The 46,316-nt window shown below is 37.5% G+C and carries 51 protein-coding genes; 42 read left to right on the top strand and 9 right to left on the bottom strand.

Annotated features, from left to right (window positions below):
- Positions 1-91: 91 nt before the first annotated feature.
- The 3 genes from AKA01nite_RS01450 to AKA01nite_RS01460 are packed head-to-tail and all read right to left on the bottom strand — an operon-like array spanning position 92 to position 2,876.
- On the bottom strand, positions 92-1,318 hold the full coding sequence (locus tag AKA01nite_RS01450; RefSeq protein WP_146923079.1) for a putative glycoside hydrolase: 1,227 nt from the start codon (positions 1,316-1,318) through the stop codon (positions 92-94).
- Positions 1,311-2,219 carry a polysaccharide deacetylase family protein gene (locus tag AKA01nite_RS01455; RefSeq protein WP_146923081.1) on the bottom strand — a complete coding sequence of 303 codons (909 nt, stop codon included), beginning with the start codon at positions 2,217-2,219 and terminating at the stop codon, positions 1,311-1,313. The genes AKA01nite_RS01450 and AKA01nite_RS01455 overlap by 8 nt, the downstream gene beginning before the upstream one ends.
- 12 nt (positions 2,220-2,231) lie before the next feature.
- A complete protein-coding gene (locus AKA01nite_RS01460; RefSeq protein WP_146923083.1) occupies positions 2,232-2,876 on the bottom strand; it encodes a YkyA family protein in 645 nt (214 codons plus the stop codon).
- Positions 2,877-3,116: 240 nt separating this feature from the next.
- Here AKA01nite_RS01460 and lspA point away from each other — a divergent pair, with 240 nt between their 5' ends.
- The 3 genes from lspA to pyrR are packed head-to-tail and all read left to right on the top strand — an operon-like array spanning position 3,117 to position 5,066.
- Entirely contained in the window at positions 3,117-3,593 is a 477-nt protein-coding gene (lspA, locus tag AKA01nite_RS01465; protein ID WP_146923085.1) for a signal peptidase II, read from the top strand.
- The gene (locus AKA01nite_RS01470) at positions 3,594-4,499 is read left to right on the top strand and encodes an RluA family pseudouridine synthase (protein WP_146923087.1); all 906 of its coding nucleotides are present in this window, start codon (positions 3,594-3,596) and stop codon (positions 4,497-4,499) included.
- Positions 4,500-4,520: 21 nt separating this feature from the next.
- A complete protein-coding gene (gene pyrR, locus AKA01nite_RS01475; protein WP_146923089.1) occupies positions 4,521-5,066 on the top strand; it encodes a bifunctional pyr operon transcriptional regulator/uracil phosphoribosyltransferase PyrR in 546 nt (181 codons plus the stop codon).
- Positions 5,067-5,175: 109 nt separating this feature from the next.
- Here pyrR and AKA01nite_RS01480 read toward each other — a convergent pair whose 3' ends face one another.
- Complete coding sequence (locus AKA01nite_RS01480; RefSeq protein ID WP_146923091.1) at positions 5,176-6,882, bottom strand: NFACT RNA binding domain-containing protein; 1,707 nt, start codon at positions 6,880-6,882, stop codon at positions 5,176-5,178.
- A 145-nt stretch (positions 6,883-7,027) separates the two neighbouring features.
- Here AKA01nite_RS01480 and AKA01nite_RS01485 point away from each other — a divergent pair, with 145 nt between their 5' ends.
- From AKA01nite_RS01485 to AKA01nite_RS01540, 12 genes are all read left to right on the top strand, one after another.
- Positions 7,028-7,462, top strand: coding sequence for a MarR family winged helix-turn-helix transcriptional regulator (locus AKA01nite_RS01485; RefSeq protein ID WP_146923093.1), 435 nt, complete (start codon positions 7,028-7,030; stop codon positions 7,460-7,462).
- A gap of 36 nt (positions 7,463-7,498) precedes the next feature.
- Positions 7,499-8,101: an ECF transporter S component gene (locus AKA01nite_RS01490; RefSeq protein WP_307722972.1), complete on the top strand. Its 603-nt coding sequence runs from the start codon at positions 7,499-7,501 to the stop codon at positions 8,099-8,101.
- A gap of 134 nt (positions 8,102-8,235) precedes the next feature.
- Complete coding sequence (locus AKA01nite_RS01495; protein WP_146923095.1) at positions 8,236-8,952, top strand: DUF1510 family protein; 717 nt, start codon at positions 8,236-8,238, stop codon at positions 8,950-8,952.
- A gap of 561 nt (positions 8,953-9,513) precedes the next feature.
- The gene (locus AKA01nite_RS01500) at positions 9,514-10,785 is read left to right on the top strand and encodes a YcjF family protein (RefSeq protein WP_146923096.1); all 1,272 of its coding nucleotides are present in this window, start codon (positions 9,514-9,516) and stop codon (positions 10,783-10,785) included.
- Positions 10,786-10,952: 167 nt separating this feature from the next.
- Positions 10,953-11,900 carry an RluA family pseudouridine synthase gene (locus AKA01nite_RS01505; RefSeq protein ID WP_146923098.1) on the top strand — a complete coding sequence of 316 codons (948 nt, stop codon included), beginning with the start codon at positions 10,953-10,955 and terminating at the stop codon, positions 11,898-11,900.
- A 112-nt stretch (positions 11,901-12,012) separates the two neighbouring features.
- Complete coding sequence (locus AKA01nite_RS01510; protein WP_186805050.1) at positions 12,013-12,543, top strand: Na+/H+ antiporter subunit E; 531 nt, start codon at positions 12,013-12,015, stop codon at positions 12,541-12,543.
- A 33-nt stretch (positions 12,544-12,576) separates the two neighbouring features.
- Complete coding sequence (locus AKA01nite_RS01515) at positions 12,577-12,837, top strand: MrpF/PhaF family protein (RefSeq protein ID WP_146923102.1); 261 nt, start codon at positions 12,577-12,579, stop codon at positions 12,835-12,837.
- On the top strand, positions 12,837-13,142 hold the full coding sequence (mnhG, locus tag AKA01nite_RS01520; RefSeq protein ID WP_186805051.1) for a monovalent cation/H(+) antiporter subunit G: 306 nt from the start codon (positions 12,837-12,839) through the stop codon (positions 13,140-13,142). The genes AKA01nite_RS01515 and mnhG overlap by 1 nt, the downstream gene beginning before the upstream one ends.
- A gap of 5 nt (positions 13,143-13,147) precedes the next feature.
- On the top strand, positions 13,148-13,711 hold the full coding sequence (locus AKA01nite_RS01525) for a Na(+)/H(+) antiporter subunit B (protein WP_146923103.1): 564 nt from the start codon (positions 13,148-13,150) through the stop codon (positions 13,709-13,711).
- On the top strand, positions 13,695-14,393 hold the full coding sequence (locus AKA01nite_RS01530) for an MnhB domain-containing protein (RefSeq protein ID WP_246116958.1): 699 nt from the start codon (positions 13,695-13,697) through the stop codon (positions 14,391-14,393). The genes AKA01nite_RS01525 and AKA01nite_RS01530 overlap by 17 nt, the downstream gene beginning before the upstream one ends.
- 72 nt (positions 14,394-14,465) lie before the next feature.
- A complete protein-coding gene (locus AKA01nite_RS01535; RefSeq protein ID WP_146923107.1) occupies positions 14,466-14,816 on the top strand; it encodes a cation:proton antiporter subunit C in 351 nt (116 codons plus the stop codon).
- Complete coding sequence (locus AKA01nite_RS01540) at positions 14,816-16,411, top strand: complex I subunit 5 family protein (protein ID WP_146923109.1); 1,596 nt, start codon at positions 14,816-14,818, stop codon at positions 16,409-16,411. The genes AKA01nite_RS01535 and AKA01nite_RS01540 overlap by 1 nt, the downstream gene beginning before the upstream one ends.
- Positions 16,412-16,711: 300 nt before the next feature.
- Here the strand turns inward: AKA01nite_RS01540 and ndk are convergent, their stop codons facing one another.
- Entirely contained in the window at positions 16,712-17,128 is a 417-nt protein-coding gene (gene ndk, locus AKA01nite_RS01545; protein ID WP_146923111.1) for a nucleoside-diphosphate kinase, read from the bottom strand.
- Between the two features lie 215 nt (positions 17,129-17,343).
- On the opposite strand from ndk, the gene AKA01nite_RS01550 reads away from it, so the two are divergent.
- The 7 genes from AKA01nite_RS01550 (at position 17,344) to AKA01nite_RS01580 (ending at position 22,569) form a co-directional block, all read left to right on the top strand.
- Positions 17,344-17,838, top strand: a complete 495-nt coding sequence (locus tag AKA01nite_RS01550; protein ID WP_146923113.1) for a PH domain-containing protein — start codon at positions 17,344-17,346, stop codon at positions 17,836-17,838.
- Positions 17,822-19,246 carry a PH domain-containing protein gene (locus AKA01nite_RS01555; RefSeq protein ID WP_146923115.1) on the top strand — a complete coding sequence of 475 codons (1,425 nt, stop codon included), beginning with the start codon at positions 17,822-17,824 and terminating at the stop codon, positions 19,244-19,246. The genes AKA01nite_RS01550 and AKA01nite_RS01555 overlap by 17 nt, the downstream gene beginning before the upstream one ends.
- Before the next feature lie 110 nt (positions 19,247-19,356).
- A complete protein-coding gene (locus AKA01nite_RS01560; RefSeq protein ID WP_146923117.1) occupies positions 19,357-19,725 on the top strand; it encodes a hypothetical protein in 369 nt (122 codons plus the stop codon).
- A 49-nt stretch (positions 19,726-19,774) separates the two neighbouring features.
- A complete protein-coding gene (locus tag AKA01nite_RS01565) occupies positions 19,775-20,158 on the top strand; it encodes a hypothetical protein (protein WP_146923119.1) in 384 nt (127 codons plus the stop codon).
- Positions 20,159-20,213: 55 nt separating this feature from the next.
- Positions 20,214-21,191: an SWIM zinc finger family protein gene (locus tag AKA01nite_RS01570; protein WP_186805052.1), complete on the top strand. Its 978-nt coding sequence runs from the start codon at positions 20,214-20,216 to the stop codon at positions 21,189-21,191.
- Between the two features lie 300 nt (positions 21,192-21,491).
- On the top strand, positions 21,492-21,725 hold the full coding sequence (locus AKA01nite_RS01575; protein ID WP_146923123.1) for a hypothetical protein: 234 nt from the start codon (positions 21,492-21,494) through the stop codon (positions 21,723-21,725).
- A 289-nt stretch (positions 21,726-22,014) separates the two neighbouring features.
- The gene (locus AKA01nite_RS01580; RefSeq protein WP_146923124.1) at positions 22,015-22,569 is read left to right on the top strand and encodes a DUF924 family protein; all 555 of its coding nucleotides are present in this window, start codon (positions 22,015-22,017) and stop codon (positions 22,567-22,569) included.
- A 181-nt stretch (positions 22,570-22,750) separates the two neighbouring features.
- On the opposite strand, the gene AKA01nite_RS01585 is transcribed toward AKA01nite_RS01580, so the two are convergent.
- Positions 22,751-23,137, bottom strand: a complete 387-nt coding sequence (locus AKA01nite_RS01585) for a CPBP family intramembrane glutamic endopeptidase (RefSeq protein WP_146923126.1) — start codon at positions 23,135-23,137, stop codon at positions 22,751-22,753.
- Positions 23,138-23,584: 447 nt separating this feature from the next.
- Between AKA01nite_RS01585 and AKA01nite_RS01590 the strand changes: the two genes are divergently transcribed.
- Positions 23,585-23,761, top strand: a complete 177-nt coding sequence (locus tag AKA01nite_RS01590) for a glycine zipper domain-containing protein (RefSeq protein ID WP_146923128.1) — start codon at positions 23,585-23,587, stop codon at positions 23,759-23,761.
- 1,049 nt (positions 23,762-24,810) lie between these two features.
- Here the strand turns inward: AKA01nite_RS01590 and AKA01nite_RS01595 are convergent.
- On the bottom strand, positions 24,811-25,374 hold the full coding sequence (locus AKA01nite_RS01595; RefSeq protein ID WP_146923129.1) for a hypothetical protein: 564 nt from the start codon (positions 25,372-25,374) through the stop codon (positions 24,811-24,813).
- Positions 25,375-25,936: 562 nt separating this feature from the next.
- Here AKA01nite_RS01595 and AKA01nite_RS01600 point away from each other — a divergent pair.
- The 10 genes from AKA01nite_RS01600 (at position 25,937) to AKA01nite_RS01645 (ending at position 34,450) form a co-directional block, all read left to right on the top strand.
- Positions 25,937-26,635 (top strand): ABC transporter ATP-binding protein, encoded by a 699-nt coding sequence (locus tag AKA01nite_RS01600; protein ID WP_146923131.1) that lies wholly within the window; start codon positions 25,937-25,939, stop codon positions 26,633-26,635.
- Positions 26,628-28,220, top strand: a complete 1,593-nt coding sequence (locus tag AKA01nite_RS01605) for a putative ABC exporter domain-containing protein (RefSeq protein ID WP_146923133.1) — start codon at positions 26,628-26,630, stop codon at positions 28,218-28,220. The genes AKA01nite_RS01600 and AKA01nite_RS01605 overlap by 8 nt, the downstream gene beginning before the upstream one ends.
- An 87-nt stretch (positions 28,221-28,307) precedes the next feature.
- Complete coding sequence (locus AKA01nite_RS01610; RefSeq protein WP_146923135.1) at positions 28,308-28,589, top strand: hypothetical protein; 282 nt, start codon at positions 28,308-28,310, stop codon at positions 28,587-28,589.
- A 358-nt stretch (positions 28,590-28,947) separates the two neighbouring features.
- Entirely contained in the window at positions 28,948-29,379 is a 432-nt protein-coding gene (locus AKA01nite_RS01615; protein ID WP_146923185.1) for a VOC family protein, read from the top strand.
- Positions 29,380-29,725: 346 nt separating this feature from the next.
- A complete protein-coding gene (locus AKA01nite_RS01620) occupies positions 29,726-30,181 on the top strand; it encodes a hypothetical protein (RefSeq protein WP_146923137.1) in 456 nt (151 codons plus the stop codon).
- 975 nt (positions 30,182-31,156) lie between these two features.
- Positions 31,157-31,426 carry a hypothetical protein gene (locus AKA01nite_RS01625; protein ID WP_146923138.1) on the top strand — a complete coding sequence of 90 codons (270 nt, stop codon included), beginning with the start codon at positions 31,157-31,159 and terminating at the stop codon, positions 31,424-31,426.
- A gap of 61 nt (positions 31,427-31,487) precedes the next feature.
- Positions 31,488-31,796: a bacteriocin immunity protein gene (locus AKA01nite_RS01630; RefSeq protein ID WP_146923140.1), complete on the top strand. Its 309-nt coding sequence runs from the start codon at positions 31,488-31,490 to the stop codon at positions 31,794-31,796.
- A gap of 43 nt (positions 31,797-31,839) precedes the next feature.
- The gene (locus tag AKA01nite_RS01635; RefSeq protein ID WP_146923142.1) at positions 31,840-32,136 is read left to right on the top strand and encodes a bacteriocin immunity protein; all 297 of its coding nucleotides are present in this window, start codon (positions 31,840-31,842) and stop codon (positions 32,134-32,136) included.
- A gap of 413 nt (positions 32,137-32,549) precedes the next feature.
- Positions 32,550-33,461, top strand: a complete 912-nt coding sequence (locus AKA01nite_RS01640; protein WP_146923144.1) for an ABC transporter ATP-binding protein — start codon at positions 32,550-32,552, stop codon at positions 33,459-33,461.
- Complete coding sequence (locus AKA01nite_RS01645) at positions 33,461-34,450, top strand: ABC transporter permease (protein WP_146923146.1); 990 nt, start codon at positions 33,461-33,463, stop codon at positions 34,448-34,450. Before AKA01nite_RS01640 ends, AKA01nite_RS01645 begins: the two co-directional genes overlap by 1 nt.
- Positions 34,451-34,672: 222 nt before the next feature.
- Here AKA01nite_RS01645 and AKA01nite_RS01650 read toward each other — a convergent pair whose 3' ends face one another.
- Together AKA01nite_RS01650 and AKA01nite_RS09450 are read right to left on the bottom strand one after the other, a co-directional pair.
- Positions 34,673-35,077 carry an arsenate reductase ArsC gene (locus AKA01nite_RS01650; RefSeq protein ID WP_222592458.1) on the bottom strand — a complete coding sequence of 135 codons (405 nt, stop codon included), beginning with the start codon at positions 35,075-35,077 and terminating at the stop codon, positions 34,673-34,675.
- 158 nt (positions 35,078-35,235) lie between these two features.
- Entirely contained in the window at positions 35,236-35,367 is a 132-nt protein-coding gene (locus tag AKA01nite_RS09450) for an ArsR family transcriptional regulator (RefSeq protein ID WP_146923150.1), read from the bottom strand.
- 905 nt (positions 35,368-36,272) lie between these two features.
- Between AKA01nite_RS09450 and AKA01nite_RS01660 the strand changes: the two genes are divergently transcribed.
- The 9 genes from AKA01nite_RS01660 (at position 36,273) to AKA01nite_RS01700 (ending at position 46,149) form a co-directional block, all read left to right on the top strand.
- The gene (locus AKA01nite_RS01660; protein ID WP_146923152.1) at positions 36,273-37,379 is read left to right on the top strand and encodes a putative manganese transporter; all 1,107 of its coding nucleotides are present in this window, start codon (positions 36,273-36,275) and stop codon (positions 37,377-37,379) included.
- Between the two features lie 415 nt (positions 37,380-37,794).
- Positions 37,795-38,109: an SDR family oxidoreductase gene (locus AKA01nite_RS01665; RefSeq protein ID WP_146923154.1), complete on the top strand. Its 315-nt coding sequence runs from the start codon at positions 37,795-37,797 to the stop codon at positions 38,107-38,109.
- 69 nt (positions 38,110-38,178) lie between these two features.
- Positions 38,179-38,907 carry a DUF262 domain-containing protein gene (locus tag AKA01nite_RS01670; protein ID WP_146923156.1) on the top strand — a complete coding sequence of 243 codons (729 nt, stop codon included), beginning with the start codon at positions 38,179-38,181 and terminating at the stop codon, positions 38,905-38,907.
- Positions 38,907-38,984, top strand: coding sequence for an SEC-C metal-binding domain-containing protein (locus tag AKA01nite_RS09500; RefSeq protein ID WP_146923187.1), 78 nt, complete (start codon positions 38,907-38,909; stop codon positions 38,982-38,984). The genes AKA01nite_RS01670 and AKA01nite_RS09500 overlap by 1 nt, the downstream gene beginning before the upstream one ends.
- Before the next feature lie 328 nt (positions 38,985-39,312).
- The gene (locus AKA01nite_RS01680; protein ID WP_146923158.1) at positions 39,313-40,857 is read left to right on the top strand and encodes a flavocytochrome c; all 1,545 of its coding nucleotides are present in this window, start codon (positions 39,313-39,315) and stop codon (positions 40,855-40,857) included.
- Positions 40,858-41,197: 340 nt separating this feature from the next.
- A complete protein-coding gene (locus AKA01nite_RS01685; protein WP_281282430.1) occupies positions 41,198-42,277 on the top strand; it encodes a putative manganese transporter in 1,080 nt (359 codons plus the stop codon).
- A gap of 272 nt (positions 42,278-42,549) precedes the next feature.
- Positions 42,550-42,771, top strand: a complete 222-nt coding sequence (gene relB, locus AKA01nite_RS01690; protein WP_146923162.1) for a type II toxin-antitoxin system RelB family antitoxin — start codon at positions 42,550-42,552, stop codon at positions 42,769-42,771.
- Positions 42,772-43,053: 282 nt separating this feature from the next.
- Positions 43,054-44,355, top strand: a complete 1,302-nt coding sequence (locus AKA01nite_RS01695) for a DUF262 domain-containing protein (protein ID WP_146923164.1) — start codon at positions 43,054-43,056, stop codon at positions 44,353-44,355.
- A gap of 3 nt (positions 44,356-44,358) precedes the next feature.
- On the top strand, positions 44,359-46,149 hold the full coding sequence (locus tag AKA01nite_RS01700; protein WP_146923166.1) for a DUF262 domain-containing protein: 1,791 nt from the start codon (positions 44,359-44,361) through the stop codon (positions 46,147-46,149).
- Positions 46,150-46,316: the final 167 nt, after the last annotated feature.

Consider the following 46,316-nt stretch of genomic DNA (forward strand, 5'->3'; position numbering starts at 1 on the left):
TTATATATAAAAATGCACCGATACTTAGGCAAAAAAAGCTGAGACTGAGAGTCCCAGCTTTTTCATTATAATGATTTACCAGCAACTGATATTAGTCAAAGCTGTATTGAGCACCTTCAGAGTAGGTGTTGGCAGCATCCCATAGAAGGAATTCATTGACTCCGTGATCATTAAGTGCACGGACTTGTTCGCTGACTTCCTTGGCACCATAGTTTTTATACCAGCCAGAACCCAGATAAGAAGCGGTAAAGTCCTGAATCCATGGACGAGAGATAGGCGCATCATCACCCAATTTATCTAGTACTTCGTTTTCATATTCCATATAGTTGGAAACGACGTTATACGGTTCCAAATCCGGTTTAGCTATGCCAAGTGAACCAGGACCCCAGTGACTAGGGTAGATCATAGAAGAAATAACATCGACGTTTTCAGAAATACGTGAGAAGTTCTGTCCGATGCCGGGTGTTTCTTCAATAGTAGCTGAATAACCAAAAATGTCTACAGATAAGTCGACATCAAAAGGCTGGAGTTCCTGATGTGCATATTCAACAAAGTCAGTAACTGCTTCGACACGTTTTTTGACACTATTTAAATCGCTGTTTTCATATTCTCCTAAAGAGTATTGTAATTCGTCGTCGCGTAATTCAAAACCTTCAGCAAAACGGACGTAGTCGAATTGGATATCCTTGAATCCCATCATTGCGGCTTGTTTTGCTACCTCTATATTATAGTCCCAGACTTCTTTCAAGAAGGGATTAACAAAGCCATGGCCAGCACGGTTCGTCCATACAGAACCGTCTGGATTTTTAAATGAAAGGTCAGGACGTTCTTTTGCCAGTAGTGTGTCTTTAAACACCACGATACGTGCTATCGGATAAATATCATTCTCTTCAAGATGAGCCATCAATTCTTTTGAATCGACCCAGTTTTTCATGTTCGCATTGATCATGTCATTATCAGATTCAAACGGCATGGTAATAAAACCAGTATCGTCTTTAACATCGATAACCATCGAGTTCAGCTCTGTATCATTTAGCAGCTGGATCAGAGGTTCCATGCGAGCGCCGCCAGCAGAATTGGCTGTTACGAAAACACCTTTGACACCATCTTCAGGGTAGTCGATATTTACGCCACTGTCATACTTGAACTGGCTGGGGAATTCATCAGGCACTTTAAGTAAGGGCTCATTATTGAGTGTGAGATAAGTTGTTTCGGACTCTTCTTCTGATTCCTCGGCGTGAACGGATGTGTTCATGAGGCCGCTTAATGTTAAAACCGCAGCGGAACCAAACAGTGTTTTTTTTAATAATTTACTCATTTACTTGCTCCTCACTTTCGCTGTCTACAGATTGAATCAATTCTGGATCAAGCAGTTCATAATCTTTTTCTCTTAAGCCATCAATGATTGCAGGAGTGGCTTCAGTTGTCCAGGTTCGGTCATGCATAAGCAAGTTAGAGCCGGGGACCAGCAATTCTGTATTCAGCATAATATCAGTCAACGCAGCCGCATCTTGATATTCAGGCTCCCAGTCATATCCGTATGTCCAATTCATTAAAGACATGCCTTCTTCTTTGACCAGCTGTTTGGAATAGTCAGTATTTTGTCCGAAAGGTGCACGGAAGAAACGAGGCGGTGTCCCAGTAATTTCTTCAACCAATTCGCTCGTTCGCATGATTTCCTCTTTTTGCTTTTCTTCAGAAATCGACTGCAGGCTTGCATGGGTTTGTGTATGGTTACCAATAGTAAAGCCCATATCATAAATTTCTTTAAGTGCTTCTTTACCTTCATCGCTTTCCAGATACATGCCGTTTACAAAGAAAATAGCCGGAGCATCTTTTTCAACAAGGATATTGGCAATTTCCAGGGCGTGCTTGTCAGGGGCATCATCATAAGTTAAAAGAGCTACATTTTTATTGGCTTCTTTACCATCGATCACACTTATATAAGCAAGATTATCCGTTACTTTGTATAAGCGCTCAGGTGCTTCTGAGACTTCATCTTCTGATTCCTCATCGGTCGTATCTTCAGCATCTCCCTCTGTTTCCTCAGTTGACTCTTCAGTATCTTCAGTATTTTCAGCTGAACCTTCAATGTCAGCAGAGTCTTGTTGAGTTGATTCTGTATCTTCGATTTCAATGGTTCCTTGACTTTCTTCAGCACTACAGGCTGCTAAAAGAAGGGAAGATGACAATAGGGTAGAAAAAAGTATTTTTTTCATTAGTTATTCTCCTTATTCATTTTCAGTTAGTTCTGTTTCGATAGATGACTGTAATGTCGATAGTCGTTCATCCATGGTGACAAGATCCTCATCAAGGGTCATGAGTGGGTCGCTTAAACTTTCGCGTTCCTCATTGAGTGACTTGATCCCATTGACAAAGTCTTCGTAAGTTGCATCGTCATTTGAGATTTCAGCAAAAAATTCTCTCTCAGAAGCCAAAGAATCCTTATAAGATTCGGTATAATTCACAAGATCTGATTCGAAGGTATCCACAGCGTCATTTAATTCTTTTATTTCGCTGGGGTCTAGAAGCTCTCCTTCATAAGAAGTCAGTATATCCTGCTGAGCTTGGAAATCTTCTTGTACACTTTGAAGATCGTTCAATAGGTCTTCACGTGCAGTAATGTTTTCAAAAACAGGTGAGGATTCATCTTTCAATGTTTTTAACTCTTCATCTGTCTCAAGTGTTTCACTGAACTGAGCCTGCAAATCAGTCTCTGTTTCCGATAATTTGTTCAACTCTGTCACTGTTTCATCGGAAATACGTTCAATTTCATTTGTTGCTTCCTGCATACCTTCTAAATTTTCTGAATCACAGCCAGCTAAAAAAAGAGGTATTGCTGTCAGTGAAAGAAGTGCCCACCTTTTATTTGTCATTATATAAACTCCCTTTAAGTTTGATCGTATAGTTACAATTTAAAGTATCTAGTAGAGTATAGCAAATATTTATCACTATTAAAACACACAACTTTGTATGAAAGCATTTAAAAGATAATAATTTTGTATAAAAGCGTCATTACAAGTTGCTTTTGTGCTCGGTCAATATAAATCAAGGTAGGTTTTAACCGAAAAATATTGTACAATAACAGAGAGGTCCATTCAGAAAAGGAGTTTATTATGCTAATCTATTACATTATATCGCTTGTTGTTGTTTTAATCGATCAATTGACCAAGTATCTAACACTTGAAAATATTCCTCTGCATGGGACTGTAGAAGCTATCCCTTCTATTTTATCCTTCACCTATTTCAGGAATACAGGAGCTGCGTGGAGCATCTTGGAAGGACAGATGGTTTTCTTTTATATTGTCACGGTAATCGTCATCGGAGTGATCATTTATTATATGCAGACCCAGGGGAAAAACGATAAGGCTTTCGCTTTCGCCCTTAGTCTCATACTAGGGGGAGCGATCGGCAATTTTATCGACCGTCTATTCCTTAATTATGTTGTTGATATGATCCGTCTGGAATTCATTGATTTTCCAATCTTTAATGTGGCAGACATGTCATTGTCAGTAGGCGTAATTTTCATGATTCTTTACTTGTTTTATGATGAGTGGAAAGAACACAAACAAAAGAAAGTTGGAATGAAGTAAATGGATAAAACAGAACAGTTTCAGATAACTGATGAAAAGGGACGACTGGATAAATACTTAAGTAGTGCTTTAAATGAACATTCGCGCAGTCAAGTGCAGAGCTGGATTAAAGAAGGCCTCGTCACTGTTAACAATGAAGTGGCTAAAGCTAATTATAAAATTCAACCAGGCGATACCATTCATGCAACAATCAAAGAGGCAGAAGAAATAGATGCCCAGCCGGAAGATATCGCTATCACAATTGTTTATGAAGATTCAGATGTTGTGGTTATTGACAAACCATCTGGAATGGTTGTTCACCCATCACTGGGTCACCCAAGCGGGACACTTGTCAATGCGCTGCTTTATCATGTCAAAGATTTGTCTGGGATCAACGGAAAAATCAGACCAGGTATCGTGCACCGTATCGATAAAGATACCTCAGGCTTATTGATGGTGGCAAAAAATGACTTAGCCCATGAAAAACTGGCGGAACAATTACAGAATAAAACTGCTGGACGTGAATATATCGCTCTTGTTCATGGCGTTATCGAAAATGACAAAGGAACGATCGATGCACCCATTGGAAGAGATCCCAAAAACCGTAAAAAGTTCACTGTGATCGAAGAAGGAAAACCTTCTGTGACGCATTTTGAAGTGATTGAACGATTCAGTGAATACACATTGCTGCGCTTGAATTTAGAGACAGGTCGTACGCACCAGATCAGAGTGCATTTGGAATATATTGGCTACCGTATGGCAGGGGATCCACTTTATGGACCACGAAAAACATTGAAAGGGAACGGGCAGTTTCTTCATGCCGCTTCTTTAAGCTTTGACCATCCTCGTACGGGTGAACACTTAACATTTCAAGCTGACTTACCTGAGGAGTTTCAGGAAACACTCGACTGGGTAAGAAGACGATAAATAACGAGAGGAGAATAGCTGATGTCAAACGTTGTTTCTATACTGGATGATAAAGCACTTGGCCGGGCATTGACGCGCATGTCCTATGAAATTATCGAACGCAATAAAGGAACAGAAGATTTATTACTTGCTGGGATCAAGACACGTGGTGTATTCATTGCCCGTCGTCTAGCGGAAAAAATTCAAGAAATAGAAGGGGCACACGTACCGGTGGGAGAACTTGATATCACATTGTATCGTGATGACCGGCACTTTAATGATGACAGAGAGGAACCTGAAGTAAAGGGACAGGATTTTCCAGTGGATGTGCAAGGGAAAGTCGTCATATTAGTGGATGACGTTATCTTCACCGGACGTACGATTCGTGCGGCCATGGACGCTGTGATCGATTTGGGGCGTCCAGAAAAGATCATGGTGGCCTCTTTGACTGACAGGGGACACAGAGAAATTCCGATCAAAGCAGATTTTGTCGGAAAAAACATTCCTACTTCAAAAAAAGAACGTGTAAAAGTGTCCATGACAGAATGTGACGGCAGGGATGCAGTGGAAATAATCAAGGCAAACTAAAAAAGGATGCAAGTGAGAAGTATAAACTCATTTGCATCCTTTCTGTTTTTATGCTTATTCTGTTACCTCATATGCATGGACGTATACTCCAACTCACAGCTTTTATAATTCATGTGGTCGGTTTGAGTTCACGTACTTTTTCATCACTAGGCGTCACGTAATACGTTGATTGTCCTTCATAAATAACAAAGCCGGGTTTTGCTCCATTCGGTTTTTTTATATGTTTGACTTGAACAACATCTACTGGAACGGAAGAAGACAGCCGGTATTTACTATAATATGCTGCTAGTAAACACGCTTCTTCAATCGTTGTTTCTGTCGGATCCATATCTTCAATGATGACATGTGATCCCGGGATGTCTTTAGCATGTGCCCACCAGTGTTTTTTATGAGCTCTTTTCAAGGTCAGCTCATCATTTTGTGTATTGTTTTTACCTACTAGAATGCGTGTACCGTCAGATGAAACGAATACTTCCGGTTTAGATTTTTTATTCTTTTTATTTCGATCTTTTTTACTTTTTTTCTTTTTCAAGTAATTCTCGGATCGCAGTTCTTCCCGAATGTCTTCAACATCCGACGTGCTGGCGATAGATAACTGCGTCAGGACTGAATCAAAGTAATTCAACTCATGACGTGTACTTTTCAGCTGCTTAGTTAAATGACTTTTTGCATTTTTAAGTTTCTGATAACGTGAGAAATAGTACTGGGCGTTTTCAGCTGGTGATTTTTTTGGATCCAGTTCGATCGTTAAAGGTGCTTCTTCCTCGTAGAAATTGGGAAGCGTGACCGACGTATCACCTTGTTCGACTTCGTGAAGGTAGGCCGTCAAGACTTCTCCTTTAACTTTATAGTCGTCTGCTTTTTCTGTTTGGGCCAGTTCTTTTTTTAATTTCTGAATTTTCTTTTTATTTTTCTGGTACAGATTCTTAACTAAATGGCTTAAATCATTAGACTGCTGGTGGACACGGTCTCTTTCAGCTTTATTTTGATAGTAACGATCCATCAATTGGCTTAAAGATTCAAACGTCAGTCTTTCACCGTCTAAAGACTGATAAGGAACAGGAGAAAAGAATTCCTTCTGATTCTGCTTTGTTAATGTAGGTTCCAAGTCTTTTGTCTTAAAAGGAGCCATAAAATGCTGAAAAATAACTTTTGGTGCATCGTCAGTGTTGTTATTCAACCGGTAAGCCAGTTCTTCCGCAGAGTCTTTACCAAACCCCTGGAAAGTCTGCTGGATCCATTTAACTTTTTCTTTGAAAACAAGATCCACTACAGGAAAAGATCCCTCATAATCGAATGGATTTTTTTTGTCTTGACTGGGTGCTTCCACATAATCGAAACCCGGAAGCAAGGTTCGATATGAATTCTGACTTGCAGGAACATGACGGATCGTATCGATCAGTTTATTATTTTCTGTGTTCACAAGCAAAACATTACTGTGTCGTCCCATGATTTCAATGATGAGAGAAAGGTATTCGGTATCTCCCAGCTCATTACGTTTATTAAAGGTGAATGTCAGGACACGATCGTTTTCTGTCTGCTCGATCGACTCGATGATTGCACCATCCAAATACTTACGGAGCACCATACAATAGTTGGGAGGCTGTGCGGGATTATCATAAGGGATCTCAGTCAGCTGAACCCGCGCGTATTGGGGGTGGGCAGATAATAACAGTGACTTGTTTTTACGGTTGGCTCTTATTTTTAAAATCACTTCATTGTCATATGGCTGGTGGATTTTTGAAATGCGTCCACCAATCAGTTCATCGGCTAATTCATCTCTTAAACCGTGAACAAAAAGGCCGTCAAAAGACATTTCGTATCACTCCTATCTATAAAAACTCTATATCAGTATAGCATTAAATGAATACCCGTTCCAACTCTCAACTTCTTATTGCCGAAGGATCGGCAGCATGCTATAGTTGACGTATACAAATAGACAGAGAAGAAAGAGGGGTATCATGGAAAATGTAAAGAATGCGATACAACTGCTGGACAAAGTAACTGAATTAAATCAACATTATAAATACCTGACCGATCATTTAATGCACGAATTGGGTTTATCTCACTCGACAATCAATCTTATAGAGTTCATTGGAGAAGAAGAGATGACTCTAAAGGAAATCACAAAGAAAAGTCGGTTGGATAAATCAACCGTCAGCCGCCAGATGAATGCACTGGTTCGCAAAGAATTAGTGACGAAAACAACGGGTACCGACAAACGGTTTGTCTACTTCAAGTTGAATGATCAAGCTAATAAGGTATACAGCAACTATCAGCTGAAATTGGAAGAAAAATTTAAAAGTATCGTTTCCGGCTGGACAGAAGAAGAGGCGCATATGCTGACAGTGCTACTTGGCCGATTGAACCGCAGCATGAATAATCGTATGAATTGATTTATTTATAATAGAGCTTCAAAAAGGAGTAACGTTATGTCATTGAACCGAAAAAAATCAAAATCACGCCGAATAGCCTTGCTGGGTATCTTAACGGCGATTATACTGATACAGAATTTTGTGCCATTTTTAGGCAACATCCCCATACCACCGCTTAATCCAACGATCATTCACATAACCGTGATCGTTGCGACTTTGACAATGAGCACGACCGACGGAATGATCATCGGAGGGATATGGGGCATAACGCGTATGATACGTGCCTATACAATGCCGGCAACCCCTCTGGATTTAATGCTTTGGACGAACCCGATGATAGCCCTGCTTCCTCGTATACTGATCGGTCTTTTCACCGGCTGGGGTTACGCTTTCTTCAAGCGTGTCTTTTCTAACCGAGACAAGTTGACACTAGTAGGCGCTTCAGTTGTCGGATCGTTCATGAATACAATTTTTGTTCTTTTATTCATTTATCTTTTTTACGGTGAACCATACGCCCAGGCAATAGATGTCGACATCAGCAATCTGGCGGGGGCACTTGCAGTTATAGTAGGAACCAACGGTGTGGCAGAGGCCATTGCAGCAGGCATCATTGCTCCTCTTGTTACTATACCGCTGAGAAAAATCACATCTCAAAAATAATCCACCAGAACAATCTGATAGTAACACTGGCGCAAAGAATGTCGCCACATTGTTATCTTAAATACTCACTAAATAAGTTATAGTATGATACACTTCTAAAAGAGTTGATATAGGCAGGAGGAAAGGAAGTTATCATGAAAAGATCACGCTTAGACAATAACAAACAAAACAATAATAAAAATAATGTTAAAACAGAAAAGATATATTACATCGTTATAGCTGTATTACTGGTCATTTTAGGGGGGCTAGTTGTATTTATCTTTGCAAGCCAGAGCAATAGTGATGTGACTGAGGATCAAAATGCGACACCTGAGCCCGAAGTTATAACTGAAGCAGAGCAAGGCAGCGGTGACGAACCGGATACTGAAAATGATCCCGACCAAGAGGCGACTAATGATTCTGAAGAGTCCGTTGCAAACGAAAAAGAATCCGTACAAAACTCTGAGGAAACGTCCGAAGAAGAGAATAATGAACAGAATGAATCGGCAGAAGAAAGCGACACAGGTGACTCTTCTCAAGACTCTAATGATACAGAAAATGCAGATGAACAAGAGATGTCTGACTCAGAGATCGATGAAAATGCACCACTCAACGAAAGTTATACGATCGACTTTGGAAATGGTTCCGGAGACCGTAACGCTATCGCTCAGAATGCCAGCGCCGTAAGTGGGATCGATCAGGGGAGCATGATTACCTGGTGGGTTGGAAACAATGGTCCCGGCCGGGCATTCACAGTGGTTTCAGACAGTAACCAAACGACTGTCTACCGTGTATACTTGCAACGTGGCGAAGGAAAGTGGCACGTTACCGCTGCTGAGGAACTGGACGGCATCCCTTCAGAATACCGATAAACCTTAACTTGATATTACCTGAGCTTCTAAAGAAACCAGTTATACTGGAGCTTTCTTTAGAAGTTTTTTACTGAAAGGAACAAAATGAGCTCGCTCATTTTGTTATCCTTTTTTTTGGTTTAATAACTTAGTTCTCTTAGAAGGCTTTTTTGGCGACCGGCGTTCGTTCTTTTTGATCAGTGCTGACTTTTTTTATGATCTTCGGCTCATATAAATGACAAGGCTCTCTTGAATCGTCCGAAGTAAGCAAACTTCGGCTCATAAAAATGACAAGGCTCTCTTGAACCGTCCGAAGTTAATCAATCTTCGGCTCATAAAAATGACAAGGCTCTCTTGAATCGTCCGAAGTAAGCAAACTTTGACATTATGATTACGATCTCCAACTGGAACAAGCCGAACTTTACGCATTTCGGCTTGTTCTTTCCCCAAGGCAGATCCTATCTATCAAACTGTCAAAACCCCTGTTGAAATATCTAAATTACTGAGCGATAGAGACTGTTCTCTTTCGTCAAATCAGTTCTTTCATGGTAAACTGGTATTAAATAATCGAGGAGGGTGACGATGAAACAGCCAAACAGTAAATACAATATGATCCAGGAGATTTTAGAGAAAACTGAATCGGAAATTGAAAAAATGAGTCCAGTCAACATACTGATTGCAGGAAAAACGGGTGTTGGTAAAAGTACACTCATTAATAATGTTTTTCGTGAAAAGTTAGCGGATACGGGTATTGGTAAACCGGTCACCAAACATCTTCGTCGTATCAGCAAAGAAGGCGTTCCGATCGTTTTATATGACACAAGAGGCCTTGAACTGCATCAGAAAGTGCAAAAACAGGTGATGAAGGAAATCTTTGACCTTGTAGAAGAAAAGAAACACTCGAAAGAAGCGATCCATGCGGTTTATTATTGTATCCAGGCGAATTCTTCGCGTATTGAAGATGTTGAGATCGAATTGATCAAAAATATTTCTGAAATACTCCCAGTCATTCTTGTGCTGACGCAATCGATCGGCAAACCCGCGGATGATTTCAATAGATACTTGGAAGATATGAACTTACCCGTGGCGGCTGTGCAAAATGTCATGTCTGAGCCTTATGAAATCTCAGATGATTATGTTATCCCACGCTTTGGCTTAAAGCAATTGATTGAAAAAACACTGCAACTGATCCCAAAGGAGAGCCGGGAAGCTTTTAATAACGCCCAGCAGGCAGATATTGAACGTAAAGCTAAAGCTGCTAGACGCTGGGCTGCCCGATATGTTGCAACAACGTTCGGCGTCGGTTTTGCCCCGATTCCTTTTTCAGACGCTTCCGTACTGGTTCCGATGCAGGTCACGTTGCTGGCTCATATAACAGCGATATTTGGTATCTCCATGGATAAATCAACGATCGTCAGTATCATAGCGGCGGTTGGCGGAACCGGATCAGCAACTATGATAGGGAAAACTGTCGTAGCCAATGCTTTTAAGTTCATCCCCGGAGTAGGAACAATCGTAGGTGGAATTATCAGCGGGACTACTGCTTCCATAGTTACGAGTGCCTTATCGCTCAGTTATATCGAAGTCTTGAGCATCATTGCTACCAAAGAAAAAAATGGCGAAAGCATTGACTTGGGACTACTAGAACGCCTGATGCGTAAGCAATTCAAAAAGAATATAAAAATGAATCGTAAGGAATTGAAAACAAAAGATATGGAATTCGATGGCGATGAAGCTCTGAGTGACGCACTGAATACGTATACTGATCTGGAGGATGAAACCAGGCAGTCCGTTTCTTTTCCAAAAAAAGTGACGCGAACTGTTACTAAATTCATAAAAAAACATTTGCCATAAAAATCAACTAAAATTTACTACTGACTTTAAATAAACAGAAAGACGTGAGGGCGGTTTCTTACATCTTTCTGTTTTTGTTACGGCTGATCCAAATCAGATCCCTACATATTTCCTGGCTGTTTTCTGTTATAATGCAAAAGAATCCATAACTTTAGGAGTGAACTGAAATGAAAAAAAACCGTCATAATCAATCTAGAAAAAGAACGAATAAGCGTCGTAAAAGCACAACGCAACCCAATAAACGCGGCGTCACTAATTATAACGTCGAAGAAAAAACAACACTGTTGCCCTTCTTACTTTCTGTCATTACCAATAAAAGCCGTAATTCTGTGAAATCCATCCTGACTCGCGGACAAGTAACCGTTGATGGAGAGGAAACCACCAAACATAATCATCCTCTTGAACCAGGTCAAACAGTTGGGGTGCTAAGTAATAAGGAATCTAAAAAACGTTCCGAATTAGCTGGACTGACTATTTTGCATGAAGATCGTGATATCATCGTCATAAACAAAGAAGCCGGACTTTTATCTGTTGCTGCAGATGATCCCACTGAACCGACAGCGTATAACCAGCTCAGTGACTATGTGAAAAAAGAAAATCCGGATAATAAAATCTTTGTCGTTCATCGCTTGGACAGAGATACATCTGGGGTCATGCTCTATGCAAAGTCGGAAGACATTCAGCAAGCCTTGCAAAAAGATTGGAAAAACACTGTAAAAGAACGCATTTATACGGCTTTAGCTGAGGGCAGTGTGTCACAGGACCAGGGCAGCTTATCTTCTTGGTTGAAAGAAAGTAAAGGCATCAGAATGTATTCTAACCAGGAAGATAACGGAGGAAAACATGCGGTGACACATTACCGTAAAGTTTTAGGTAATGAGAATTATTCACTTTTAGAAATGGAACTTGAAACAGGGCGCAAGCATCAAATAAGGGCTCATCTTAAAGATATAGGTCATCCGATCGCCGGCGATAAGCTGTATGGAGCTGAAACTAACCCGATCAAGCGGCTGGGTCTCCATGCAACGACGCTGGTTCTGGTTCATCCAGGTACCAATAAACTCGTACGTTATACCTCTGAAGTACCCGGTTCATTTTTAAAACGAGTGAAGTAATGACCAGTTAAAATCATGCTGCTTAACTATCCGTAAAAAAGATAAACTGATTCAATAGTTGTCTTTAAGAAATCATTCCAGTGAGTCTAGACCTATAGAGAGGCGTGAGAGTGTGGCAACTTATATCCGTTCCATTGGACAGGGTTTAAAAAATAACATAGGCATCATTCTTTTGTTAGTCTTTATCTGGGTTTTGCTGGTTGAACAGTTTTCTCTAAGGGCTTTTCTAACTGGGTTATTTGTTTCTATAACAGTTGTGTTTTTCACAAATCGCTTCTTGCTTGAAGAAAACTATCAAAGAAAATACATCATAGGACTGATAACTTTTCTTGAATATGGCTTGCGACTGTTTAAAGGGATATGGGTCTCCGGTTTCAGTGTGATCCCACACATTTTATCAGGAAAAGCTGACGTACAAATCATAACCTGTGAAACAAAACTGACAGATGAGTTGCTGGTCAATATTTTGGCAAATTCCATCACGTTGACCCCCGGCACGGTTACCGTTGATAAAAAAGGCAGTCGACTTCAAGTTCTCGCATTGAATCCACCCGCTGAAGATGAAAACGCGAGAGATGTGATCCCTTATAAATTGGAGAAGGTTCTTTTACGCTATGAAAAAAGCGCCAATAGAAAAGCATAAAGTCAAGGCTATGAAAAAACAGGAGGAAAACAAATGAATTTTGATGAGATCGTTCTGATCATTGTAGCATTACTGTCTGTGTTCGAATTAGGCAGGGTACTTATCGGACCCACGATATATGATCGTATGCTTGGCTTTGCTGTTTTTTCTTCCAAAGTCATCGTGACAGCCGTCATCATAGGGACTATAAATGAACGGACCTTCTTTCTCGATATTGCCCTCATTTATGGCGTGCTCGGTTTTATCAGTACGATCATGCTCTCCCGCTTTGTTGAAAGAAGGGGGGATATCTGATGAGTCAATGGATTACTCTAGCTGGGAACATTATAATCATTATAGGACTGGTTTTCATGACGCTTGGAGTCCTAGGGATTTACAGGTTCAACGACTATTTTTCCCGAATCCTGATCACTTCCAAAGTCGACACTGTAGGGTTTTTAACGATCATGGTCGGTTTCATAATTAAGCACGGCTTGGATTTTTTCAGTGGGAAAATAGTGTTGATCGTTGCTCTTTATATGATCACCAACCCGATCGCTACGCATGCAATCACGCGGTCGGCACATATCAGCGGCTATCGAATCAAAAAGGAGCGGTGACTGTTATGTTTCAGACCTTTCTTCTGACCGGCTTACTCGTCTTCGCCTCCTATGCTGTTTTTTCAGATAACATTAAACGCTCAGTCATTTACTTGGGGATCTTTTCACTTATCATGACGCTGACTTATCTAAACTATAATGCACCAGATGTGGCTTTGGCTGAGGCAGCTATCGGCGTGGGTATTTCAACGGTCATGTACTTAGTCGCAACCAAAAAATTCTCGATTTATGATATCTGCTATGTAAATGAGGATGTAGAAGTATTCAACGATGAAAGCATCAGTGAAATCATGTCAAATGTCGTACGCCCACTTGAAAAGTTCCTGGAACGGACAGAAGGTTTTGAGCCGCAGCTGGCGTATACGAACCATCCCATCGACAAAATCATGCGAGAAGACAATCATGATTTCTATATTCATCGAAAAGGGAACTTGACGTATTTATATGGCAATAAATCAGATCGCGTATTTCTGGACATTGTAGCCAATATGGACAAAGTCATTAAAGACATCAAGGATATACGCGTCATATATATGGATGAGGTGGGTAAAAGTGAAGGAGACGAATAAAGCAATCAATGTCATCCGCGTACTCTTTATTGCTGTGAGTATGATCCTTGTCCTGTTTCATTTTTTAAATCATTCCGAAAAACTTGGGAAACCTCTGATGGATTATTTTACCGCCGGATTTTTAAAAGAAACAGGTGCCCAAAACGCCGTTGCGGCAATCTATTTAGACTATCGCGTCTTTGATACTTTATTTGAAGCCTTAATGCTCTTGGTTTCAGTCATGGAAGTCATCAACGTTTCGTGGGCGCAAAAAGATGTCAGACAGTACTCGATGGACAAGGAACTCTTTAATCGTAAAGATAATTCTGAAATCGTGATCCGCATGGTAGGTGCGATTTATCCTTTCGTTCTGCTGATTGGTTTATACACCATTTTTAACGGACATATCTCTCCAGGCGGCGGTTTTCAAGGCGGTGTTATTTTGGCTACTGCACTGATTTCCCGCTATCTGGTTTGGCCAAACTCTGACTTGGATTTGGTGAAACTGGAAAATTTTGAAAAGCTGCTGTTTCTGGCAATTGTTGCGGCTCCGGTGTTTTATATATTTATGAAAATAGAACCCTTTTATTCACTGATATCGCGACAAACCTACATGATTTTTATGAATGTTCTGATCGGTCTGAAAGTTTTTTCAGGTCTGAGCATCATTTTTTACCGCTTTGTTTTTTACGAAGGGCGGTAGCGCGGGAGAATATTGCCTTGGATTAACGAAACAGTTGACCGCGACAGAATTAAAGAAGTGAGGATGAAACCAATGGATTTTATTTTTGGAGAAATTGCCGGCATTCTGATATTTTTTATTGGTCTTTGCGGTTTAATGATAAATAAATCGATTTTAAAAACAATCATGTCTCTGACTGTTATGGAGTCGGGAATTATACTTTTTTACATCACGATCAATTATTCGCCAGATAGCGTTCCACCCATCGGCCAGGCTCAGGAAGCAGCTTTTGCTGACCCGGTTCCGGCTGCACTAATGATTACTGCCATCGTTATTGGGATAGGCATTACAGCCATCGGACTGACAATGTTCATGCATTATAAACAAAAGCACGGCATCACTCACTGGACCAGAGACCGTGATCAGCAAGGACGTGGACTCTAGTGTTAGGGATATTTGTATTGGCACCTATAATTATTGGAACGATCGCTTACCTTCTGAGAGATGACTGGGCAAAACCACTCATTTTTCTCTTCCAGTTCTCATTCATCATATTCGCAATCAATCAGTTCCTTCTAGTGAAAGCGAGTGGACCTATCGTTTGGAATACAGGAGAGTATACAGATGGCATTGCCCTGAGTCTGTATGCTGACACCCTGTCGATTTTCATGGTGCTTATGACTGCTTTTATTTATTTTACTTTTTTACTTTATGCAGAAAACACCGATTATTTCCATTCGAAATTCTACTTCCTGTTCATGGTTCTACAAGGTCTAATTATTGGACTTTTTTTATCAAGTGATCTCTTTAATATTTTTGTTTTTTCTGAAGTCTCGACCATCGTGGTCTCCATTTTGATCATGATCAATAAAGAGAAGCAAGCCATTTATGATGGGATGATCTATTTTTTTGTAAACGTTCTGGGTTCGTCTTTTCTATTGTTTGGCGCCGGAATGATCTACCGGACGTTTGGTCTTTTAGATCTCCGTGCTATTCAAGCTGCCATGCCTTTGTTGACTGATCCTAAGGCTATGATCCTCCCGTATGCGATGCTCATGGTGGCCGTTTCAAATAAGACAGCGGTCATGCCGCTGTTCAGCTGGCTCCCTAAAGCACACGGAACACCAAGTGCACCACCCGTCATCTCTGCAGTCTTGAGTGGTTTATACATCAAAAGCGGGGTTTACCTTTTTATCCGATTCAATCAAGTATTCGAACCCGCCATTGATATGCAAGCTTTCTTTTTCTGGGTAGGTTTTTTCACATCGGTTCTAGGGGTGATCATGGCTATAGGGCAGCGGGATATGAAATTATTTCTTGCCTACTCGACAGTTTCTCAAGTAGGGCTTATCATTGTAGGACTTAACATGGGGACTGACATTGCTTACTATGGGGCGATTTTCCATATCTTTAATCATGCCTTGTTCAAATCCACATTGTTTTTAAGTGCGGGGCTTATCGAAAAAGAATATGGGGAGCGGAATATTCATAAAATCAGAGGACTGCTTAAGCAGATGCCATGGGTGTCGCTTGCCATTATTCTGTCAATGTTCGGCATCAGCGGCGCCCCGTTCTTTAATGGAAGCATCTCCAAATATATGATTGCCAGCGGAACCAGTCATTCAGGTGTCACTTTGATGCTTAACATCATAAATCTGGGTACGATCTTATCTTATGTCAAATTCTCAACAATGCTTTTCGGTAAAAGGAGAAAGCCTACGTTCATTATTCCTGATACCTTTTCACTTATTGCCGTAGTGACAATGGGAATTGTTACTCTTTTAACGGGTGTGCTGGGAACTGGATTTTCGGATTACTTCTTAGGGTTCAGTCTTCAGATCGATGCAGTTTCTTATGTCAAAAAGGGAATGGTTTACGTGCTGATGCTTTTAGGCAGTATCGTCTTTTATCAAGGTGTGCTGAAACGTGACAAGATCCTTTTGCGTATTGGTGAATCGGAATTGACCTTCAACGGCATTGTTACGGTTATGACAGGTTACTTCATCATGATTTTAATTTTTCTAACTTTTACATTATAAATATGGAATGTAAAAAAGAGCTGAGTTCAGCTCTTTTTTTGTGTAGACACATTGATATTCACTATTTGAGAGGTTTTTCAAGATAGAATACAGTGTTCGACAGATCTTCAAATGAAACGGAGGGGGATGTGTCGAAGTTAGCGAACTTCGGATGATTCAACGCTACAACAGAGTGCAATCTGCCGAATACATAAGAATTTCGATATATTTAAACACCGACTTCAGTAAAACCCGCCAAACAACTAAAAAACATGCCGTTTCCTATATGACCAAAGGGAAAACGGCATGTTTTAAATCATATTAATTATTAAAGAGCTCTTTGAACCACAATTTGATCTCACGCTCCGCACTTTCAAATGAGTCTGAAGCATGAATCGTGTTTTCTGATTTATCTATCCCGTATAAACTGCGCAATGTATTTAAACGAGCGGCTTTTGGATCTGTGACACCTACTAATTCACGTACACGTTTGACAGCATTCCTGCCATCTACTAAAAAGACGACAACGGGGCCACGAGTAAAATAAGTCAGTAAGTCATTAAAGAAAGGTTTATCAGCTAATTCAGCGTAATGCTTTCTGACAAGCGCCATCTCAGGCTGCATTGTTTTTAAATGACTGATCCTTAAATCATTGCGTTCAAATTCCTTGAGCAGATGTCCCGTCAGATTACGTTCAACGCCATCTGGTTTGATGATCACGAGTGTTCTTTCTTCCATTATAATATCCTCCTAGGTTTGTCTAGCTTCATTCATTTTATCACAATGACAGCGCTATACATAAGAAAAACGAATTCCATTATTTAGACACATTGTCTAAAAAAACGGATAAACAACTACACCAGAGAAACTTAGCAATTTTATTCACAAATCTGTTATTCTTACAAATAAAATATGGTAAACTGAGTTTAAATCAAATTAAAAGGAGTTCACTCATGGATTACCCATTGTTAGAAAACAAATTGCCAGAAACTTTGAAAAAAGTCTGGCGGAAAACCAGCTTCACGACATTACTCATTGCTCTGCTTTTAGGTGTCATAATTACCGGAATATTTTTCTACTTCGACGCTTTGCAAGGAACCTGGCTGATTGTGTCACTAAGTTATTTTGCTTTAGCGATCGTCATTTATTTACTGAATTTTTTACTGATCGATTATCGCTACAACTTCTTCAGATACGAAGTGACGTCAAAAGAAATCATTTTTCAGCAGGGATTTATTTTTCGGTCGATCACTTATGTCCCGTTTTCAAGAATACAGCATATCGAAACAGAACAAGGGCCGTTTTTAAGGCGTGAGCAGTTGATGGAACTTATCATACATACTTCTGCAACAGATCACAGCATTGCCGGTTTATCCATAGAAGAAGCGCAAATGATCAGACAAAACGTGATGAGAAAAGTGGAGGAGACTGATGAGTATGAAGAGTGAACGCCAGAAATTTCATCCTTTAGCCATGATGGTCTATTTCATCCGTGATTTAAAAGCTTGGATTTTCCTGTTTGTACTGTTATTTGTTGATCTGGATGGAGACAGTCTATATCCAATTATTGCGATGAGTGCAATCGTCATATTTATCAGCGTAAAGAGTGGCATCAAGTATCTGACGCATACCTACGCACTTACATCGGATCATATCATTCTATACAAAGGGATCTTCAATAAACGTGAAACGGAAATAACCTATGAGCGCATACAGACAGTGAAACAGCGGCAATGGTTCTTCTTCAAGCCTTTTGACATCACTGAAGTGCTTATCGAAACGGCGAGCAGTTCACCGGGGGAAGCAGAAGCAAGTTTGACAGCAGTGAATCAGAATATTATGCAGACAATCGAACGTTACCGCAGCAAGTCGGCAGATACTCCCGCCAAAGATACTGAATCACCAGATAATACATTTAAACTTAGCCTTAAAGACGTCGTACTGTTTGGACTGACCGACCTCACAGCTATTCTGATCGTATTCACAGCGTTCACTTTTGTTTTGGAATGGTTACCGGACCGTCTCTTTTCTAATCTTGTTTCATTAGTCGGTAATATCCAAGGTGTGCTCATTGTGGGTGTTGTATTTTTGGGTATTGTGATTGTGGCAGGTTTATCCTTACTGAAAAGCTTCCTGCTTTTTTATGATTATAGAGCGCAGCGCGATCACGACACACTGACCATTTCTTATGGTTTGTTTGAAAGGAAAACTCAGAAGATCCCACTGAGTAAAATACAGGGGATCAAAGTCAATAAACAAATCCTAAGAAATCTATTCAAGCGATCATCGGTAGAATTAGTCATCATGGGCGGACAGGAAAGTGAAGGGGAAAGTCTGACTATCAAAAAGGTTTACTTGTTCCCACTGATTTCAAATGAGCAGGTTTATACACGGTTAAATCAGTTTATACCTGATCGAAAAGTAGTCGAGCCGAAAGTCAAAAAAGTTTCGACCGATAAAGTCTGGTATTTCTGGCGATGGAAATTATTGACCGGGGTACCACTTATAGCCATTGCTTTTTATTTCAATATGTTAGTCGGGATTGCCGCTTTACTGCTGTTCTTGACTGTCCTGCTTCTCTCATGGAAGAAAAGTCAGGTTCAAGGCTATACGGTACAAGATAATCGACTGCTTTGTCTTCAGCAATTTGAAGGGTTCACTACCGTTCAATTCTTTATCTTGCAAAAAAATGTTCAAGCACTGTCTTATTCTACTTCCCTAGGCTTGATCAGAAAGAATATCGGACATATCGACCTAACGTTCAAAGAAAACGAGCACCCAATGTCTTATGGCATGCGCTACATTTCTGAGACTGTTACAAAAGACATTCACCATACTTTCTGGAATGCAAGTTGAAATACAAAGTAATCAGGTGAAAATAAAGCTTTGGACGAGGATTTCTCCTATTTTTTTGGTATATTTAAACTATACTTAGTCGATGATCAAAAAGATAGGAGGTCCTTTTTATGAAAAATGTAAGCGTCATTATGCTTTTACTTATAGGGTTATCGACGCTTCCGGGGTGCAGCACGGAGAATAAAATTGAAATGATGAAAACTAAACCTTCGACCTATATACTTATCGAAAGTAATGAAGAAGTTCAGGAGCCCCCACTGAATTATGTGGTCGTACCCAAAGCAGAAACCCTGAGCGTATTATATGACGTTGGAGCAGATTACGAAGATTTCAAACTGGATGAGTACAGTGTCACCGAAAAAATCGTGACACTAGGATTCAATGATCAAGAAGTGACCCTGACAAGTATCTCTGAACAGCAATACGAAGATGCAAACGGGAATGTTTACGAATTGTCTATTGTATCGGATGAAGAATAAAAAGAGGAATAACTCGAAAGTCGCGAATAATAATGAGAGGAGGGAACTTATGACTAACGTGAAGAGCACCTTATTGAGCATTGCCGCAATGATCAGTTTGATAGGGTTAAGTGGATGCAGCGCAGATGACCAGCAAGCCGAGCTTGAGACCAGACCTTTTTCACTCTTACGAATAAAAGATGGAAAGGAAGATACTCAGGCTCCGCGCAATATGCTGGTAAAACCAGAAAAAGAAAAGATCAGTGTCTTTTATACCTTTGAGGAAAATTATGAAAATCATGAACTGGAGGAATTTGAAGTAACGGGAGACACAATCGATATTATTTATGACGACAGAGGTTTGTCTTTGACAGATATAGATAACAGGCAATACGAAGATAAAGAAGGGAATATATATGAACTGAAGTGGATGTCTGAAATTGAACAGAACTAAATAAGCAACCGACTTGATTTGTAAAGTGAATACATAAATGAGAGGGGTGAGAGCAATGAGACTGACAACATTTGAAGACGCCATCGATCCAGTGATCCTTAAAAGAGGCCTGGACTACCGCCGGCGTGAAAAAATCATGACAGTAAAAAAGCAATCAGATACATCATTCGAATTTCAAGTCTCCGGCACAAAAGCTTATATCGTCTCAGTTGTCTTTGATGAAGATCGTGATACGATTTCAAGCACTGAGTGTAGCTGTCCTTATGACAGGGGACCATATTGTAAACATCAGGTTGCCGCGTTTTATTATTTACTTGAGAATAAAAGCGAATACCAGGGGACGATCAGTTACGAAGATCTCCGTCTCAAGCTCTCTCACTTTTACAAAAATGAGCTGATTGGCTTGCTGATCATGCAAATCAAAAAGTACCCCGCCGAAAAAGAAATACTTTTAAATAAATATTATACGCAACGCAACTATCCTGATACGACCTATATCAAACGAGAAATCAGAGAGGTCATCAACTACTACTTTGACACCTATCCAACTGGGCTCAATTCTTTTCATCTCATGGATCTGACCGATGACTTAGGCGAACTAGTCGATACTGCACGAAGGTTAAAAGGGCTTGTTTTCTATTTTGATCTCTCACTCTATTTATATACTGAAATACTGATTCTGAAGTCTTTTACCAAAGATTCAATGGGCAGTATCGATGCCCTGCTCATTTACACACTTCGGGATATAGGAAGGAAATTCACCAGTATCCAGGGCGATACAGACAAAAATAAACAGACTGTCTTCGCCATCATCGAACAAGCCATGCAGGCCCCCGTTTATATGAAACGGCTCACTCACACAGTTATTCTTCTCAGCACCTTTAAAGATCACCTCGTCGAGCCAGGAGCCAGAAAAATATACCTCTCCCTCGTCGACCAGACCATCGAACACTGCCTCACAACGAACGACAAAGACAATTACGAACGATTGAATAACATTAAACAGTATGTTAAAAAGTGGTATGCTGAATAAAGTAATATGGAATAAAAAGTATGCTGACAGACTAGAGTCGAAGTTGAAAACAATATAGGGTCTATTACGTTAACATATGTTTAAGACATATCTAAAATTTATTTTATTTCCTGAATTGAAAGGACAAATAAATATGAGAAAAATAATCGAGGTTGGTTTAAGTCTTTTAGCATTTTTTTGCTGAATGCCTGCTCTGAAACTATCTCAGAGGATGTTACGATTGAAAATATCGAGACTGATAGAGTTCATAATGAAACCTTAAATGAAACACTCGTTAATATTGAAACAGAAGGTGTTTTTATGGTAAATACTGGTGAGAATGCCTATATAATTTTTAACGGGATAGATAGTGAATACAAGAATGTAGATGTTGCTTTAAAAGATAAAGTTCTGCAGATTACTTTTGATAAGAGCGACTCAGGCGAATCAGCAAAACAAGTATATGAAATCGAACCTTACTCATCAGAAAAGTTTGATGCAATACAGTTAATCGAAAACGATAAAGAAACTTATTTTGAAAGAGTATATTCTTAATCATGTTGATATATTTAAGTAGTTTGGAAAAATTTCAGCATAAATAACAAAGGAGTGGTGCCTATGTCAAAGCGCGTTATAACTAATATTGCAATATTACTATTGTTTTTCCTCGGGGGTATATTATTAAGTCAATACTTTAAAACGGGACAAATCGATATGTTAAACGCATTGTGGGACATGATATTATTTCTCGTTCCTTTTACACTCGTTTTATGGTTCTTCCTTAGAAAAAAGAACACATAGTATTTCAAATACAATAGTTATTCATGTAAAGAGGAGAGACCTTATGCCTACTAAAAAATATGAAGAAGTCTTAAATTTCTGGTTCGATCCAGATGTCATACCGCTGCATTTTGCTGATGATCACGACTTTGATGAGAGTATCCGAGAGAGATTTCTAGAGACTTGGGAGGAAGCGTGTGAGGGACTTTTAGTGGAGTGGAGAAAAACGATCAGAGGACGACTTGCTGAAATAATCGTCTTAGATCAATTCTCCAGAAATCTATGGCTAGACAGCAATAAAGCCTACGCTCAAGATAAAATGGTTCTTATACTCGCACAAGAAGCAGTCAATCATCCCGAATACAAATCCTTATCACAGAAAGAAAAGCAATTTATCCTACTGCCCTTTATGCATTCAGAATCGTTAGCCCTTCATGACTGGACGAAACATTACTTTCTCGATCTAGGAAATGAGGAAGTCCTTCGTTTTGAAAAACTTCATCAGGAAGTTCTAGAAAAATTTGGACGCTACCCCAATCGGAATAGCGCCTTAGGCAGAGAATCAACATCAGAAGAGTTAAGGGCTCTTGAAATAAGTAAGAATGGTTTCTATAGTTAAAATCAAATAGTTCATGAGTTTATAACTCTTTTAGGGCGTACTCCGTTATATCTTCATGAAATATGGAAGACGTATTAAAAACACACCATCTCAGGACATTGAACACAATTTTTCTCTCTTTCTTTAGCAAGCTTAAAAACAATGAAAGTCTGGAAGAATAAAAGGCGATAAAGTTAAAAACTTATATTGCCAACTCTAAAAACAGCAGAAGAAAGGCGGAAGTTATATTTACCAAACTATGCATAATGATAGCAGGGATGATGCTTCCGTTACTCTTTTTCTCAGTGATGAACCCAAAAATATATCCCATCACGCCTGAGTTTACCATCATTAAGTAAAACTCTAACTGAGATGTTCCGCTAAAAGTCAAATAATGAGGGATCATGAAGATGACAGATTGAAGAAAGTTTCCTGTATTGAATCCAAGCTTTTCTATCAATCGTTTACCGATGAATCCCCTGAAAAACAACTCTTCACTTACTCCTGTCTGGGAGCCGATCAATATGGCAGAAAGTATTATGACAAACACTGAGCCTGTTGCATAGGCTTCGGCTAATAAGGTCGTCATTATTTCACCTGTTGAAATAATGATTACAGCTATTATCAATAATGAAAAAGAATAAGCTAAGCTCGTTAATTTTAATGCAGAAAGAAAACTTCACTCAGGTGGTTTGGTGAAACCTAAATAAGTCCCGATACCTTTTAATCTTCGGTACTTTATGAGGTACCAGGTAAATGGGATAAACGCAAAAACTATAATGGTTAAAATAGCATTGATACTTTGGTTAATTAAAACATTCATTATAAGTTTTCTTCCTTTCGCTGTGCACACGACTCAATGATCGATTTAATTTTCTCATAATTGAAATTACCACAAATGAAACTATAGCAAAATCAGCTTAAACAAAAAGATTGGTCGAGCACTGGTTTATAAAAAGTAGCGTTTTTGGTCTTAAGTTTACAGTTATCTAATATCCTAAGAAAAACAGGAAGAATAATAAAGGAGAATACGCATATGAGCAAGGACAATAATTCCGAAGAAAAGAAGGAGAAGACTAATTATATTGCTCTAGGAATTAGTTTAGGCGTTGCAGCGGGAGCAGCATTTAAAAATATAAGTATGGGTCTAGCGCTAGGTGTTGCCATTGGGGCAGGTCTGGAAGCCGTAAATTCGAAGAAGAAAGATGGATAAAAAATAAGCGTTTGGAAGTAGCGAAGACATTATTAGTTGGTCGAGATGGTAAACCATTAGTGTATAGTGAGCTTTAAAAAAATTTACACAAACCGTTTAAAAATCTTATCTATAGAAAAAACTCGACAGTATCGCTTCCGATTTTTAAATATTGTAAAATCTGGTGTATTATAGGTTGCATAAATAATGGTAATCTATTTTCAAAGGAGAAAATATCTTAATGAGTTTCAAAAAACATATCAATTACTGGATATCTTTTATCGTAATTTGGTTGTTACTAGTATTAGTACTCTTATACGTAAATGAAAACGTTAATAATTTTTTGGCGATTGTATTAGGAGGAATATTCTCGTGGATATTTATGTCTTACATCGATGATATAAGGGAGAGTAGCAGAAAAAAGGATTAGGAAATAGGCATCGAAATGATCGGAAAGTTAGAAAGGAATTATTATGTCTTGAATAACTAATTTAGTTACTCTCACTTCGTTATCTGAAAAAGTTGTTGCAGAGGCAAGTCTTTCTGCTTATCCGTAGGATGAAATTGAATAAAGTCACATTGAATTAGAAGAACAGAGTATAGAAGACTTAAAAATTGTCAATGGGATAATTGAAAACGAAATATCAGTATAAAATAATTAGTACTTTTACCTGATTTGTCTTAGGGTAAATTTATCTTTTTAGTATAAGTTTTTAAACCAACAACCGAGTATTACTATTCCCTTATTATTCACGAATTCATGGTAATACCAGACAGACTGATTACATTAGAAGTGGAAATTACAGTATTTTTAAGAGGTGAAGAATGTGGAGTTGTTTCGTTCGTTATTGAATTTTATTATTCAAAACTTAGATATTCCAGCAATCATATTGCTTTCTGTAGCTGTAGTATTATTGAGTGTAGAGATCAACAAACAAAAACAGAACATTGAAAACTTGAGCAAGAAAGTCAAACAGCTAGAGAGAAATGGTTAAAGTTAATTTCTCTCTATGATCTTATGAAAAATGTGATAACTGTCAAACTATTTCTTAAATGATTAAAAAGATGGATCAATGATACCTGAATTCTATTGGTGCTTTGACGATTCGTTCATAGTGCTTTCTTTTATTGATCACGTCACTTCTTTGCATAAAGAGTATGGAGAAGGCTTCCCATAAAAACACCCAGCTGCCCACTGATAGATTCAACAAAAGTACCTGCTGGAAAAGATTCCCGCCATCGGCACTTTGCAGATAAGTCGTTAAGATAGTGAAGGAAATGGATACGACGATATAGACAAATGACTTGTTTCGATTTCGCTTAGAGTGTTTAGTCGTCAAAAAATAACGATAGTTGAAATGGTTACGCACACCATTTCTGATCGTCTTTTCCATTTCACTATCTTTTTTTTCATCCTGCATATTGAAAATGAGCTTTATTTTCTTGTTTGAATCGATCTCAGAGGAGAATTCATCTAAAAATGCTTTCAGACTGGAATCCAGGTCTCTAATATTGTATACAGAAGAATCCCAGGTGTTGAATACTTCATCGTAATCCTTTAAAGCGATATCGATGATATAATCACCTGAATCTGGATCGATCGTATAGAATTGGTCTAAAAAATTGGTCTTCATAATAGAATCCTTTCTTAGCATTAAATTTTCTAATAAAGTCGAAGAGTGACTGTTTAACACGCTTATCTAGACTACATAGTTAGATAGAGCATCTCTGATTATAATTCCTGCTCGCACAGTTTAACAAACATTTTACCGTAATTTCAAAACGTTGGTTCTGAAGCTAGTTTAGTTCAAATGAGGAAGAGGATATATATGAGTAAAAACCTTCGAGATGACGAACGCGAGAAAAAACATTTGAAAACTAAGGAGCGCTTGTATGTGGGCGTCTTTATGTTGATAACCATTGTGCAGGTCTGCTCATCATCAGTTTTTTTACGCTCTTATACTTCAGTATCAGAAATTCGTAAGTTCTGCCCTTTAAATGAATAAGAGATTTCGACTAAACTGCATGTATTTTCAGCCAAACATCATTGTCTAATCCATCACAATATAGTAAGATTTGTCTAATACTTATTATAAGACTCCGTTGTTTAAATTAGACGGGAGCTTTTAATGGAAAGTATTAGCATTATCTCAATTACATATCCATAATATTATTAAATCAAAAAGGAGCGCATTTATGCTAGCAGTGAGTCATTTAACAAAAACGTATAAAAAAGTAAGAGCCGTCGACGACGTAACATTCACTATAGGTCAAGGAGAAGTGGCCGTACTGGTTGGGCCAAACGGAGCCGGGAAGTCCACCACCATAAAAAGTATTGTCGGGCTTTTAAGATTTGAAGGAGAAATAAGCGTTGATACATATAACAACAAAGCCATACAGGCCAAAGAGTCGCTGTCTTATGTTCCAGAGCTGCCATCACTCTTTCCACTACTGACTGTGCGTGAACATATCGAATATATGGCCATGGCTTACGGGAAAACACCGGATCAGGAAAAACTGAGTGCACTGCTGAAGCGCTTTGATTTAGAAGACAAACAGGACAAACTGGGGGACGAACTCTCCAAAGGAATGATGCAAAAGGTAAGTATCTGTGCAGCAGTGATAACGGATCCCAAGGTCATTATTTTGGATGAACCGATGATTGGTCTTGACCCTAAAGCAATCAAAGAAATCAAACATTTGATCCTTGAACTGAAAGAAGACAATAAAACAGTGATGATCAGTACCCACATGATCGAAATGATCGAGGATCTCTGGGACCGCGTTATTTTTATGAAAGAAGGAAGGGTTATTGAAAATATGACGCGTAGAGATGCTGATCACAGTGATCTGGAAGAGTTGTTCTTCAAGATAACAGGTGAGAGCGATGAATAACTCTCTAGTATTCCTTGCGAAAAAGTCCTTCGTTAATTTTTTCAAGAAATCACTTAAGAAACCATTAAAAGCTATCGGAATGTTACTCGTCGCTGTCTACTACATTTTCCTTCCTTTTATAATGAAAGGCTTTCTTTCAGATATTGGGTTAAATACGACGTCAGGTTTTGTTCTCCTTGCGAGTCTTGGGACCTTATACTTAACCATGCCCGTCACATTATCTTACTTTAAAAGAAAAGGCGTGAATTTCAAAAAGCAGGATGTCAATTTTATCTTAGCAAGCCCAACGTCGCCAAAGAGTGCATTGATTTACGCCTTGTCGAAAGAAGTTTATATCAACTTGGGCATGCAAGTGATGTTTTTCATCGCTGCGGTGTTTGTTTTCGAAATTCCATTGATTACCAGTTTGCTTTATATTCTAGTCAATCTGGTGTTCTCAAATTTACTAAGCTATAGCTTAGCTATTATTATGTACGCGAGTGAAGACATTACGCTCAAACAAAAGCAAGGCATAAAACGAACCGTCTACGTTATACTAGCAGGCTTTACGGTATTCTTGTTAACAACAGTTATCAGCCAGACGGTGGAATCAGGTTTTGATTTGTCCTATGCTACCTCGGTCGTAACGTCTCCAATTGTCCTTTTGATCCCTATATTTGGCTGGCAGCTCGGGTGGTTGAACCTGATCATGCTGGGTTTGACACCGGTAAGATTGATTGCGACTGTGTTATTCTTTGCTGCAGCAATCGGTTTAACTTACTACGCCTATAAAATGAAAGTGTCTGGAGAGTACTACGAAGATGCGCTGTCTTTTTCAGAAAATGTCGCTTTACTTGAGAGTAAAAAGGGAGATATCTCTCTTTCAGAAGCCTTTGGTAAAAAGAAAAAGAGCTATGAATATAAAGGTAAACTCAAAGGATTTAAATCACATGTTATTTTCCATAAACAACTGATCGAAAGGCGTCGGTCAAAAAAGTATTTCTTAGCTTTTGGAGATCTCTTTTATTTAGTCGCTGGAATCGGACTAGGACTTGCATCGATTTTCATCAATGACTTTATCGATCCAAATTATTACTTTGAAATCATGATCGGTATCAGTATCTACTTATCCATCTTTTTCAAGCCAGGTTCTGACTGGAAAAGTGAGTTTAAAAATCATTATCTCTTTTTAATGCCAGACTCCCCACTAAATAAGTTGTTCAATGCCAGCTTACTGGAACATGTAATGTCGGCCATTCGCGCTGTCTTTTTAGCCATACCAGCAGGCTTGCTCATGGGGGCATCGTTTTTGGAAATCTTTTATGCGGTCAGTTTACAGATTTTATTAAAAGTGATGATGACGTATGTGTCAATATTGATTGAAGCAATTATTGGGGCCAGAATCGGTAAAACATTGGCAGGCTTCATCAATATCCTAGTATCCATTATTATCATGATTGTTCCTTTTTTTGCATTGATTTTTATTGGGAGTATCTCACTCTTTTATAGCTTCCTGGCTGTTTCTCTTTACGCTGTCATCGTTACCCTTTTATTTTTATATCTCTCTTCAATCAATTTGAAGAATATCGAAAGCCTGGATGAGTAGAAGGCGACTGAGGAAAGCTAAAAACACTTCAAATAGTAATCTTTTAAATATTATTGGAGTGTTATCCATGATAAAGGAGGGATCATATTGAGTAAGAAGGCGTTTCATATATACAACATTATTATTTTTCTTTTGTTACTAGCATTTAACACGTTAGCTTTGTTTGGAGCTGTGATAAGCGAAGGTGGCGTGTATTCATACATATGGCTTACTACTGGACTTTCATTTGTGTTTTGGGTCATTTGTTATATTGTTCAATTTCTACGTTCCGATAAAGCCTGGCGAATATCCTGGTTTATCATTATGCTGGTCTTACTATTTTTCTGGCAAACAGGACTTGGTGCAAGTGTGAGTAAAATGATTGTTTAAAACCAATCATAACATTTTACCCCAAGATATATATAATCTCTGATTTTTAAGCTTCTATTATATATAGTATATTCTACTAAATCCTTCGTGAGATTGAGTTCGTCATAAGTTAAATTGAGTAGTACTCTTCATAAAATAAAAAAGGTGAGAGTAATTTAGCTTTGGTTTGTTTAGGTATCTCATATTATTTACCCTATCTTAATCTAGATAGGGTAAACTTATAAATTTTAAAGAATATTAAGATTTTAAAGTTGGATTAGTAATGAATTAGTCTAAAGATAAAAATTTGAATCGGCTTGTCATATTATTAATTAAGTCATACCAAATTATTAAATTTAAAAATGAGGAGATGATAATGTTGAATCGAATCAATATTATTTGTTTGGGCGTAAAAGATATAGGGAAATCCATTCAGTTTTATCGGGATGGGCTGGGTTTCAAAACTGAAGAAAAAGATAAGGATCCCAAAGTTATATTTTTTAACACATCTGGAACAAAACTGGAACTCTTTCCTCTTGAATCATTGGCTCAAGATATCGATGAGAATAACCCTCCTAAAAAAACAGGTGGTTTTAGTGGGATTACCCTTGCTTATAATACGAAAAGCAAGGAAGAAGTACACGAAGTGATTGAACGTGCCAGGAAAGCAGGCGCTACAATAGAAAAAGAGCCACAAGATGTCTTTTGGGGAGGATACCACGCTTATTTCTCAGATCCTGATGGGTATTATTGGGAAGTGGCTTGGGGACCAGATTTTACTTTTGATGAAAAGGACATGTTAGAGATATAGCCTAAGAACACGTTTAGTTAAGTATGATTGAAAAAACCTCAGTCAGGAAAGGGGTTAATCAGATTAATTTTTTAAAGAAAATCAATCGTTCAGTCAGCTATGTAGGGTATTTGTTTATCGCAAAGCCATCAATGGTTTTTTTGCTATTTATTTGCCAGAAGACAACCCAGGAACACCTCTAATAGCTTGGATTATTTTATTTATTACTGGGGGGATTATTGTAGGTCTTAAAACACTTAGGTTTCCTCAAAAAGAAAGATTAAAGGTAGTAATTTACGATTTTATACACATACTGTTGGACATCAATTTTATTTTGAAACAGGGGACATTTAGATGAAGGTGGACTATGAATAATAAAATTAACACTTTAGAACAAGAAGAAGATACAATTAAAAATGTTTTAAAAGACTTGGATATAACGATTAATAATAACTATTTTAGAGCGGAAAAAGGCGTTCGACCTGCTCTTCATAAATTATTTTCCTACAGTATGATATATTTAGGATATATCATGAAATTTTATTATCTAACTTTTACTAGTGACCAATTAATATTGGTTGCAGCACCTGATTCACGAGGTGCAGTTAAAGAAAATATTACCAGGATAAAGTATGAAGACATAGAAAAATTTACTGTGGAGAAAAAATTCATAAAATACTGTATTCAATTTGAATACGGCAGTAAACAATATTATTTTTATATTGATGCTGACGGAGCGTATTCTTTTACAGGTCTTAATACCTCAGATATTAACTTTCACTCATTAGAAGAAAGAAATTTTATGGGGTTATTAAACAAGTGAAACCTTCTATAATAAAGATACACGTATAGAATAACCTCTGTTTTAAAAGGAGCTTTATTTTATGAGAAAGAGTAAACTGTTTTGGGTCTTCTTAATTGCCTTGATTTTACTTCGAGTAGTTTGGGTTTTACCCATAGGGCAATGGCTTGATCCTATTCTTGATTTGTCGAGTGTAAATATGCTTGTCATCTTAATTCTCACCATTTTATTCTGGGGTTTGCTCTATTGGTATTTTGGAAACCGACGTAACTAAAGTAAGTTCGTTACAGAAATACTGACAAGGTAGAGAATTCTTATTACTCCCACTCTCTAAAAAGTTTAGCTGTAGCCCAACCAATAGACTTTGCTGCTGTAGCGTGTGGTAAGGTCTTTCATATGAATAGGGTGCAAGGATTAGAAATAATATAAGTCGATTATGACAAAGTTGACGTATAGATGTTAGAATAAACCTGAGGACCTGGTCAGACTTATACGAGTCGTCTCGAACATAAAAGGTGATACATACTAGTGAATAAATTTAAACTGAAACAGGAGTGAAAGCATGGACAATTTTGATCGATCAGAAAAAAAGTTTATATCCTTCAAAAAATCGTTATTGTACAGTTTATTAATAAACAGTGCTATTCCTTTAATGAGTGGCGTGTACTCTTCCGATGGTATTAATGTAGTAGTTTTGATCTGCATATTAATAGGAGCAAGCATATCTACGCCGATTCTTTACTACTTTATAAACCGCAGAAGCTTTAAACCAATGAAAGTACTTTATTTTCTTTTAATGATGTTTCTCAATGCGTTCCTATCTGGTTTATTTGCTTTACTTACACTCTATTTTTTAAATCTTCTGGAGTTGCTTTGATTAAAGTATTATCAGAAATGTGTATTAAAAAGGTCATCACAAATATAATGGACGAAAGCAAAGTAACTGTTAAGTTTTGATCTTATTATTTAATTACAAATAACAAAGGAGTATTCCAAGTGAAAAATAACTATTCTAAAATAGCCAAAAGAATCTCGATAATCTCTATAATGGTTATCATCATTGGTTATTTTCTATGGACCATTCTGTTCCCAATACAAGATATCAATACGCTAACTGATGCAGAACTTTTAACCACACAAAAACAGCTTGCTCTGAATTACTCTCTTGGACGATTTTTACTTTATCTAGGGTTTGCTGGCTTTATAGGTTCATCTCTATATTTAGTTGTGAAGACAATACAAAAAAGAAGCAGACCAAATCGTTAGATACTTTGTTGCAACAATCATCAATTGTTTCGAGGTATATACAAAAAGGGGGCTAAAGTTTATGTCAGAAAAAGAAAAAAGAGAAAAGTTAATGGATGCAATGAGTGCTGCCTACTCAGATCCTGAAGTGAAAAAAGAGCGGTATATTCACCAACTGATTCTGGATTTGGCCAAACAGTTAAATAAAGGAAAAGATGCCCATGCTGTGTACTTTCATCTCAGCCAGGAACTCCGAGGCTATGCTTTAGGAAATAATTCCAAGATGCCCGAATCCTTAAGTAATCTCTATGAATTGGCACGGGATAATCAGCAGGATTACAGAAAAAGTTACTTTAAGCCCTTTTGGAAAAATAAAGATGAGGTAGTGTGATAATAAATTAAACCAAAAAAGCATTTAGGAGAGGGGGGGAGTAATGAACGAACAACAAAAAGAACAAATAATCAATGCATTAAGTACCGCTTACTCAGATCCTGAAGTGAAAAAAGATCCGTATATGCATCAAGTATTACTTGATGCTGCAAAACAACTGACTAAAGACTCGGACCACCGAACAGTATTTGTTCGACTCAGCAAGGAAATCAGTCATTATTCTTTAAGAAACAATTTGAAAACACCGCAGTCTTTGAGTAATTTATATAAGCTGGTGAAAAAGGAACATGAATCGTATAGTGGGACCATCGCGGCTACAACAGTGTGGTGGGGGAAATAAGGAATGTCTAAACTATTAGTTACATAAGGGAGGAGAGTAAAAAGTGGATTTTTTCCGTTAATTTCTTAGCTTTATTATTGAAAACTTAGATGTGCCCGCAGTTATACTTCTTTCTGTATCTGTAGTCTTATTAAGCGTAGAAAGTAATAAACAAAAAAAGGAAATCGAAAAGCTAAATAAAAAGGTTAAACAACTGGAAAGCAATTAATGCAACAAAAACCGATAGTTTAAAACGATAAAGACTGTTTGAAACAAGAGATTTAACGGTGTAAAAAGTGGGCAAGTTTTTAATTTTATATAGATATACTTGATTAAGATATTTATAGAATTTATTTGTGTAAACAATCACATTGTGCTAGAATTATCGATAATACAATTAATACTTTAAAATTTAAATCAAAAAAGGAGATAATATGACGGCAACGATCGCAATAAATAATGTAGGAAAGACCCTTAATAAAAAGAAGGTTATCAAAGATCTCTCACTGAATGTCAACGCAGGAGAAGTGCTTGGGCTTTTAGGACCTAATGGGGCAGGCAAAACGACGCTTATTCGTATGATCGTCGGACTGATTGAAATAACAGAAGGAAAAATCAGTGTCTGTGGCAATGATGTGGCCACAGAACACAAAGAGGCGTTAGAAAATATTGGTGCAATCGTCGAAAATCCAGAGATGTACCCGTTTTTTTCAGGTCAAAAAAATCTTGAGTATTTTGCACGTATGCATACCAATGTGACGAAAGAGAAAATTGCAGAACTCGTGGACTTTGTAGGCTTGACGGATAGAATCCATGATAAGGTGAAAGATTACTCATTAGGAATGAAGCAACGTCTTGGCATTGCACAGGCTTTAATGAATGATCCCAAAGTGCTGATCCTTGATGAGCCGACAAACGGACTGGATCCCGCTGGCATGCATGAATTAAGACGCCATGTCCGTATGCTTGCAAAAGAGAAGAACGTTACAGTGATCGTGTCGAGCCATTTGCTGAGTGAAATCGAACTCATGTGTGACCGCATCGCCATCATTAAACAAGGCGAACTGATAGCGGTAGAAAATGTTAAGGAAGAAAAGAAACAGCGTTATCATCTCAAAGTCTCAGATATAGACAAAGCACAGACTTTGCTTGAAGAGCATTTCGAACAGTCAAGCAAGATAAGTGAAGATAATTTAATATTTGCTCTACCACCGACGCTTCATGATGTTTCCGCAATCGTTAAATTGTTCGTGGAAAATGACATTGCGATATACAGTGTGGAACCGAAAAACCATTCACTCGAAGATCGCTTCATGTACCTGACGCAGGATAAGGGGAGGAAATAATGATACAACTTATAATTAATGAATGGCAGAAAGTCTTTTCAAGAAAAAACAACATTATTATCATGATCTTTATTATCGGTATTGCGGCAATATTCAGTCTCATGCCTTTACTTTTTAATGATGATCAAGCCATCGATACGAGTACATACGGTGAAAATTGGGAATATGAAGTGACCCAGCAAATCACCACTTTAGAAAATGAAACAGAAGCCATCCTTGATCAGGGAGAGGAATTAGACTTCAGTCAAAGTATTACTGTCAGTATTAATGAAGACGAAATACAGCGCCTGAGTTATCATTTAAACGAGGGGATTGAACCGCCGGCCGTCAATGATTTTTACAGCAGATTAGTCGACGCTTCCAGTTTGAACGCGCTGATTGGTATTTTCGTAACGATTATAGCGAGTGCAATGGTGTCCAAGGAATTCTCAATGGGAACGATTAAATTACTACTCATTCGTACCCAATCCCGGACCAAAATTTTGACATCTAAATACATCACCACGGTTCTTTTGGCGTTCTTTTATTACGGACTCTTATACCTTTCGACGGCTATTTTCGCACTGGTCTCCACGGATATGAATCCAACATCAGACTATGTATTTATGACGGTATACGGAAGCTATGAGCATGCTCCCTTTATTAGTTACTTTTTGGGACTAGTTGGCAGTAACTTGGTATATCTGGTTATTATTGCAACCCTGGCCTTTATGTTGTCTACGGTCACACGAAACACCTCACTGTCACTCGGGACGACGCTAGGCACAATCTTTTTAGGGACGGGAGTAACGAGTTTTCTGGCTACAAAAACGGATTTGGCAAAGTATTTGATCACAGCTAACTGGAGTCTGGAGAATTATCTACCGGGCCAAGGGGCGTTTATTGAAGGACTAAGTTTACCATTTTCTATGACCGTCATTATTGTCTACATTGCTTTGTTTTTAGGCGTCGCCTACTATGTGTTCAATAAAAAAGATATTTTGTCTTAGTTGTAGAAGTAAGAGGAAAATTGAATAAGTATATTACACACTATAAAAATGCTTCTTTTAATCTACTATGCTCCATTGCTTAATAAATTGAAAAAAGACTACTGCCAACGACTTGTCCTGAAGGGACTCGCGGATGGCAGTAGTCTTTTAAATAGGGCGTAAGTTAAGCCATGTCTCAGGTTAGATAATAGCTCTATTATTTATTGTAGTGCATTCAGTTTTCTATATGGCGTGGTTTTCGATTCGTTTAATTAGCTCTTTTACTTTTTCTTCAATTAAATTTCTTGTTTCCCTGAAATCTTCAATGGTCCCACCAGATGGGTCGTCAAGTCCCCAGTCTTCTTCAAGCTTTGAAGGAACGAAGGGGCAATTAGCTTCACAGCCCATAGTAATCACAATATCGATATCACTTGGTATATCTGTCAGCAACTTGGGATAGTGAGCTGCCATTGAAATCCCTCTTTCTTTCATAACTTCAACAGCGAGTGGTTTTACCTCAGGATATTCTTCCACTCCCGCAGAATAACTATCAAATAAGTCTCCACCTAATTCCTTAGCCAAACCTTCAGCCATTTGTGATCGACAAGAATTGTGCACACATACAAACGCTACTTTATATTTCATTATCTCATCCTTAACCCTTTCTTTTCCTTCTTCAATTTTATCCTTCTTTACACAAAGATCACTGCGTCAAACTGGTTTATTTTTCAATTAAATAACGATATAGTCTTCGTTATCTCTGATGAATACTGAATCGATCTGATAATAAGTTCATTGTGCCTTTTTCATGATATTACAATGTCTTCATTTCTAAGCTTAGTTAAATGTCTCGATACGTTCGATTGAATCATATTCAAAGTTGCTTCAATTTCGTAGATACATAACTCATACTTTGGAGTAAAAATAATTCTTCTCAATCGGTTTTCATCATTAAAACTTCAAATGAATGTTCCAGTGGTCTATTCCTCGTATATTCGATTATACTCATATGCCAGGGTTGTTTCCAATGTTTTTCAAGAGAATTTACTAATTTATAGCGATATAGTCAGTGAGTTTGTTTTAATAGAAGCACCTTTAAAGATAAATTCGATTCTATGTTTAACTAAACTAGGCATGTCTTGTTTAAGTATTTCATCTATTCAATATAACAATTCGATCAAAAATATATAATCATTTTAATTATAAAAAGGGGGATACTTTGTGCTTAACGCTGTTGTTATCCTTTGATATCAGATAGACATTTTGATAAAATGACAGTTAATTTAAATGAGTTTGGATTTTAAAAAAACCTAACACAATACTATTTAAAAAGGAATGTTCATTATCAAATACAGCGACGAAATGACATTTTCCAGAAACGGATTCTTTTTTGGATGCTTTCTTTTCTTGATACATGTTTTCATATTTGAGTTTTTATGCGGGGATATCTTTGCGACGCTATCTACGACACTATTTTTCTTTTATCTCTCTTTATGCATATGGGGTTTCGCTTATTTAAACAGCATCCTCAAATATTTAGAAAATGATAAAAAATTTATATTTAACGGCGTGCTCTTAGGGATATTTCTATTTTCACCATTTATTTATCTATGGGTCCGCCGTTTTCGGTAATAATTAAAAGAAGTTAAGGTGTCCGGTGTTTGTAAAACGTCGAAAAGAGACTCTTCATAAATATTACTGATTACGTATAAAGAAAATCTTATAAGCGGTCTTAAAGTATGTGTTTGATAAATAAGACCGAGCCTGTCATTGACACTATTAGTCGATATCCTATATAATTTTTTACGGTAAGTCGTTTTTAATAGGGGGTAAGAGAAGCTATATGGATTTTAATATATGGCGCTTTATACTAGATACACTTGAAGCTGCCGGCGTTATTGGCGGGTATGTTTCGATTTCAATTATTAGTGTCAGCTTGATTACATATGCATCACGAGGAAAGCTTTCAGGAAACAAGCTAATAGGTTCGAGTGGCTTTCATCCGATCATCGGAGCGTTATTAGGGCTTATACCTGGGTGTGGGGCAACCATTGTGGTTTCTTCTATGTATAAAAACAATAAAATATCTTTCGGCGGATTACTTGCTGCATTTATTGCAACACTGGGGGAGGGTTCCTTTGTACTTTTAGGAGCTTCCGACGAGGCAAGTGTGTCCGCAAACCTGCAAGCATTTTTAATCGTTAATTTGGTCGGCGCATCTGTTGCTGTACTATCCGGTTATCTCGTTGATAGTTTAGGCATAAGCATCCCCGTGCGTGAGGTTTCAGAAAATGTAATGCAACATGGTCACCATAAAAGTGGCGCTTTGAGTCTATCCCAAATTATTGTAGATTACATAGGATTTTATCTCATCCTCGCATTCAGTGCCTTTATGCTTCCCGGGTCACTTATGGCTTTGTGGGGTGGAAATCTGTCAGGGTATGATTCTCTGTTTGATCGGTCTGCTATTTTGATTACGATTATTTCAATCATTTATTATCTCTTCTACAAATTTACATATATAGAACATGACTGCTCTCATGACAATGGTTTTAGAGCATCCTTGGAACATGCCGTTTCAGACATTTCCACTGTCATTGTTTACGTCTTTGCTGGACTATTGATCGCCAACTATACTATCGATATTTTGGTGGGACCAGCAACCTTTGATGCATGGATGGCTTCCTCGGCTTTTGTTGTTGTAGCCGTTGCCGGAATCATCGGAGCGACTCCAGGTTGTGGTGGTATGATATCTGTTGCAGTCGCTTATTTAGCTATCCCCAATTTCCCGATAGCTGCCCTAATAACAGCAGGCATCGCAACAAGTGGAGACGGCATTTTTCCATTGCTCGTATCCAATAGAAAAGCCGCATTAGTCATAACCGCCTTGGGTTTGGTTGTTTCTTTGATGGTAGGGTATGGTGCATTGGCTATAGGTATTAGAATCTGATTTATCCTATTGTTAAAATAAATGATGATTTAAATTTTATAATGAACAATTAAGGGACATCTATTAAGGTGATCCCTTTTTACGATTATAAAAGGAAGTTAGGATGGATACCGAGGAGGTAAAATTCAAGATCAAAAAAAACAATCCGTTTACTTTACCAAGTGTTACTATTATATATGTTAGTCATCTTGATTTTGTTGCTTTTATAATTTATAGAAATAATGAATATCAGAGAATCGCGATACATAAGTGCAGTCGTGTTATTCAATGGAGTGTTATAAATGTTTAAGAATATATTGACAAAGCAATGGCCGCTCTTGCGCAAACGGTTTCAAAAAGCGTATACTTATTTCAATCATATAAATCAATTAAGTCCTCAGGACGTAAAAAAATAGAAGTTATTATTTAATACAATATAAACTTTAATAAAGAGTTATCACAAATCTTTAAAAACCAATTCGGACGCATAATCAACACCACCAGCGGCGTCAAGGATCAGCCGGCACTAGGCGCGTACTCTGCATCAAAAGGAGCCTTGGACAAGTTGGCCAAAGACTACGCAAGTGAACTGAAAGGAAAAAACATTGCGATCAACGCCTTCGACACCGGCTGGATAAAAACAGAAATGGGCGACGAAGAAGCATCAAGCGAACCCGAAACAGTCATCCCTAGAATGATCATAGGCGCCATTTTAAAAAATAAGAGTTGTTTCATTTTAAAAATAATGTAAAAGAACCAATGGTACCGTATCCATAATGTGTTAAGATAGAAATAATACTTATATAGGTGTGAGTAGAAAATGGCAAATTATAATGTTAATAATACGACTGTCAATTCTTTGTTATCACTGATTGATGAAAAGAGAATTGCGATACCAGAAATACAGAGACCATTCGTATGGAAAAGTGCAAAAGTTAGAGATCTTCTTGATTCGCTTTATAATGATTATCCAGTCGGCTATATTATTACATGGCGAAATCCTGATGCCCGTCTTAAAAATGGCGAACTTTCCGAAGGCAAGACGATACTTATCGATGGTCAACAACGAGTAACAGCTTTAATGACTGCTATTTCAGGACAGAAAGTCGTTGACAAAAAATATAACAAGAAAAAGATCCCGATTGCTTTTGATCCGATAAACGAAATATTTGAAGTATCAAACCCAGCCATAAGGAAAGATAAGCACTGGATCCCTGATATTTCTTATATCTTTAGTGAAGACTTTTATTTATTTGAATTTGTTGAAGATTATTGCGAAAAAAACAGTGAGATTGATAGAAATACATTAAGTAAAATATTGCATAAACTAGAAAGTATCAAACACAGTTCAATGGGAGTCATTGAATTCTCTCATATAGAGGTCGTTGCTGATATTTACAATGATCAGAACGATGAACAGGTGACACCGGCAGATGTAAAAACATGCTACTTGGAAAACAGGCAACCGATCGAAAAGGCGTTTGTTTATTTAGAGGATGATCATTTTGACCACAGGGGTATAGGGTCACGACAACCTCGTCATAATTAATGAAACTTGGACGTAATGATCCTTTTCACTGTGGCAGCGTAAGGAAATACAAGAAGTGTTGTCTGAATAAAGACTAAATTATGAAAGCCCAATAAAACAATCATATTTAGAGGGAAAAGACTCAATCGCTTATTTACGTGATTGAGTCTTTTTTACACGTAAACTTCTATTAATAAACAAACAAGTCGTAGTGCCAACATTTAGCATTAAATGACTCAGTTTGTTAAGTTTGCCTTTTTCAGCATTGATACTATGGCTATCTCATGAAAAATTTCTATTCATTATAAAATTAAGTAATTTTAATTATACCCATTGTGTTTGTTATATTTTTTTAATGAAAACGACCCACTCCTTTGTTAAAATATAATGTAGTGAAAATAATCACAAAAAAAAGGGAGACGGATTATGAAAAAGAATATAGTTTTAGGAAGTTTGTTAAGTATTTCTCTTATGTTAGGTGGGTGTAGCGAAACAGACGAGCCTGTTTCAGACGAAACGAGTGATACTGATGTATCTACAGATACTGAATTAACCAGCAATGAAGAAGAGTCAAGCGATGCTGTTACATCTGCGACATATCGAGAATACACAGATGTGGAAGAGCTTGAAGATAGCTATGATGTTATTATTGTCGGTTCAGGTGGCGCAGGCCTTTCAGCGGCTATTGAAGCCAAAGATGCTGGAGCAAATCCAGTTATCTTTGAAATGATGCCTGTTGCTGGAGGGAATACTAAAAAAGCGTCTGCCGGAATGAATGCATCTGAGACAAAATTTCAAGAAGCTTTAGGTATAGAAGATTCCAACGAAGCGTTTTATGAAGAAACGTTTGCTGGCGGTGGAGAAACGAATAATGAGGAGTTACTGAATTATATGGTGGATAATTCAGCTGATTCCATTAACTGGTTAGATTCTATTGGTATTACGCTGGATAATTTAACAACGACCGGCGGAATGAGCGTTGAACGTACACATCGTCCTACCGATGGTTCTGCTGTAGGCGAATATTTAGTGAATGGTCTTTTGGATAATATTGAAGAAAGAGACATTCCATTGTTTGTCAATTCTCAAGTTACAGCTATTTTAGAAGAAGACGGAGCGATATCTGGCATAGAAGTGCTCGTTGATCAAACAGATAAACGAACAATTTCTTCTGAAGCGGTCGTCGTAGCCACTGGAGGATTTGGTGCCAACCCAGAGATGATTGTTGAAAACGATCCTGAATTAGAGGGGTTTGTTACAACAAACCATGAAGGAAGCACCGGGACTGGAATTGAGATGATTTCAGCACTAAGTGGTGATCTTGTTGATATGAGTGATATTCAAATCCATCCGACTGTTGAACAGTCTTCTGGGTATTTAATTACAGAGGCTGTGCGTGGTGAGGGAGCGATATTGGTCTCAAATGAGGGTGTGCGTTTTACGAACGAAATGGATACACGTGATAAAGTATCTGCAAACATTATCGCTTTGCCAGAGAAAAAAGCTTACTTGATATTCGATGATGGTGTTAAAGAGAGAGTGCTCGCTATTGAAAAGTATGCAAGTGAAGGCTTCGTTAAGTCTGCTGATACCATTGAAGAACTAGCTGAAGACATGGCACTAAATGCCGATAATTTGAAAGACACACTAGAGACATGGAATAATTCTGTGGCTGAAGGGGTGGACGAAGAATTTAACCGTACGACTGCTATGGATGAAGATTTGTCAACGGGTTCATACCATGCAATCGAGATTGCCCCGGGCGTTCATCACACTATGGGTGGCGTAAAAATTAACTCATTGACAGAAGTTCTAAAAACTGATGGAACGAAAGTTAATGGCTTGTATGCAGCTGGTGAACTAACAGGAGGGCTGCATGGATCTAATCGTATTGGCGGTAATGCAGTGGCTGATATTATTATATTTGGTAGACAAGCTGGGAAACAAGCTGCGACATACACCATAAACTAATTAAAACAGATTGAGGCGACCGACATGTGTCGGTCGCCTTGTTCCATATTATTCCCCACTCTAGATTTAATACATAAAAACGTAAGACTTTTCAAAATTATTCGTTTCAACTATGGAGAACACGAGGGTAACACTTGTGCTCTTCATAGTTTATTTTTTTTTAAGCAAACTCAAAAAGGCTTACACTTCCCATTTCTCTCTCTTTATAACTTAGAAAAGGAGTCAATGAATAGGGTGTGTGGGCTAGAGGCTATAAACGTTACCTTATTAATAATAAGATTACTTAGTATCGACGGTTGATATTACGTCAATATCTTGGACACTTGAAGCTGCCGGTGTTATAGGTGGCTATGTGTCACTATCACTTATTGGCGTTAGCTTACTTACATATGCTTCACAAGGAAAGCTATCAAAGTACAAACAAGTAGGGCCGAGTGGCTTTCACCCAATTATTGGAGCTTTATTGGGATTGATCCCAGGTTGCGTAGCAACGATTGTTGTTTCATCAATGTATAAAAATAAAAAAATATCCTTTGGTGGTTTATTTGCAACATTTATTGCGACCTTAGGAGAAGGCTCATTTGTATTACTAGGAGCTTCTGACGAGGCGAGTGTCGTCGCAAACCTTAAGGCATTTTTCATCGTCAATTTAGTTGGCGCTATTGCTGCTATTGTATTTGGTTATCTTGTTGATAGTGTAGGCATACATATCTCTGTAAAAGACATTCCAGTGAAAGCAACCCATGATAAACATCATAAAAGTCAGGAAATAACTCTATCAGAAGTGATCATTAAATATATTGGGTTTTACCTCATTCTTTCTTTCAGTCTCTTTCTGCTGCCTGGATCTCTAATGGCGTTATGGGGTGGTGATTTACCAGGGTATGATTCACTTTTTGATCAAGCAGCTATTCTGTTTTCGCTTACTTCTATTATTTATTACTTTATATACACATTTACTTCCAAAAGACAGAGCTGTTCTTGTGGCAATAACTTGAGAGAAGCGTTGGAACATGCCGTTATCGATATTTCTACAGTCATCGTTTATGTCTTTGCCGGACTATTGGTTGCTAATTATATTATTGATATATTGATTGGACCAGAGACCTTCGATGCGTGGATGACCTCATCAGCTTTCATTGTCGTAGCTATTGCTGGTATCATTGGCGCAACACCAGGTTGTGGCGGGATGATATCCGTTGCGGTCGCCTATTTAGCAATCCCTAATTTCCCGATAGCCGCATTAATCACAGCCGGCATCGCAACAAGCGGGGACGGTATCTTCCCACTATTAGTATCCAATAAAAAAGCAGCGATAGTCATTACCGCATTAGGTCTGCTGGTTGCTTTGATCGTGGGGTATGCGTTATTGGCCTTAGGTATTGAAATCCAAAGTAGTTTATCAACGTTTGAAAGATGAATAATATAACTAGGTTAGCTATAAATAAACTATTACGGATATTGTAGTGTTTATAACAAATATGCAGATGAAAAATTAATACAAAAGAACCCTTGACCGTTTCTATCTTGAACACTTTTACAACAAAGTGCTCGAGAAAGCGGTCAAGGTTTTTTTGAAGAAATAATACATTGTTATAGTATTACTTGTTTGTTTAAATGAAACACAGTGCATAAGCGCTTTCTTTGTATTATACTGTACTTAGAAGTATATAAGCAGGAAGGAGCCTTTTAATGATTAATATAACAGTGAGTCTTGATCCTGAAGATAAGAAACTAATTGAAGGGCATGCGCGCTTAAAAAGCGTATCTATTTCAAGTTTGATCAGAGATACTATGTTAGAAAAAATTGAAAACGAGCTGGATTTAGATTTATTTAATCAGACGATACAAGAATACAATAAAAATCCAAAAAGCATATCATTCGAAGACATGCTTAAGGAGCTATCTGATTAGTACCAAACAAGGTTAAAAATATTTTAAATATTAGGAGTAAAAAGTTACGGCCAAACAACATAGTGGTGAAGAAAAGAAAATTAAAAAGCAGTTCTGGACGGGTTACGCCTTATTTTTAAGTATTACAGGTATCTTGGTGCTTGTTTATCTTGTATTAAGTACATTGAATTTCTTTGGTTAGAAGTTCATAAATAAAAACATAATTACGTCTGATGCTTCAAGAGATAAATCTAATATTCAAATAATAACGTCCATATTTAAATGTATTCAAGGAGAATCAAAATGGCACTACTTCAGAAAGAATTAAAACTAACCAAATTCAAAGACTTACTGACCATGCAATTAACCTTACCTCCATATCAAAGACCATATAGCTGGAGCATAAAATCAACCGCTACCTTGTTTAATGACACGTATGAAGCCTTTAAAGAGAGTATCGATGAGTACCGTTTGGGCTCAGTAATCTTACATAAAGATGGACCCGATCAATATAATATTGTGGATGGTCAACAGAGACTTACCACTTTATCTATTCTCCTTTATTGTTTGAATGAAAAAAGGTTAAGGCTGCTTGAAGAAAAATATGATAAGCAATCGAACGAAGCCATTACTAGAAATTTTAGAGTTTTAAATAGAAAAATAAATGACTTATCTAATGATGAATCACAAAAATATAAAGAGTATCTCTTAAATCAATGCACTGCCGTACAAATCGTTACAGATAATGAACAGGATGCTTTTCAATTTTTTGATTCACAGAATTCACGAGGAAAAGAATTAGCTCCTCATGATCTATTGAAATCTTATCATCTACGAGAAATGAATGGTGAAGAAGAGCAGACAAAAATCAACATTATTAATCAATGGGAATATATTGATCAAGATATTTTAGATGATTTATTTAAAAATTATTTGTATCCTTTGACTCAATGGTATCGAAGAAAAGACGGATTAGGATATTCTTCAAGTAACATTTCCTCTTTCAAAGGTATCAAAGGAAACAATAACTACAATTACTCAATTTACCATAAAGCAAGCAACCTGTTTGTAGAACAATTTAATGCGAATGGCACTAAAGAACTTCTTTCTTCGAATTCTTTAAATCAGTTTCAATTAACCCAGCCTCTTATCTCTGGAACTAGGTTTTTTTATTATACGCTTCATTATGAACGAATGTTAGAAACCGTTCGAAAACGAATCAACCAATTTCACAATAAAGAAGAAGTCCCCAGTAAGCGTTCAGGAGATATTTACATCAAACAATTATATGAAACGGCCTTACTATTTTTTGCTGATAGATTTGGCACTGAGAGTTTAACTAAACCCATCATGCAAGTGCTTTATACATGGAGTTATTCTTTGAGAATAGTCATGTATGCTGTCTATCCGCAGACAATCAATAAATACGCCTTGGGTCAACATGATCGAATAAATAATGGCATCGATATGTTCACAGCCATTAGTGAAATGGATGATCCTGAAGAATTAAAATTGATTGTGCTTGAAAAGCCAGAGGGTGTTTTTAATAACGAAGATAAATATAGAGAGATGTACGAATTTATTTATAAAAAGAATAGGTGGTAAAGAATGAACGATGATTTAGAAATAATATCAGTCTCAAGTATTTTGAATAAATATAATTATCTTGTACCTATATATCAGCGGAATTATGCCTGGACAGAAGTTCAAATAGTACAGTTAATTGAGGATATTGAGAGTGCGATAAAAGATGATACGGATCATTACTTTTTAGGGAACTTAATTGTTAATAGGACAGATAATAATATGTATGAGGTCATTGACGGGCAACAACGATTAACAACCTTGTACCTTCTCAAAAAATATTTAGGTATGATCTTCTTAAAAGACTCATTAAAATTTGAAGCAAGGGAGAAATCAAATCGTACACTTCGACATTTACATGATAGCAACTCATTAGAATTAAATAATGATTTAGCGGCACCAGAAATTTTAAATGGTTATAGTATTATAGAAAATTTCTTTAAAGTTAAAAACATTGATAAAAATATGTTCATTAAAAAAATGGAAAGTGTTTATTTAATTCAAATTCAAGTGCCGCAGAACATAGATTTAAATCACTACTTTGAGATCATGAATACGCGGGGAGAACAATTAGAGCTACATGAGATAGCTAAAGCTAAAATACTCGAGAAACTAGAAAATGATAGTGAAAGAGCAACGGCCGCAATGATTTGGGAGAAGTGTTCTGATATGAATGCCTATGTACAAATGAGCTTTGATACAAGTATACGAAAAGAACTTTTTACAGATGATTGGGCCAAGTTAAACAAATCAATCACTAATTTTGATGCTATTAAAGATAAAGTTTCAAGTAAGGCAGATTTTGAAGATAAAAAAACATTAAAAGATATTCTTGAAAAAAATGATTTGGAAAGTACTAAAGAATATCAACCGGATATCGAGAATCAACGGTTCGAATCGGCTGTTTCTTTTCCTCACTTTTTGTTGCAGGTGAATGCCGCCATCAAAAAGAGCGGTGAAGAAGATTCTAGTTTGGATGACAAACACTTTCTAAATAATTTATCATGGACATGGTCGTCAGTAGAAAATGCAAAAGAATTTTTGTACCATTTATTAAAATGTCGCGTTTTGTTTGATAAGTATATCTTGAAACGGGAGTTTGCTAGAGATTACAAAGAAACAGGTAAATGGTCTCTACAGCGTTTGGAGAAATATCGAGACCCCAAAAAAGGAACGGACCAACCTCAATATATCAGTACATTAATTGATACAAACAAAATTAATCAAAAATTAAGAACCTTAGAAGCCTGTTTACGTGTTACGTATACCTCACCAAAGACGATGCATTGGATCACCCTTGTTTTATCTGAACTATTAGCCAATGAAGAAGTCAACATTATTACTAAATTGGAAAATTATTGCAAAACAAAAGTTGATAATAGCAATTACCAAAACAAACAAGGCTTTGGTATTGAAAGAATCGTATTCACTTACCTTGATTATTTACTCTATAGGGACGGGTATACCTATCAGGAAAAGAACATATTAAACCCATTACAAGACGATTGGCAATTCCAATTTAGAAACTCTATAGAACATTTTCACCCTCAAAATCCAGTTGAAGTGGCACATTGGGAAGAAGATGATCTGAATAGTTTTGGTAATTTAGCATTGATAACAGTTTCTGGAAATTCTAAATTCTCTAACTTGCCACCTGATGGAAAAATCCATTCGTATCCAAGTATAATGAATCAAAGTTTGAAGTTAAAAATCATGGAAAAAATGACATTAATAAATGATGGTAAGTGGACAGAGAAAAAAGCTCAAGAACATGAAAAAGAAATGTTCTCACTACTGAAAAAGAAAAATATATAGAGCTATAAATTATTAACGTCAGTTGTGAATGTTATTTTCATCTCTTAAACTTAACAAGAATTATAAAGTAACTAGCTGACAAAGCAAAAGTATGAAATATCTATAGAAAAATTAAAGATAACGATGATATTTACTATGTTGACATTAATTAAATACTAGTGAACTCT

The organism is Alkalibacterium kapii (assembly GCF_007988865.1).
In the GTDB taxonomy this organism is placed as follows: Bacteria; Bacillota; Bacilli; order Lactobacillales; family Carnobacteriaceae_A; genus Alkalibacterium; species Alkalibacterium kapii.

Excerpts from the sequence above, each read along its gene's own strand:
- AKA01nite_RS01450 (WP_146923079.1), bottom strand. The coding sequence starts at position 1,318 with ATGAGTAAATTATTAAAAAAAACACTGTTTGGTTCCGCTGCGGTTTTA.
- AKA01nite_RS01455 (WP_146923081.1), bottom strand. The coding sequence starts at position 2,219 with ATGAAAAAAATACTTTTTTCTACCCTATTGTCATCTTCCCTTCTTTTA.
- AKA01nite_RS01460 (WP_146923083.1), bottom strand. The coding sequence starts at position 2,876 with ATGACAAATAAAAGGTGGGCACTTCTTTCACTGACAGCAATACCTCTT.
- lspA (WP_146923085.1), top strand. The coding sequence starts at position 3,117 with ATGCTAATCTATTACATTATATCGCTTGTTGTTGTTTTAATCGATCAA.
- AKA01nite_RS01470 (WP_146923087.1), top strand. The coding sequence starts at position 3,594 with ATGGATAAAACAGAACAGTTTCAGATAACTGATGAAAAGGGACGACTG.
- pyrR (WP_146923089.1), top strand. The coding sequence starts at position 4,521 with ATGTCAAACGTTGTTTCTATACTGGATGATAAAGCACTTGGCCGGGCA.
- AKA01nite_RS01480 (WP_146923091.1), bottom strand. The coding sequence starts at position 6,882 with ATGTCTTTTGACGGCCTTTTTGTTCACGGTTTAAGAGATGAATTAGCC.
- AKA01nite_RS01485 (WP_146923093.1), top strand. The coding sequence starts at position 7,028 with ATGGAAAATGTAAAGAATGCGATACAACTGCTGGACAAAGTAACTGAA.
- AKA01nite_RS01490 (WP_307722972.1), top strand. The coding sequence starts at position 7,499 with ATGTCATTGAACCGAAAAAAATCAAAATCACGCCGAATAGCCTTGCTG.
- AKA01nite_RS01495 (WP_146923095.1), top strand. The coding sequence starts at position 8,236 with ATGAAAAGATCACGCTTAGACAATAACAAACAAAACAATAATAAAAAT.
- AKA01nite_RS01500 (WP_146923096.1), top strand. The coding sequence starts at position 9,514 with ATGAAACAGCCAAACAGTAAATACAATATGATCCAGGAGATTTTAGAG.
- AKA01nite_RS01505 (WP_146923098.1), top strand. The coding sequence starts at position 10,953 with ATGAAAAAAAACCGTCATAATCAATCTAGAAAAAGAACGAATAAGCGT.
- AKA01nite_RS01515 (WP_146923102.1), top strand. The coding sequence starts at position 12,577 with ATGAATTTTGATGAGATCGTTCTGATCATTGTAGCATTACTGTCTGTG.
- mnhG (WP_186805051.1), top strand. The coding sequence starts at position 12,837 with ATGAGTCAATGGATTACTCTAGCTGGGAACATTATAATCATTATAGGA.
- AKA01nite_RS01525 (WP_146923103.1), top strand. The coding sequence starts at position 13,148 with ATGTTTCAGACCTTTCTTCTGACCGGCTTACTCGTCTTCGCCTCCTAT.
- AKA01nite_RS01535 (WP_146923107.1), top strand. The coding sequence starts at position 14,466 with ATGGATTTTATTTTTGGAGAAATTGCCGGCATTCTGATATTTTTTATT.
- ndk (WP_146923111.1), bottom strand. The coding sequence starts at position 17,128 with ATGGAAGAAAGAACACTCGTGATCATCAAACCAGATGGCGTTGAACGT.
- AKA01nite_RS01550 (WP_146923113.1), top strand. The coding sequence starts at position 17,344 with ATGGATTACCCATTGTTAGAAAACAAATTGCCAGAAACTTTGAAAAAA.
- AKA01nite_RS01555 (WP_146923115.1), top strand. The coding sequence starts at position 17,822 with ATGAGTATGAAGAGTGAACGCCAGAAATTTCATCCTTTAGCCATGATG.
- AKA01nite_RS01560 (WP_146923117.1), top strand. The coding sequence starts at position 19,357 with ATGAAAAATGTAAGCGTCATTATGCTTTTACTTATAGGGTTATCGACG.
- AKA01nite_RS01565 (WP_146923119.1), top strand. The coding sequence starts at position 19,775 with ATGACTAACGTGAAGAGCACCTTATTGAGCATTGCCGCAATGATCAGT.
- AKA01nite_RS01570 (WP_186805052.1), top strand. The coding sequence starts at position 20,214 with ATGAGACTGACAACATTTGAAGACGCCATCGATCCAGTGATCCTTAAA.
- AKA01nite_RS01575 (WP_146923123.1), top strand. The coding sequence starts at position 21,492 with ATGGTAAATACTGGTGAGAATGCCTATATAATTTTTAACGGGATAGAT.
- AKA01nite_RS01580 (WP_146923124.1), top strand. The coding sequence starts at position 22,015 with ATGCCTACTAAAAAATATGAAGAAGTCTTAAATTTCTGGTTCGATCCA.
- AKA01nite_RS01585 (WP_146923126.1), bottom strand. The coding sequence starts at position 23,137 with ATGACGACCTTATTAGCCGAAGCCTATGCAACAGGCTCAGTGTTTGTC.
- AKA01nite_RS01590 (WP_146923128.1), top strand. The coding sequence starts at position 23,585 with ATGAGCAAGGACAATAATTCCGAAGAAAAGAAGGAGAAGACTAATTAT.
- AKA01nite_RS01595 (WP_146923129.1), bottom strand. The coding sequence starts at position 25,374 with ATGAAGACCAATTTTTTAGACCAATTCTATACGATCGATCCAGATTCA.
- AKA01nite_RS01600 (WP_146923131.1), top strand. The coding sequence starts at position 25,937 with ATGCTAGCAGTGAGTCATTTAACAAAAACGTATAAAAAAGTAAGAGCC.
- AKA01nite_RS01605 (WP_146923133.1), top strand. The coding sequence starts at position 26,628 with ATGAATAACTCTCTAGTATTCCTTGCGAAAAAGTCCTTCGTTAATTTT.
- AKA01nite_RS01620 (WP_146923137.1), top strand. The coding sequence starts at position 29,726 with ATGAATAATAAAATTAACACTTTAGAACAAGAAGAAGATACAATTAAA.
- AKA01nite_RS01630 (WP_146923140.1), top strand. The coding sequence starts at position 31,488 with ATGTCAGAAAAAGAAAAAAGAGAAAAGTTAATGGATGCAATGAGTGCT.
- AKA01nite_RS01635 (WP_146923142.1), top strand. The coding sequence starts at position 31,840 with ATGAACGAACAACAAAAAGAACAAATAATCAATGCATTAAGTACCGCT.
- AKA01nite_RS01640 (WP_146923144.1), top strand. The coding sequence starts at position 32,550 with ATGACGGCAACGATCGCAATAAATAATGTAGGAAAGACCCTTAATAAA.
- AKA01nite_RS01645 (WP_146923146.1), top strand. The coding sequence starts at position 33,461 with ATGATACAACTTATAATTAATGAATGGCAGAAAGTCTTTTCAAGAAAA.
- AKA01nite_RS01660 (WP_146923152.1), top strand. The coding sequence starts at position 36,273 with ATGGATTTTAATATATGGCGCTTTATACTAGATACACTTGAAGCTGCC.
- AKA01nite_RS01670 (WP_146923156.1), top strand. The coding sequence starts at position 38,179 with ATGGCAAATTATAATGTTAATAATACGACTGTCAATTCTTTGTTATCA.
- AKA01nite_RS09500 (WP_146923187.1), top strand. The coding sequence starts at position 38,907 with ATGAAACTTGGACGTAATGATCCTTTTCACTGTGGCAGCGTAAGGAAA.
- AKA01nite_RS01680 (WP_146923158.1), top strand. The coding sequence starts at position 39,313 with ATGAAAAAGAATATAGTTTTAGGAAGTTTGTTAAGTATTTCTCTTATG.
- relB (WP_146923162.1), top strand. The coding sequence starts at position 42,550 with ATGATTAATATAACAGTGAGTCTTGATCCTGAAGATAAGAAACTAATT.
- AKA01nite_RS01695 (WP_146923164.1), top strand. The coding sequence starts at position 43,054 with ATGGCACTACTTCAGAAAGAATTAAAACTAACCAAATTCAAAGACTTA.
- AKA01nite_RS01700 (WP_146923166.1), top strand. The coding sequence starts at position 44,359 with ATGAACGATGATTTAGAAATAATATCAGTCTCAAGTATTTTGAATAAA.